The organism is Escherichia sp. MOD1-EC5433 (assembly GCF_002966005.1).
Taxonomy (GTDB): domain Bacteria; phylum Pseudomonadota; class Gammaproteobacteria; order Enterobacterales; family Enterobacteriaceae; genus Escherichia; species Escherichia ruysiae.
Genome location: NZ_PTRL01000004.1, coordinates 172,058 through 229,406, shown reverse-complemented (window position 1 = coordinate 229,406; position 57,349 = coordinate 172,058). Strand labels below are relative to the sequence as shown.

Below are 57,349 nucleotides of genomic sequence, written 5' to 3'. Positions count from 1 at the left end.
AGACGCCATCTCGATGATTGTTAACGGTTTCTGCAAAGACGTGTTCTCGGAACTGCCGCTGGAATTTGCCGTTGAAGCACAAAAACTCCTCGCCATCAGTCTTGAACACAGCGTCGGATAAGGAATAAACATGTTAAGTATTAAAGATTTACACGTCAGCGTGGAAGATAAAGCTATCCTGCGCGGATTAAGTCTCGACGTTCGTCCTGGCGAAGTTCACGCCATTATGGGACCAAACGGTTCGGGCAAAAGTACCTTATCGGCAACCCTTGCCGGGCGTGAAGATTATGAAGTGACGGGCGGCACGGTGGTGTTTAAGGGCAAAGATTTGCTAGAGCTGTCGCCGGAAGATCGTGCAGGCGAAGGCATCTTTATGGCTTTTCAGTATCCAGTGGAAATCCCTGGCGTCAGTAACCAGTTTTTCCTGCAAACGGCGCTCAATGCGGTGCGTAGTTATCGCGGTCAGGAAACGCTCGACCGCTTCGATTTTCAGGATTTGATGGAAGAGAAAATCGCCCTGTTGAAGATGCCAGAAGATTTATTAACCCGTTCGGTTAACGTTGGTTTTTCCGGTGGCGAGAAAAAGCGCAACGATATTTTGCAAATGGCAGTGCTGGAGCCGGAGTTATGCATTCTTGATGAGTCGGACTCCGGGCTGGATATCGATGCATTAAAAGTGGTTGCCGATGGCGTGAACTCGCTGCGTGACGGCAAGCGTTCATTCATCATTGTTACGCACTACCAACGCATTCTTGACTACATCAAGCCTGATTACGTCCACGTGCTGTATCAGGGGCGAATTGTGAAATCCGGCGATTTTACGTTGGTCAAACAACTGGAGGAGCAGGGTTATGGCTGGCTTAGTGAACAGCAGTAACGTGCTGCAACAGTGGCATCACTTGTTTGAGGCTGAAGGGGCAAAACGCTCCCCGCAAGCTCAGCAGCATTTACAACAATTGCTGCGTACCGGTCTGCCGACGCGTAAACATGAGCACTGGAAATATACGCCGCTGGAAGGGCTGACCAATAGCCAGTTTGTCAGCATTGCGGGGGATATATCTCAAGAGCAGCGTGATGCCTTAGCCTTAACGTTAGACGCCGTGCGGCTGGTGTTTGTCGATGGACGTTACATGCCAGCACTTAGCGATGCAACTGAAGGCAGCGGATATGACGTGAGCATAAACGACGAACGCCAGGGGCTGCCCGATGCCATTCAGCCAGAAGTGTTTCTGCATCTGACGGAAAGCCTGGCGCAAAGCGTTACGCATATTGCTGTGAAGCGCGGTCAACGGCCTGCAAAGCCATTGCTGTTAATGCATATTACCCAGGGCGTGGCAGGTGAAGAGGTGAACACAGCCCATTACCTCCATCATCTGGATCTGGCGGAAGGCGCGGAAGCGACAGTGATTGAACATTTTGTCAGCCTTAATGATGCCCGCCATTTTACCGGCGCGCGCTTTACTATCAACGTCGCAGCGAACGCCCACTTGCAGCATATCAAGCTGGCGTTTGAAAACCCGGTCAGCCACCACTTTGCCCATAACGATTTGCTGCTGGCAGACGATGCCACCGCATCTAGCCACAGTTTTCTGCTTGGTGGCGCTGTGTTACGGCACAACACCAGTACGCAACTTAATGGCGAAAACAGTACGCTGCGGATTAATAGCCTGGCGATGCCGGTGAAAAATGAAGTGTGCGATACCCGCACCTGGCTGGAACACAATAAAGGTTTTTGTAACAGCCGCCAGTTGCACAAAACTATCGTCAGCGACAAAGGGCGCGCGGTATTTAATGGTTTGATTAACGTCGCGCAGTATGCCATCAAGACTGACGGCCAGATGACCAATAATAATCTGCTGATGGGCAAGCTGGCGGAAGTGGATACCAAACCGCAACTGGAAATTTATGCCGATGATGTGAAATGCAGCCACGGCGCAACGGTCGGGCGTATTGATGATGAGCAAATGTTCTATCTGCGTTCTCGCGGGATCAATCAGCAGGATGCCCAGCAGATGATCATCTATGCCTTTGCCGCCGAACTGACGGAAGCCTTGCGCGATGATGGTCTTAAACAGCAGGTGCTGGCTCGAATCGGCCAACGGCTGCCGGGAGGTGCAAGATGACTTTTTCCGTTGAGAAGGTGCGGGCCGATTTTCCGGTGCTCTCGCGTGAGGTAAACGGTTTGCCGCTGGCTTATCTCGACAGCGCCGCCAGTGCGCAGAAACCGAGCCAGGTGATTGACGCCGAGGCTGAGTTTTATCGTCACGGCTACGCGGCGGTGCATCGCGGTATTCATACGTTAAGCGCCCAGGCGACCGAGAAAATGGAGAACGTGCGTAAGCGTGCATCGCTGTTTATCAATGCCCGTTCGGCGGAAGAGCTGGTGTTCGTCCGTGGCACTACGGAAGGGATCAATCTGGTCGCCAATAGCTGGGGCAACAGCAACGTGCGGGCGGGCGATAACATCATCATCAGTCAGATGGAACACCACGCTAACATTGTTCCCTGGCAGATGCTTTGCGCGCGCGTTGGCGCAGAGCTGCGGGTGATCCCGCTTAACCCGGACGGCACGCTGCAACTGGAGACGCTGCCTAATCTGTTTGATGAGAAAACCCGCCTGCTGGCGCTTACTCACGTGTCTAATGTGCTGGGGACGGAAAATCCGCTGCCGGAAATGATCACACTTGCGCACCAGCATGGCGCAAAAGTGCTGGTGGATGGCGCTCAGGCAGTGATGCATCATCCGGTGGATGTGCAGGCGCTGGACTGCGACTTCTACGTTTTTTCCGGGCATAAACTGTATGGCCCCACCGGCATTGGAATTCTTTATGTTAAAGAAGCCTTGTTGCAGGAGATGCCGCCGTGGGAAGGGGGCGGCTCTATGATTGCCACCGTCAGCCTTAGCGAAGGTACTACCTGGACCAAAGCGCCGTGGCGGTTTGAGGCCGGCACGCCCAATACGGGGGGGATTATTGGTCTTGGTGCGGCGCTGGAGTATGTGTCAGCTCTGGGGCTTAACAACATTGCTGAGTACGAACAGAATCTGATGCATTACGCGCTGTCACAACTGACAGCGGTGCCGGATCTTACTCTGTATGGGCCACCGGACAGACTTGGCGTTATCGCCTTTAATCTCGGTAAACATCATGCCTATGATGTTGGCAGTTTTCTTGATAACTACGGTATCGCTGTGCGTACCGGCCATCACTGCGCGATGCCGTTGATGGCGTTTTATAACGTTCCGGCTATGTGTCGGGCGTCGTTGGCTATGTATAACACCCATGAAGAAGTGGATCGTCTGGTGACAGGATTGCAACGCATTCATCGTCTGCTGGGATAACAGGGAGGCTCTATGGCTGTATTGCCGGATAAAGAAAAATTGCTGCGTAATTTTTTACGCTGCGCCAACTGGGAAGAGAAATATCTCTACATTATTGAACTGGGTCAGCGTCTGCCGGAATTACGCGATGAAGACAGAAACCCGCAAAATAGTATTCAGGGCTGTCAGAGTCAGGTATGGATTGTAATGCGCCAGAATGCGCAGGGAATTATTGAATTGCAGGGCGACAGCGATGCCGCCATTGTGAAAGGGCTTATTGCGGTTGTTTTTATTCTCTACGACCAGATGACGCCGCAGGATATTGTTAATTTTGACGTGCGCCCGTGGTTTGAAAAAATGGCGCTCGCTCAGCATCTCACCCCATCTCGTTCACAAGGTCTGGAAGCGATGATTCGTGCAATCCGCGCCAAAGCCGCTGCACTTAGCTAAACTAAAGGAACAGCTTTCATCCGGATGACTCACATTGCCGGATGGTCGATGTTTACTCTGACCAGCACAGGAGTGTTTCGGCTTCAGGTAAGCAAAAGCGCCATCCGACGTCTTAGCGTGAGTCTCCGGCAAATACAGGAGGTTTACAATGAAACGCGCGTCTCTGCTTACACTGACTCTTATCGGCGCTTTTAGCGCCATACACGCTGCCTGGGCGGTAGATTACCCGCTCCCACCAACCGGAAGCCGACTGGTTGGGCAAAATCAAACGTATACGGTGCAAGAGGGGGATAAAAACCTCCAGGCCATCGCCCGACGTTTTGATACTGCGGCAATGTTGATTCTGGAAGCCAATAACACTATCGCTCCGGTGCCAAAACCAGGTACGACAATAACCATTCCTTCGCAACTGTTATTACCTGATGCGCCGCGTCAGGGGATTATTGTTAACCTTGCCGAGCTGCGTCTTTATTATTATCCGCCAGGAGAAAATATCGTGCAGGTCTACCCGATAGGCATTGGCTTGCAGGGACTGGAAACGCCAGTGATGGATACGCGGGTTGGGCAGAAAATCCCTAACCCTACCTGGACACCGACCGCTGGTATTCGGCAGCGTTCGCTGGAGCGTGGCATAAAATTACCGCCAGTCGTTCCAGCAGGGCCTAATAACCCACTAGGACGCTACGCAATGCGCCTGGCGCACGGCAATGGCGAATATCTCATTCATGGCACCAGTGCGCCGGACAGCGTCGGTTTGCGCGTCAGTTCCGGCTGTATTCGTATGAACGCACCGGATATTAAAGCCTTGTTCTCCAGTGTGCGGACGGGGACGCCGGTGAAAGTGATCAATGAGCCGGTGAAATACTCTGTAGAACCGAACGGAATGCGTTATGTGGAAGTGCATCGACCACTATCGGCAGAGGAACAGCAGAACGTTCAGACGATGCCGTATAAACTGCCCATTGGTTTTACGCAATTCAAAGATAATCAGGCTGTTGATCAGAAGCTGGTGGATAAAGCCTTATATCGTCGGGCGGGATATCCGGTCGCGGTAGGCAATGGAACGACACATGCCAGCAACGCGCCCGCAGTTGAGTCAGCTCAAAATGGCGAACCTGAGCAGGGCAATATGTTACGCGCTACGCAATAACAGTAATTAGCAGGCAAAAAAAATGGCGCACAATGTGCGCCATTTTTCACTTCACAGGTACTATTACTTGCGGTATTTAGTAGCCATGTTGTCCAGACGCTGGTTAGCACGAGCTGCGTCATCTTTAGCAGCCTGAACGTCGGAACGCATTGCGTTCACGTCGTTGCTCAGCTGGTCAACTTTAGCGTTCAGAGTCTGAACGTCAGAAGACAGCTGATCGATTTTAGCGTTGCTGGAGCAACCTGCCAGCAGAGTAGAACCCAGGATTACCGCGCCCAGTACCAGTTTAGTAGCTTTCATTATTAATACCCTCTAGATTGAGTTAATCTCCATGTAGCGTTACAAGTATTACACAAAGTTTTTTATGTTGAGAATATTTTTTTGATGGGAAGGCACTTATTTTTGATCGTTCGCTCAAAGAAACATCGAACGCTGGGTTTTAGATAAAAAAATTGAGAGAAAACAGGATGCTTCCATCGGATTCATCTTAGATAAAGTGAGATTATATAGTGAAATCCGATTTGATTTTTTATTGCTTCTGGTTATCGATTAAATAAAAAAAGCGCCCATCAGGGCGCTTGGATATACAAATTAATTCACAAAAGCAATATTACAGGACGTGAACAGATGCGGTGTTGGTAGTGCCGCTCGGTACAAGTGCACCGGAAACCATTACTACTACGTCACCTTTGTGCGCCAGACCGCTCTGCAGAGCCAGTTCTTTACCCAGACGGTAGAAATCATCAGTAGAAGTGATCTCTTTGACCAGCTGCGGCACAACGCCTTTGCTCAGTACCAGCTGATGTGCAGTTTTTTCGTTCGTGGTCAGCGCCAGGATGGTTGCATCCGGGAAGTATTTACGCACTGCACGAGCAGATTTACCGCCCTGGGTTGCTACAACGATCAGCGGAGCATCCAGTTTTTCAGCAGTTTCAACCGCACCACGGCAAACTGCTTCGGTAATGCGCAGTTTACGGTTGTCGTTGTTGAACTCGAGACGGCTGTTCATCACGCGGTCGGTACGTTCGCAAATGGTTGCCATGATAGAAACAGCTTCCAGTGGGTATTTACCTTTTGCGGATTCACCAGACAGCATTACTGCGTCAGTACCGTCGAGGATGGCGTTCGCGACGTCACCAGCTTCTGCGCGGGTCGGACGTGGGTTTTTGATCATGGAATCCAGCATCTGGGTCGCAGTGATAACGACTTTACGTGCGCGGATACATTTTTCGATCATCATCTTCTGGGCGAAAATAACTTCTTCAACCGGGATTTCTACACCCAGGTCGCCACGAGCAACCATGATGCCGTCAGAGGCTTCGAGGATTTCGTCGAAGTTGTTGAGGCCTTCCTGGTTTTCGATTTTGGAGATGATTTGGATGTTTTCGCCGCCGTGCGCTTTCAGGTGTTCACGGATTTCGATAACGTCAGAACGCTTACGGATAAAGGAAGCAGCAACAAAGTCTACGCCTTGTTCGCAACCAAAGATGAGATCCTGTTTGTCTTTTTCAGCCAGTGCCGGCAGGGCAATAGAAACGCCAGGCAGGTTCACACCTTTGTTTTCGCCCAGGTCACCGTTGTTCAGTACCTTACAGATAACTTTGTTACCTTCAATGGCGGTAACTTCCATACCGATCAGACCATCGTCAACCAGTACGGTGTTGCCGACGGACAGGTCAGAAGTGAAACCTTCATAAGTTACCGCAACCATTTCGCTGTTGCCGATAACAGATTTGTCAGTGGTGAAAGTAAAGGTCTGGCCTGCTTTCAGAGAAACGTCATTACCGCCTTCCAGTTTCATGGTGCGGATTTCCGGACCTTTGGTATCGAGCAGGATAGCGGCAGTTTTGCCGGTTTTGCTCATCACGTTGCGCAGATTCTGAATGCGCTGACCGTGTTCTGCATAGTCACCATGAGAGAAGTTCAGACGCATGACGTTCATGCCCGCGTCCAGCATTTTAGCTAACATCTCTTCAGATTCGGTTTTTGGTCCGATGGTGCAAACAATTTTGGTCTTTTTCATGACAGTCTTAGTCTTTAAGTTGAGAAGGATAGGAGAAACTTGCTTTCTGGGCGCACTGCCGGAAAGCGAATCCGGTATTACGAAAGTGATGGTGCCTCGCTCTAAGGATAGGTGACATCGAAAAAGCGTGCAGAGGAATGTGTGCTTGTGTCTCAGCCCAACGTGAGTGCCTGTTTTTGAGTCGTTGAGTTCTACAGTCCAAAGTGCTGAAACCATTCAAGAGTCAATTGGCGCGCATTATACGCTGAAATTAATCCAAAAGGAAAACAAAAACAGCGTTTCAAAAAATATACAAGTCTCCAGACAATAAATTGTTATCAAAGATTTAATGTTACAGGGAAAAGATTACGCAAAAACTTCGGTGTTTGCGCAACGTCACGAGGTAAGGTCGCCAGCCTGGGGAGTAGTGAATGTTCATCAGGTGTATAAATACACCATCGTTCAATCGCTACAGTCAAAATAGTTTATAGCGTTATTTATATGATTTTGTTTGATTTTTGTTTAATTGATTAGATTGATATATGCTGATAGTTGGCATGATAAATAGGTACAAAGAATGGGAAATCGGACAAAAGAAGACGAACTGTACCGCGAGATGTGCAGGGTAGTCGGTAAAGTTGTGCTGGAAATGCGCGATTTGGGGCAGGAACCAAAACATATTGTCATCGCTGGCGTATTACGCACGGCTTTAGCCAATAAGCGTATTCAACGCAGCGAACTGGAAAAACAGGCAATGGAAACCGTCATTAACGCGCTGGTAAAATGACCATTCAGGATGAAGTACAACACTTCATCCTGATATGTTTATTTCAATCGCAGCCACAGCTAATTTTCATAAATAGCAACTGATGAAATTATATGAGTTTCGATATGTATTAAAGTGCATAACGGGAATGTTATTTTTATTTTCTGGAATGAATATCACAAATAATTGTCACTTAAATGAAATTAATTTCAGATGATAATAAATATCAGTTCACTTTTAATTTCTCACTTTGTGAATTTAATTGATAATGATCAATGTTAAGCCCTCAGAATAATCACATTATTTTTTCTCCTAACCATAAAGGATTAGTTTATTGGCGTTAATTCTTTTCTCATGCACTATCAGGTTAGGGAAAATATCTGGTGTTGGGGACAGAGTCAGCAGCGTATTAGTTGAATGCTTAATATCAGGCTGTTGAATTGTCAGCACTGTGTTTGCGAAGAGGATGCGAAATAAATGAACCCGGTTGGCCGTCCACTATTAGATATTGGCTTAACGCGATTAGAATTCTTGCGTATATCAGGAAAGGGTCTTGCTGGTTTAACGATAGCCCCTGCGTTACTGTCACTTTTGGGTTGCAAGCAGGAAGATATTGATAGCGGTACGGTAGGGTTGATAAATACGCCCAAAGGCGTGCTGGTTACCCAGCGAGCGCGATGCACAGGCTGCCATCGCTGTGAAATCTCTTGTACTAACTTCAATGATGGCTCAGTGGGCACTTTTTTCTCCCGCATCAAAATCCATCGCAATTATTTCTTTGGCGACAATGGGATAGGATCAGGCGGTGGTCTGTATGGCGATCTGAACTATACCGCTGACACCTGTCGTCAATGCAAAGATCCGCAATGCATGAACGTTTGCCCGATTGGCGCGATTACCTGGCAGCAGGAAGAAGGCTGTATTGTCGTCGATCATAAACGTTGTATTGGTTGTAGCGCCTGTACCACTGCATGTCCGTGGATGATGGCTACCGTAAATACCGAAAGTAAAAAATCCTCGAAATGTGTGTTATGTGGTGAATGTGCAAACGCCTGCCCAACAGGGGCGTTAAAAATTATCGAGTGGAAAGATATTACTGTGTGAATCTTGCAAAGGAAAAAATCATGGCTAACGGTTGGACAGGTAATATATTAAGAGTTAATCTCACGACAGGAAATATTACCCTCGAAGATTCCAGTAAGTTTAAAAGTTTTGTTGGTGGCATGGGATTCGGCTACAAAATTATGTATGACGAAGTACCGCCAGGCACTAAACCTTTCGATGAAGCAAATAAATTAGTCTTTGCTACCGGGCCATTAACTGGCTCTGGTGCTCCCTGTAGTTCTCGCGTAAATATCACTTCGCTTTCCACCTTTACCAAAGGGAATTTAGTTGTTGATGCCCATATGGGAGGCTTTTTTGCCGCGCAAATGAAATTCGCTGGATACGACGTTATTATTATCGAAGGGAAAGCGAAATCACCGGTTTGGCTGAATATTAAAGATGACAAAGTTACCCTCGAAAAAGCAGATTTCCTATGGGGTAAAGGGACGCGAGCCACGACGGAAGAGATTTGTCGCTTGACCAGCCCGGAAACCTGTGTGGCAGCTATTGGTCAGGCAGGTGAAAACCTTGTGCCGCTCTCTGGCATGTTGAATAGCCGTAATCACAGCGGCGGCGCGGGAACTGGCGCAATAATGGGTTCGAAAAACCTCAAAGCGATTGCAGTTGAAGGGACTAAAGGGGTCAACATTGCCGATCGTCAGGAGATGAAACGTCTCAATGACTACATGATGACCGAACTTATCGGTGCGAATAACAACCATGTGGTGCCAAGTACGCCGCAATCGTGGGCGGAGTACTCCGATCCCAAGTCTCGCTGGACGGCGCGTAAAGGTCTGTTCTGGGGAGCGGCGGAAGGTGGCCCGATTGAAACGGGCGAGATCCCGCCAGGCAATCAAAATACCGTGGGTTTTCGCACCTATAAATCCGTTTTTGACTTAGGTCCGGCAGCAGAGAAATACACGGTAAAAATGAGCGGCTGCCACTCTTGCCCGATTCGTTGTATGACCCAGATGAACATTCCTCGGGTCAAAGAGTTCGGCGTGCCCAGCACCGGCGGTAATACTTGTGTAGCAAACTTTGTCCATACCACCATCTTCCCGAACGGGCCGAAAGATTTTGAAGATAAAGACGATGGTCGCGTCATTGGCAATCTGGTTGGTCTGAATCTGTTCGATGACTACGGTCTGTGGTGTAACTACGGACAGCTACATCGAGATTTTACGTATTGCTACAGCAAAGGCGTGTTCAAACGCGTTCTGCCTGCTGATGAGTATGCGGAAATTCGCTGGGATCAGCTGGAAGCGGGCGACGTTAACTTCATTAAAGATTTTTACTACCGTCTGGCGCATCGCGTGGGTGAGCTGAGTCACCTGGCTGATGGCTCATATGCCATTGCGGAACGCTGGAATTTGGGCGAAGAGTATTGGGGCTACGCGAAAAATAAACTCTGGTCGCCGTTTGGCTATCCGGTTCATCACGCTAATGAAGCCTCGGCGCAAGTTGGTTCCATTGTTAACTGCATGTTCAACCGCGATTGCATGACGCACACCCACATTAACTTTATTGGCTCCGGTCTGCCGTTGAAATTGCAGCGTGAAGTGGCGAAAGAGCTTTTTGGCTCTGAAGATGCTTACGACGAAACCAAAAACTACACGCCGATCAATGACGCAAAAATTAAATATGCCAAATGGTCGCTGTTGCGGGTCTGTTTGCATAACGCCGTCACCCTGTGCAACTGGGTCTGGCCAATGACCGTTTCGCCGCTGAAGGGCCGTAATTACCGTGGTGACCTTGCTTTAGAAGCCAAATTCTTCAAAGCGATCACCGGTGAAGAGATGACCCAGGAAAAATTAGATTTAGCCGCTGAACGTATATTTACACTGCATCGCGCTTACACGGTAAAACTGATGCAAACCAAAGATATGCGTAACGAGCACGATCTTATTTGCTCCTGGGTATTCGACAAAGATCCGCAGATCCCGGTCTTTACTGAAGGAACTGACAAAATGGATCGCGACGATATGTACGCGTCTCTCACGATGTTCTACAAGGAAATGGGCTGGGATCCACAGCTCGGTTGCCCGACACGTGAAACGTTGCAACGTCTGGGGCTGGAAGATATTGCCACCGATCTGGCTGCACACAATCTGCTTCCAGCATAAGGAATGGGTGAGATGAACCATCAGGATGAGTTGCCGCTATCCGGAGTCAGCGACGTTGACGAGGCGAAGCGTCAATGGTTGCAGGGTATGCGTCACACCGGAGATACGGTCAGTGAAGACGTCGCAGAACCAGAACCGACGGAAGTTCTGGCAGAGTTTATCCGCCAGCATTCGGCTGCGGGTCAACTGGTGGCGCGTGCCGTGTTTCTCTCGCCGCCATATTCGGTTGCTGAAGAGGATCTGTCTTTTTTGCTGGAAGGCATAAAACAGAACGGAGACTACGCGGATATCGCCTGTATCACGGGAACTCACGATGATTACTATTACTCAACGCAGGCCATGAGCGAAAACTACGCGACGATGTCTTTGCAAGTTGTGGAGCAGGACATTTGTCGCGCCATTGCTCACGTCGTTCGCTTTGAGTGCCAGACGTACCCGCGACCCTACAAAGTCGCCATGCTGAGGCAAGCGCCATATTACTTCCAGGAAGCGCAGATTGAAGCCGCGATCGCCGCGATGGATGTTGCCCCTGAATATGCCGATATACGCCAGGTGGAGTCATCGACGGCGGTGCTGTACCTGTTTAGCGAGCGGTATATGAGCTATGGCAAGGCTTATGGTTTATGCGAATGGTTTGAGGTTGAGCAGTTTCAGAATCCCTGAAATTTCAGGGAAATGTCATGGACAGGGTGGACAGTTGCAGCCACTGCATTAGGGGATAATCAGATGTCCTTCACTCGACGCAAATTTGTTCTGGGGATGGGAACAGTAATCTTTTTTACTGGCTCTGCGTCTTCTCTGTTAGCGAACACCAGGCAAGAAAAGGAAGTTCGGTATGCCATGATTCACGATGAGTCACGGTGCAATGGTTGTAATATTTGCGCCCGAGCATGTCGCAAGACCAATCACGTTCCGGCCCAGGGAAGCCGTTTATCGATAGCACACATTCCAGTTACCGATAACGACAACGAAACGCAATATCACTTTTTTCGCCAGTCATGCCAGCACTGTGAAGATGCTCCTTGCATCGACGTTTGCCCAACAGGGGCGTCGTGGCGTGATGAGCAGGGGATCGTACGGGTAGAAAAATCGCAGTGTATCGGCTGCAGTTATTGCATTGGCGCTTGCCCGTATCAGGTTCGTTACCTTAACCCTGTGACTAAAGTAGCGGATAAATGTGATTTCTGCGCCGAGTCCCGGCTGGCAAAAGGTTTTCCGCCCATTTGCGTCAGCGCCTGCCCGGAACACGCATTGATCTTTGGTCGCGAAGATAGCCCAGAAATTCAGGCGTGGTTACAGGGAAATAAATACTATCAATATCAGCTACCTGGTGCCGGGAAACCGCATTTGTATCGCCGGTTCGGTCAACATTTGATTAAGAAGGAAAATGTATGAACCCGTCGCAAAATGCTGAACAGTTTCAGATCCAGTTGGCGAACTATGTACCACAGTTCACCCCTGAATTTTGGCCGGTGTGGCTGGTCATTGCCGGGCTATTGCTGGTTGGAATGTGGTTAGTCCTGGGGCTGCACGCTTTGCTTCGTGCTCGTGGTGTGAAGAAATCAGCCACCGATCATGGCGAGAAGGTTTATCTTTACAGCAAGGCGGTCAGATTATGGCACTGGTCGAACGCATTACTCTTCGTATTGTTGCTGGCAAGTGGGCTAATTAATCACTTTGCGCTGGTGGGCGCAGCTGCGGTCAAAAGTCTGGTTGCTGTGCATGAAGTTTGTGGATTCTTGTTACTGGTATGCTGGCTTGGCTTTGTTCTGATTAATGCCGTTGGGGGTAATGGTCACCACTATCGCATTCGTCGTCAAGGGTGGCTGGGGCGAGCGGCGAAACAAACGCGATTTTATCTGTCTGGCATTATGCAGGGGGAAGCGCATCCTTTTCCGGCGACAATGCAGTCTAAATTTAATCCCTTACAGCAGGTAGCCTATGTCGGGGTGATGTATGGATTACTGCCGTTGTTACTGGTGACGGGGCTGCTGTGTCTCTATCCGCAAGTCGTGGGAACTGTGTTTCCTGGCGTAAGATACTGGTTATTGCAGACACATTTTGCTCTGGCATTTATAAGCCTCTTTTTTATCTTCGGTCATCTCTATCTTTGCACTACGGGGCGTACTCCGCACGAAACCTTTAAATGTATGATCGATGGCTATCACCGACATTAACGTATGATCATTACGCGAGAGAACCTGCGAGAGTGGCGTGTAGGAGCGGTAATGTACCGCTGGTTTTTGCGCCATTTTCCGCAGGACGGCAGCTATGTCGATGTTCACCATGCGCTGATCGACGAAGGGTATACGGACTGGGCAGATAGTCTGGTTGAGTATGCATGGAACAAATGGCTGACAGACGAAAACTTTGCCCGCCAGGAAGTTTCCTCTATGCAAAAGCTGGTCACAGAACCGGTGGAACCAACATTTTGCCGCCAGCTCTCCAGTGCCGAGGATAACGCACGCGTCGGATGTTGCGACGATAACGCCAGAATAGTTACAGCAGGTTATGCGGCGCAAATTGCCAGCACGGGCTACAGCGTACGGATGGCTAGTGTGGGTTTTAACAGCCATATTGGCAGCTCAGGCGAGCGTGCCCGCGTGGCAGTGGCGGGTAACTCGACTCGAATCAGCAGTGCCGGAGAGGGTAGCCGTATTGCGAATGCCGGGATGCGAGTACGCGTCTGTACTCCAGGTGAAAGGTGTCATGTTGCCAGTAATGGCGATCTGGTACAAATTGCCAGCTTTGGCGCGCACGCGAAAATTGCTAACAGTGGTGATAATATTCACATCATTGCCAGCGGTGCTAACTCAACAGTAGTCAGTACGGGCGTGGTTGACTCGATTGTCCTCGGGCCTGGTGGCAGCGCCGCACTGGCATATCATGACGGCGAAAGAGTGCGCTTCGCCGTCGCCATTGAAGGTGAAAACAATATCCGTGCCGGAGTCCGCTATCGTCTCAATGAACAGCATCAGTTTGTTGAGTGCTGATAGCTTTATCTTTAATCAACCGAAAGACGCCGACGTGCACGGGATGCAGGTTTTACTATGGCCTGCGCCATAGCCTCGCCAATTTCTGCACAAGCCGTAAGTCCCTGGACGAAAGGCCGGTTGTGCATCAGCCAGGGTAAAGCACCGAACGCCACGCGACCACGAACTTCTTCAGGTTGCTGTAGCGTATAATCTTCACCAACATCAGGGATTTCCTCGCCTGTTTTCTGCAATTGTTCGCGTAGCCCAGGGAAAGGAATATCTTTCACTTTGAGTGGACGTTGACCTCGGGCATCAATAAAAACATCAAACGAGTAGCTGTTATCCGCTGTTTTCAGAATTGTGCGTGTTTCGTTGTTTTCCATCTCGTAGTCCTCACCGAGGGCGAGAATATGAATGATCCCCGCTTCGCGTAAGGCCAGTAATCGTCTTATAGATTCTGAAGGGATTGCCGCATAATTATCGATAAAGACTCTGGCAAGACCTTTACTGAATCGCTTATGGTCGTGTTCATTCAGATGCGGCACAATTTCCTGTACAGCTTCATGTAAACGCAGAATGACATAACGCCAGGGGACGGTATGTTTTTGCCGTTTATTTTGCTCGACTTCGGCTAAGTTTTCTTCCGCCCAGCCAAAAGGGTCATGCTGTTTACGCTCGGCAAACCAGGTTTGCGCAAAGGTATCGACATTGAGGCGCTCTAACGCTATGCGTTGGCTCCAGTCTGGATCGGCAGAATTAATTTCTTGCTGTATCAATTTGAATACCCGATCCAACAGGCCTTCTGCACCTTTTTCTATTTCTGTATTTAAGGCCTGTTCTGTGACGATGCGTAACGGTTCGTAGGGAATGGGACAATAGAAATCGGCTTCCGGTAAAATGCCCGTGCGCGACATCAACGTAATGTGCAGATTTTCACTGTTGCTATCACGTTGAAAGCTAACTCGTTGTTTATCTTCTTCAATAAACGAACCATGCTGAATGGCCACTGCCATTGCCGCATCCAGTCCGCTCAAGGATGTTCCCATAATACCCACGTTACAGGCATCGACCTTTGCTTCCATCAGGCCCGACCACGGGCTGGGAAAATACGTTCGGGTTGCTTCTTCTTCATCAGGCCAGACGTGACCGGTGGCTATTACCGCTAAATCAAACGTCTCTGTGGGTAAATCCTGATTTGTAGCGAGCATGACGCCAGCGTCTGTAATTTGCAGATCGGTAACCTGGCATGATTCATAAATAGCCACTTCAAATTTTTGCTGTCGCGCCTGATCTACTAATCGTAAAAATCGATCGCGGAAATATTCTCCCAACAGAATTCGCGGTAAAAACTGACGGTCGTGCAAGGTTTCCTTTTTAACGCCGTAACGTTGTAGATGGCTGGCATCTTGTTTTTGTAACCATTCCAGATAAGTACAATAAATCGTTGGTATTTCAATGCTGGCAATATTTGCCAGCATTAATTTAGAGTTTTCTTCGTCGTTGTACGGCATCCCGACACCGGCCTCGTCAGCCTGTTCGAAGATGGAAATAGAAAGTGGCGTTGGTTGCTGTAATAGCGAGAAGAGAGTGTAGATCCCTGTTGGCCCCGCACCCACAATGGCGATTTTTTTCATCATTACTTACCTGTATGTATTCTTTTGAATTTAGTGTTATCAGATAAGTTTGGTTGAAATCTTTAGAAAATGAGAAATTTCAGACAGGGATGAAAAGGGCGCCAACCGCCCTTCATGGAGACTTGTCAGGCGAGTTTTGCCTGATTGATTTTACTTAATGGTTCATTGACATCGAAAACTTTGGCGATAACTTCTGCAACGCCGAGGTTCTTCAGACGGGCAGTATGTTTATCCAGATAGGCAAGGGCACTTTTTTCATCAGTAAAAAGATAGATGCCACCAGCTTCGCGGTTCTTTTCACTTTCTGTCCACACTTTCCACAGAAAACCAGGTTCCTGATTAATCGACTCGGCAAGCGGTTTAAGCTGTTCGGCCATTTCATCGCCAAAGGGGCCATTAAATGCAAAGTGAATCTGTAACAAAGTCGCCATAGCGATTCTCCTTCTGATAACACATACAAAACAGTATAAATTTTTTAATGTGTTGGATACAGAGAAGAAACAAGGGAATACAAGGAGAGAGGAGACCAGACTAAAAAATCTGGTGCGTCCGAGTGGACTCGAACCACCGACCCCCACCATGTCAAGGTGGTGCTCTAACCAACTGAGCTACGGACGCAGGATGGTGCGTTCAATTGGACTCGAACCAACGACCCCCACCATGTCAAGGTGGTGCTCTAACCAACTGAGCTATGAACGCAACGTTGTAGGTGACAACGGGGACGAATATTAGCGGCAGAGTGGGAAGGTGGCAAGAGGCAAAGCGTAATTTTCTGCGGTATTTCGACCGTTTGCAGAGCTTTTAAGCAAATTGGCTATATTTTGTTGATTTGCAAGGGTGATTTTTGGTCAGAGTCATTTTCACATCTGACACAACCCACTATCTCACGCATCAGGATATAAACCGAGTCGTTTGCCAGCAAATCAATTCTATCGTGGATAAATCCTCCGTAGCCTTTACACTTAGGTAGCGATAAGGGCACACAGATGCAGCAAAGGAATAAATCATGGGATCTGATGCAAAAAACTTGATGAGCGGCGGGAAAGTGCAAATTGTTAAGACCGGCGAGGTCATTAGCGCGACTCAACTCACTGACGGTGAGTTGCTCGTTGAGACAGGCGGAAGAGCTGAAAACACCGTAGTGACAGATGCGGGCTGGCTGAAAGTGGAAACTGGTGGGATCGTCAGAGGCACACAATATGGCAACAATGGCACGTTATCAGTCGGTGACGGTGCAATTGCCACAGACATCGTTCAGTCCGACGGTGGAGCAATTAGCCTCTCAACGCTCGCTACTGTTAATGGCCGCCATCCCGAAGGAGAATTTAGCGTTGATCAGGGCTACGCCTGCGGTTTGTTACTGGAGAATGGCGGTAACCTGCGCGTACTGGAAGGCCATCGGGCAGAAAAAATTATTCTCGATCAGGCTGGTGGTTTATTGGTCAACGGGACGACTTCATCTGCAATAGTGGATGATGGCGGTGAATTGCTGGTTTACCCTGGTGGAGAAGCTTTCAACAGCGCAATTAACCAGGGCGGAGTCTTTATGCTGGCGGGGAAAGCCTGCGATACGACGCTTGCGGGCGGGGCCATGAATAACATAGGCGGAGAAGATATTCATACCCTCGTTGAGAACGAAGCCGTTTATCGCCTTGGGACAGACGGTCTGCAGCTCTATAGCTCCGGTAAGACAAAGGATTTGGCGGTTAATGCCGGAGGCCGTGCTGAAATTCATGCTGGTATGCTGGAAAATGCACTGCTGAAAGGTGGCACGATGATTGTCATGTCTCCCACCAGCGCGGACGATAAATTTGTCGTGGAAGAGGATTGTGCGCCAGTTGAACTGATGGGGAGCGTTGCCGTACAAGAAGGTAGCTCTTTGATTATTGGTTACGGTGCTGATTTACAACAGTCAACGGTTACGGTACAGCCGGGGGGCGTGATGATCCTCGATGGCAGTACGGTAAAAGGTGACAATGTCACTTTTCGCGTTGGTGAATTAAACCTTGATGGCGGAAAAGTTTGGCTGATCACGGCAGCAGCCACACATGTGCAACTGAAAGTGAAACGCCTGCACGGAGAGGGAACGATTTGCCTGCAAACCAGCGCGAAAGAAATTTCACCTGACTTCATCAATGTGAAAGGGGAAGTTAGTGGCAATATCCTCGTTGAGATAACGGATGCCAGTCGGCAACCAATTTGCGGTGCGCTTAAACTGCAACCTGACGAAGACAGGATTGGCGCAACGCTCCAGCCCGAGTAAAAAGTAAGGCGCAATTTTCACAGATTGCGCCTTGTTTTTTAGCGAGCTGCGCGTTGCAGAATGATGGCTGATGGCAGACGTTGCAGGAAACGCATACGCAGCATCATCATAATAGCGGCAGAAGTCAGGCCAATAATAAAGCCGATCCAGAAACCTGCTGGCCCCATTGGCTCAACCACCAGATCGGTCAGCGCCAGAATGTAGCCGCTCGGCAAGCCTAATACCCAGTACGCCGTAAAGGTAATATAAAAAATCGACCGCGTATCTTTATAACCACGCAAAATCCCACTGCCGATAACCTGTATGGAGTCAGAAATCTGATACACCGCCGCCAGCAACATCAAATGTGCCGCCAGCGTTACGACCTCAGGATTATCGTTATACAGCAGGGCAATCTGCTCCCGTAGTGAAACCGTGAAAATTGCGGTCAGAGTCGCCATACAAACGCCAACCATAAGCCCTGTTCGCGCGGCTGTTTGTGCATCCAGCGTTGAGCCCTGACCCAGACGATAACCAACACGGATGGTTACCGCTGCGGCCAGCGACATTGGAAGAACGAACATCAACGAACTGAAGTTCAGTGCAATCTGGTGGCCTGCCACATCGATAATACCGAGTGGAGATACCAACAGCGCCACTACAGCAAACAGTGTCACTTCAAAGAACAACGCCAGCGCGATAGGTAGACCAAGCTGCACCAGCCGTTTCAATGCGGCAGGATCGGGTTTAGCGGTACCTTTTTCGTTGCGGATATCGCGCATGGAACGGGCATGTTTAATATAAGAAACCATGGCGAGGAACATCACCCAATACACAGCCGCCGTCGCTACACCACAACCGACGCCACCGAGTTCAGGCATTCCGAAATGACCATAAATAAAGATATAGTTAACCGGAATGTTCACCAACAGGCCAATAAAACCCATCACCATCCCAGGTTTGGTTTTTGCCAGACCTTCACACTGGTTACGCGCGACCTGGAAGAACAGATAGCCCGGAGCACCCCACAGCAGTGCACGCAGGTAACCTACCGCTTTATCGGCGAGTGCCGGATCGATATTTTGCATGGAGCGGATGATATAACCCGCATTCCACAGAACCACCATAATGAGCACTGAGACAAAGCCGGCTAGCCAGAAACCTTGTCGTACCTGATGCGCTATGCGTTCACGGCGACCAGAACCATTCAATTGCGCGATCACTGGCGTCAACGCAAGCAGCAGTCCGTGACCGAAAAGAATAGCCGGGAGCCAGATAGATGTACCAATGGCGACCGCCGCCATGTCGGTGGCGCTATAGCCGCCCGCCATGACAGTATCGACAAAACCCATCGCTGTTTGGGCGATTTGCGCGAGAATCACCGGGATTGCTAATGCTAATAACAGACGCGCTTCACTGATATACTTCTGCACGTGAACACCTTTTATATTGTTGTTATATGAGAGACTAAAAAGCCGCCTGAATGGGCAGCAAAAAGAAGAAGCAGGGGAAATTCAGTCTATTGTAGCGAGGATTTATTAATTCTCCAGTGAAAAAATAACCATTCAGTCCCCTTTACTGGTAAGGGTGTTTCCCACCTGCTATTGTGCTGAACAGAATGCCTTAACTGATTTCAGGAGTTGTAAGTATGTTTACGGGGATAGTGCAGGGCACTGCAAAACTGGTGTCGATTGACGAGAAACCAAATTTTCGTACTCATGTGGTTGAGTTACCTGACTATATGCTGGATGGTCTGGAGACCGGTGCGTCTGTGGCACACAACGGTTGTTGCCTGACCGTGACGGAAATCAACGGTAACCATATCAGTTTTGATCTGATGAAAGAGACGTTACGCATTACTAATCTTGGTGATTTACAGGTTGGGGATTGGGTAAACGTAGAGCGTGCGGCTAAATTCAGTGATGAAATTGGCGGACATTTAATGTCGGGTCATATTATGACCACCGCTGAAGTAGCGAAAATATTAACCTCTGAAAATAATCGCCAGATCTGGTTTAAAGTGCAGGATAGTCAGTTGATGAAATATATCCTGTACAAAGGATTTATCGGAATCGACGGTATTAGCCTGACCGTGGGCGAAGTAACGTCAACACGTTTCTGCGTGCATTTAATTCCAGAAACGCTGGAACGTACCACTCTCGGTAAGAAAAAACTCGGAGCGCGCGTCAATATTGAAATCGATCCACAAACTCAGGCAGTGGTAGATACGGTAGAACGTGTGCTGGCGATGCGGGAAAAGGCGCAGAATCAATAACGGACTGAAATATGATATCGCCCCCAAACGGGGGCGATATCATAACATTTAGCGTGCAACCCGAAGGCCGTTTTCGACTCCTCGAGAGAACACCACTTGCCAGAGCTGAATATCACGGGCGCGGAAAGCACCAGCGCAAGCATTCAGATAATAGGTAAACATCCGTTTAAAGCGTTCACTGTAATTATCCGCAATTTCCGGCCATGCGGCGAGGAATCGCTCATACCAGGCCATCAGCGTGGTATCGTAATCGGCGCCAAAGTTATGCCAGTCTTCCATCACAAAGTGTGGTTCGCTGGATTGAGCGATCTGGCGCACGGAGGGCAGGCAACCGTTCGGGAAAATATATTTATTAATCCACGGATCAACATTCAGATCGGTTTTTTTCGAGCCGATAGTATGTAACAGGAAAATACCTTCCGGTTTCAGATTGCGATCCACCACCTCAAAATAGGTGTTGTAATTTTTCGGCCCGACGTGTTCGAACATTCCCACTGAAACAATGCGGTCAAATTGATCGTTCAGGTCACGGTAATCTTGCAGCAAAATGGTGACATCCAGACCTTCACAGCGATCCTGAGCCATTTTCTGCTGTTCAGCAGAAATGGTGACACCTACCACGCTTACGTCATAGTTAGACGCCATGTAGTGCGCCAGTCCGCCCCAACCACAGCCAATATCCAGTACACGCATCCCTGGCTTCAACTGCAATTTTTCGCAGATCATTTTAAGCTTCGCTTGTTGGGCAGATTCCAGATTATCGGCATCTTTCCAGTAAGCGCAGGAATATTGCATGAAGGGATCAAGCATACGGCTGAACAGGTCATTACCCAGATCGTAATGCTCTTTGCCAACTATCCAGGCACGTTTTTTACTCTGCAGATTGAAGAGACGAGCGCCTGCGATGCGCAGAGTGTCTTTAAAATGATGGGGGAGTTGGTTTTCGAGACCTGCGCGTAAGACTTTGCTAAAAAACATATCCAGTCGTTCACATTCCCACCAGCCATCCATATAACTTTCGCCTAACCCCAACGAACCTTCCTGTAGAACGCGCTTAAAAAAATCGGGGTTTTTAACACGAATATCCGCCGGGGCAGAACCGTTGATGGCTATACCGGCGCGGCTAAGTAATTCGTTGGCGATTCTGTACCAGTTGTCATCCGGTACGCTGACTTCTTCTATACACGATGAACTCATAGTTTCTCCATCACTGGTCGGTGATCAGAACCTTAAAACAGCGTAGACGCTTTTTGGGCTTTGTGAGAAATCTCGCAGAAAATCCGCGAGTCTATAATCCGACGTAGAACAGAGGGAAAGGAGGAACCCTTGCCGAAATGACCATCCATAGCAATCCGGGAACGCTCCTGTCCCCGTAAAAACATAATATTTATCGTAATCTTAACAACTGGAAATTAGTATAGGCCGCTAATTTCAATCATACAACAAAATTTTGTTAGCAGCCTAAGTATAAAGATGTCGATATAGATCAATGTGATTCGCTATGAGCGACTTCGGCATTGCCATGATTCTGGCAACCAGGTTCTTCACAACGTTGCATCATGTAACCCAGAGAAGCCAGTACCACGGTCGATAACATCACGCAGGTGGTGGTGAGCAGTGGTGTGCTAACGCTGATGAGCCAGGAAACCACAAGGCTTGCGAGGAAGCACAGTCCCAGTTGCAGTGTGTTCTGCAATGCTGCGGCGCGGCCGGTCGCATGTGGGAAGGGGCGCAGCGCCTGCGCGACAACAATCGGGTAGATTGCGCCGTTGGCAATAGCCATCACACAGAATGGGATCAGAATTTCGACCAGCGAAACATGGCTAATGAAGCCAGCAGCCCAGGTCGCCACGACGCTGACAGCAAACAGCGCCAGCAGCCACGGTAATAATTGTTTGCCTTGCCATTTCTGCAATGCTGCGCGACAGCCATAACCACCAATCAGAAACGCGATGGTTTGTGGTACATAACTTAAACCAATGACTGCCGGGCTATAGCCCATCTCGCTAAGGATGAACGGTGAACCGGTCAGCCAGGCAAAGAAACTGGCTGAACAGGCTGCATAAATCAGCACGTTGCCGCGATAGGTTTTTGAACGCAGCAGATCGGTAAAGGTCAGTCCATCCTGACTATCGTTACGTGCTTTAGTCGTGGGTTTAAGCCAGAAAATGGGCAGAATAAGTACTACGGTAATGGCAAACAAGGTGGCGAAAATCGCCTGCCAGGAAAAATGAACCAGCAGCCAGCTACCTAAAAGAGGAGCAAGGGCAGGAGAGAGTCCCACCAATGGCATGATCGTGGCGAAAATACGATTCACTTTTTGTGAAGGATAGTAATCCGTCACCAACGCCTGCCAGATAACTGCGGCGGCACAGACACCAACAGCTTGCACAAACCGTAATACCAGCAGAGTGATGGCGTTATCCACCCATAACATCCCCAGACTACCTAACGCAAAAATTGTCAGGCCGATTAATAACACCGGTTTACGACCATAACGGTCGGAGAGCGGCCCCCACAGAAGTTGGGCTGCGGCAAAACCGGCAAGGAACAGACTAAGGCTGGCACTGACAGCAGACGCAGGCGTTTGCAAATCGGCCTGAATGGCGGCGAAAGCGGGCAGATACATATCGGTTGCCAGAAAACCGAGTACGCTCAAACCCGCCAGCCAGACTAAAAATCTTTTCCCAGGTTGCATGTATATTCTCTAAATTTCTCAATTAAACACCGTCGCAAAGTGTAGGGAGTGAAATTCCTGTTGTGAAACGGTAATATTTGATGACTGGTTTCAAAAATTTTGCAGGCAAACTATGTGGTCTGAGTATTCTCTCGAAGTGGTTGATGCGGTAGCGCGTAATGGCAGTTTTAGTGCTGCGGCTCAGGAGTTGCATCGCGTTCCTTCAGCGGTCAGCTATACCGTGCGTCAGCTGGAAGAGTGGCTGGCGGTGCCACTTTTTGAACGGCGTCATCGTGATGTGGAACTGACCGCTGCCGGGGCGTGGTTTCTCAAAGAAGGGCGCTCTGTTGTCAAAAAAATGCAGATCACGCGCCAGCAATGTCAGCAGATTGCGAACGGCTGGCGTGGTCAGTTAGCTATTGCGGTGGATAATATCGTCAGGCCAGAACGTACACGGCAGATGATCGTTGATTTCTATCGCCATTTTGATGACGTTGAACTTCTGGTATTTCAGGAAGTATTCAACGGTGTCTGGGATGCGCTTTCTGACGGGCGCGTGGAACTGGCGATTGGCGCGACACGAGCGATTCCGGTGGGCGGTCGTTACGCCTTCCGTGATATGGGGATGTTGAGCTGGAGTTGTGTTGTTGCCCGCCATCATCCGCTTGTGTCAATGAATGGACCATTCAGCGATGATACGTTGCGCAACTGGCCGTCACTGGTGCGCGAAGACACCTCGCGGACGCTACCCAAACGTATTACCTGGCTGCTGGATAACCAAAAGCGCCTGGTTGTACCGGACTGGGAATCATCGGCAACGTGTATTTCGGCCGGGTTATGCATCGGTATGGTGCCGACACATTTCGCCAAACCGTGGCTTAATGAGGGGAAGTGGGTAGCACTAGAACTGGAAAATCCATTCCCTGATTCAGCATGTTGTCTGACCTGGCAGCAGAATGATATGTCGCCTGCTTTAACCTGGTTGCTTGAGTATCTCGGCGATAGTGAGACGCTGAATAAGGAGTGGCTGCGGGAGCCTGAAGAGACTCCCGCAACGGATGATTAACGACGATAGTCGCGGAACGGGCCATCAGCCACGGAGCGACGTTCAATCAACCGTGGATGAACTTCAATTGACTGCGGTTCTTCGCGTTTGTTGACGATACGATCCAACAGCATATTGAACGCCGTTTCACCCAGCGAATCTTTTGGCTGATGGATAGTGGTCAGTGCCGGGGTAAAGTAGCGAGCATTGCGCACGTTATCATAACCGATCAGCGAAACATCCTGCGGGACGCGCAGACCCATTTCATCAGCGGCACAGAGCGCGCCCATTGCCATAATATCGCCGCCACAGAAGACTGCAGTAGGTCTGTGCGGTTGCGACAGGATTTGCTGCATGGCGCGATAACCTGATTCAGGCTCAAAGTCACCTTGCACAATCCAGTTTTCCGGCACCTTGATCATGGCTTCTTCCATTGCTTTCATAAAGCCCGCCAGACGGCCTGCACCGGTGTTACGCTCCAGAGGACCAGGAATAACGCCGATTTCGCGGTGACCGCGTTCAATCAGATAGCGCCCGGCCATATAACCGCCTTCAAAAGCGTTATCGATAACCGCATCGGTAAAGTCTGCTTTTGCTTCACCCCAGTCCATCACCACCATCGGGATATGGCGATACTCTTCCAGCATCGCCAGCAACGGTTCCGGATACTCAGAACACATCACCAGCAGGCCATCGACGCGTTTTTGCGCCATCATCGACAGATAAGCCCGCTGTTTCTCAAGATTGTTCCACGCATTGCCCAGAATCAGCGTGTAGCCTTTCTGGAAGCAATTTTTTTCTACCGCTTCAATGATCTCGGCGAAATAGGCCGCTTCGCTGCTGGTCGCCAGCAAACCGATAGACTTGGTGTGGTTGACCTTCAGGCTACGCGCCACCGCGCTAGGGGAGTAGTGTAATTCTTTGATCGCTGCCCACACGGCATTGCGCGTTTCTTCAGCGACAAAACGTGTTTTGTTGATTACGTGTGACACAGTTGTAGTGGAAACGTTTGCTCGCTTCGCTACATCTTTTATTGTTGCCATTCCATTTCACTCCAGACCCTAACTTCAGCTCCTGCAAAATCGCAAGGTAAACGTTTGCCTTTACACACCTTACGCACAACAAAAGTGTTGCGGTACGCCGGGAAAATGACACAGAGCGTCAGGAAGGGGTCAATGGCCAGTACGCAAATAATGTAAGCGTGGAATTTTGGCCGATCTTGATGAAAAGGGGAAGTAGTAAAAACACTTATCATTATAAATGGCGGGAGATTTTTTCATCACAGTATGTAAAAATGCGTAATATCACTTTTTGTGGGGTAATAAAAAGGAGAAAACTTGATGAGCACCGACCTTAAATTTTCACTGGTAACAACCATTATCGTTCTTGGTTTGATCGTGGCCGTGGGTTTGACTGCCGCGCTGCACTGATTTCCCCTCGAGGGAGCGCGTTCTCCCTCACATCTCCTTCCTCTTTGTTAGCAAATTGGCAAAAGTGTTTTCTCTTTTTGTTATTTTCATTCTTTTGTGATTGATGTCATGCTTTCGCCACTTTGATGAACATCGCGTGATGACGCGAAGAGGTGGAGATTAGGCATGAAAATTAACTATCCGTTGCTGGCGCTGGCAATTGGCGCGTTTGGTATCGGGACAACGGAATTCTCGCCAATGGGCTTGTTGCCCGTTATTGCGCGTGGTGTGGATGTCTCGATTCCAGTTGCCGGAATGTTAATCAGCGCCTATGCGGTTGGCGTGATGGTTGGCGCGCCATTGATGACGCTTCTGCTTTCTCATCGTGCCCGCCGCAGTGCGCTGATTTTCCTGATGGCGATTTTCACCCTCGGTAACGTACTTTCTGCCATCGCACCGGATTATATGACGCTGATGCTTTCACGCATTTTAACCAGTCTGAATCACGGGGCGTTTTTTGGCCTGGGGTCTGTCGTGGCAGCAAGCGTGGTGCCAAAACATAAACAGGCCAGCGCAGTTGCCACTATGTTTATGGGCTTAACCCTGGCGAATATCGGTGGCGTTCCGGCGGCAACCTGGCTTGGGGAAACTATTGGCTGGCGTATGTCATTTCTGGCAACGGCGGGGCTGGGTGTGATTTCAATGGTGAGCCTGTTCTTCTCGTTACCAAAAGGTGGCGCAGGAGCGCGGCCTGAAGTGAAAAAAGAGCTGGCGGTACTGATGCGTCCGCAGGTGCTGTCTGCATTGCTGACGACGGTGCTGGGCGCTGGTGCAATGTTCACCCTCTACACCTATATTTCTCCGGTACTGCAAAGTATCACTCACGCAACGCCGGTGTTCGTGACGGCAATGCTGGTGCTGATTGGCGTTGGGTTCTCTATCGGTAACTATCTCGGCGGTAAACTGGCAGATCGTTCGGTCAATGGTACGCTGAAAGGCTTTTTGCTGCTGTTGATGGTGATTATGCTGGCGATCCCGTTCCTGGCACGAAATGAGTTTGGCGCGGCAATCAGCATGGTGGTGTGGGGCGCGGCAACCTTTGCGGTCGTACCGCCGTTGCAGATGCGTGTGATGCGTGTCGCCAGCGAAGCTCCGGGTTTGTCTTCATCAGTAAATATTGGTGCCTTTAACCTTGGAAATGCGCTGGGTGCCGCAGCCGGTGGTGCAGTGATTTCCGGTGGTCTGGGATACAGTTTTGTGCCGGTGATGGGGGCGATTGTCGCGGGACTGGCATTGTTGCTGGTGTTTATGTCAGCCAGAAAACAACCTGAAGCAGTTTGCGTTGCCAACAGCTAATAAAACAAAAACGCAGAAGGCTAACCTTCTGCGTTACAGTTTGCAGGCAAAGTGCGATTTATCTTGCCGGATGTGGTGTTAACGCCTCATCCGCGTTTGCATGAAAAGACGCGTTAAGCGTCGCATCAGGCATCGCTTATCGGATGCGGCGCAAGCACCTTATCCGACCTGGATTGATGAACCACGTAGGCCTGATAAGCGTAGCGCATCAGGCAATGCTGCATTTGCCATCAGTGATTATGCGGCGAGATTTTTCGCTACGAATTCCCAGTTTACCAGCGCCCAGAAGTGCTCCAGATAACCCGGACGTGCATTGCGATAGTCGATGTAATAAGCGTGTTCCCAGACATCAACGGTCAGCAGTGGAGTTGCATCGGTGGTCAGCGGAGTACCCGCGTTAGAGGTGGAAACGATAGCCAGTTTGCCATCGCTGTTTTTCACCAGCCAGGTCCAGCCAGAACCAAAGTTTTTGATCGCAGCATCAGTAAACTGAGCTTTGAAATCAGCAAAGCTGCCAAAAGAAGCGGCGATAGCTTCAGCCAGTTCACCAGTAGGTTCGCCACCCGCGTTCGGCGCCAGGCAGTTCCAGTAGAAAGTGTGGTTCCAGACCTGAGCGGCGTTATTGAATACACCACCTTCAGAGCTGCGAATAATCTCTTCCAGTGATTTACCTTCAAACGCAGTACCTTTGATCAGGTTGTTCAGGTTAGTGACATAAGTCTGATGATGTTTGCCGTAGTGATACTCGATAGTTTCCGCAGAAATGTGCGGTGCCAGAGCATCTTTAGCATATGGTAGTGCAGGTAATTCAAATGACATTGCTACTCTCCTTTATTATTAATTGGCATACGTACAATAGCCTTATTGTGCGTATGGATAGGGTAGCAAATTAAAAGGTGATACAAAAGATGAACTTACCCTGTTGCCGTAACAACAGGGTAAAGTTTTAGCGAAGTGTTTTTGGGGTCATCACCCGACGAGCACCAACATAGTGGCGTTGCCAGTAATCTTCACTTAACGAAGTGATTTTAATTTCCTGACCACTGCGTGGTGACTGAATAAATTTGCCGTTGCCGACATACACGCCAACGTGATCGGCGGTTCCGCGCCCCTGAGTGCGGAAGAAAACCAGGTCGCCGTTTTTCAGTTCGCTGCGATCGATCGGCGCGGCATCACGCAAGTGATACATTTCGTTAGCCGTACGTGGAATACGGATCTTCACCAGATCTTTATACGCATAATAAACCAGCCCGCTGCAATCAAAACCGGTACGCGGTGAGCTGCCGCCCCAGCGATATGGTTTGCCAATTTGCTGCATCAGCTTATTCATAGCCACTTTTGTGGCTTTCTGTACTTTGGCTTTATGCGCGTCGGCGATGGTTCCCTGTGTGGCATTTTTGACTTTCACGCAACGCGACTTATAGCCTTTACGTTTGGTGCACTTTTCCGTAAAGCTGGCTGACGCCGTTTTATTGACGGCTTGTTTGCTGCGAGTTTTGGCGTTTTTAGAAGCAGTAATGGAGGATTTTTTAACGGAAGAAGCAGTTTTATTTTTAGTAGTACTTTTACTGGCGGCTTTTTTCGCTGTTTTCTGGCTGGCTTTATTGGCCTTTTTGGTGGTTTCCGTGCTTTTCTTTTTATCTGCTTTTTTGGTGATGTGAGTGGTAGCAGAACTCTCCCTGGCTTGCTTTGAAGCATGGGCCATAGGCGTAAAAGGCAGGGTAGTAAAAAGTAAAGCACAGAGCGTGATCGAAATACGGTTTATCCGCGCCACTGAGCGTCCCTCTGTTAAGGCAGGTCTATCATGCCTGCGTCTGATTTACAAAACTTGATGATTCTAATGCATAGAAGAAGAGAAAGTTAATAGCTTTTATTGTTAAAAAATACGTTTCGTTGGCGAGCGCAAAAAAATGCAGCAGGCAAAGCTAAAAATGGTTATAAAAACACCACGTTGTTGCGTGCCAGAGAAGAAAAGAATATTTGAAATGCAACATTTAGAGCAAAGGGATAAAATAGCAAAAGCGTGATGAAAATGTTATTTTCCGTTGCCGCACTGACCCGCTACAATGTCAGATTACTGCCGTAAAGAAGTTTGAGGAAGCAAGACAATGAGCACCACTATCGAAAAAATCCAACGCCAGATTGCTGAAAACCCGATCCTGCTGTACATGAAAGGTTCACCGAAACTGCCGAGCTGCGGTTTCTCTGCCCAGGCAGTCCAGGCGCTTGCCGCATGTGGCGAACGTTTTGCCTATGTTGATATCCTGCAGAATCCGGACATTCGTGCGGAACTGCCGAAATACGCTAACTGGCCGACTTTCCCGCAACTGTGGGTTGACGGCGAACTGGTAGGCGGCTGTGATATCGTGATCGAAATGTATCAGCGTGGCGAACTGCAGCAGCTGATCAAAGAAACTGCCGCTAAATACAAGTCTGAAGAGCCGGACGCGGAGTAATCCGTCCTGCAATACTGACGGATGCAAACAAGCATCCGTCAGTCCTTTTCTATCCCCAATCCAGCCCTTGTGGTGAACTTGAAAATCCCGCCTCACGCAGCAGCGTAAACATCGGCGTTTGCCGGACGGGTTGATCATTCACTTCTGTCAGCGTAAAGCGCAGCCGTGGTTCGCGACGCAGCGCGGTGGTCAGCGCCTGTAAAACCTCTGGCGCGAGTAATTCCTCTTTTTCCTGCCAGACCAGCATTTTTTTGCCGCCTTGCGCCAGATAGAGCAACAATTTGCCGCCAGAAACAACCACCAGCGCACCCGCCCGACGCGTTGGCACCAGCGTTGCCGGATGTGCAGGCCAGGGCAGGATATTTCCCCACACATTAGCCGGATCGTTGGCAGAGAGCGCCACTGGCGTGAATTGCTGCGGTTGGCTGGCGGCGGCGAGATCGCGCAATCGGTCAATAGTCAGGCTATCAGCAAATTGCGCACCGCCCAGACCTTCAACAAAACGACCACGCATAATTCGCCCCGAATCTTCCATGCTGCGACAAAGCGTTTGCATTGATGGAAACCCGCCAGGGATATTCTCGGCTATCACCGCCTGACGACTGACGATGCCGTAGCGGTCGAGCATATTCTCCGCCAGCGCCAGCATCCTTTCAGTATCGTTCAGTGGCTCCACCTGTAATAACGACCAGCGCCCAGCCAGCTTCGGCGTGTTGTAAGATACCAGCGGCGAGATGGGCAACGTATAGGCAGGACGTCCACGCCGAGCCCGGAGGCTGCGGCGAGCTGAGGCGCGCGCGCTGGTGCTGCTGCGGGCGAGGGCGCGTAACGGTGCCCAAATATCGCTGGTAATGACGCCTTGCCAGACCAGCTCCCATAACGCTTCTTGCAGGGGCGACGCATCTACCGGTTGACCGATTTTCTCGCCTACCCGTTGACCGATTTGTTGCGCAAACCAGGCACCACCATCAGCCAGAACCGCGATAATTGCTTGCTGAATCGCTGAACGTTTCGCGTGATCATTTTCTACTGGTGTTAACGATTCTGCGGCATATTCCTGCAAATGCAGAGCCACCAGACCGTCATCATCCCCCAGTCTTTTTTGCCCCGACCAGATAACTGCGCCGGTTGCCAGCAGTTCATCAAGCATTTCTGGCGAATAGTCGCGCACGCGGGCTGGCAGGATCTGGCTTTCCCAGAGTGAGGCGGGTAAACCAACACCGGCAAGTTGTTCGATAACCCGCATAACGCCATCCACACCCTCATAAACGCCTGTAGACGTTGTGGCAAAGAGCGCCGGGCTGCCATCGGTGGCGGGTAACACGCCCTGACGTTCCAGCAGCAATCGCGCATAGACTGTAGACGGAACTGGACGCGTCGCTTCTCTGGCAGCCTGCAGCGAGCGTAAGCGCAGACGACGGAAAACTTCGTCACTCACCCAGACGTCTTGTTGCAGATTCATCATCAACCCTTGCTCGCGCAGTTGCTGAAGTTGCTCTTCGACAACGGCAATACCGAGGCCAAAATCACGGGCAAGTTGTTCAGCCGTGACCAGGGCATGAGTCCGCAGATAGCGTAGAAAGAGATCGCGAAGCGGGGAATTTACGCGGTGCAGGTAGATTTCCGGTAGTGAGTGTGGCAGCTGTACACCGAGGGCGTCCCGTAGCCTGGCGGCGTCATCCATGCAGGCCAGGTGCTTCTGACCTGCAATCATTGCCAGGAAGATTCGTTTTTCTGCGAGAAGATTTTCCACATACGCCTCAATCTCTTCACCGCTGCCTGTATGCCGTTGTACCAGATCTTCAAACGTCATTGGCCCCAGTTCGCGTAGCAGATCAAACAAACCTTCTTCACCTTTCGCTTTTCTGCCAGCCGCTAGTCGCTGTAACTCTTCTTCCACCTGGCGAATGACCTGCGGGTCGAGTAATTCACCCGGATCGACCTGACCGAGTAGATTGCGCAACAGCTCGCTGTCCAGCGACAGTACGGACGCCCGGCGCTCTGCCAGCGGGGCGTCGCTCTGGTACATAAACTCCGCGACATAGCCGAACAATAAACTGGCGGCGAAAGGCGAGGGCGTAGCGGTCGTTACATCGGAGATTTGTATTTCGCCACCGTTCAGGCGACGCATCAAACGTTCCAGCGCGGGAAGATCATAAACATCTTGCAGGCATTCGCGCAGGGTTTCGAGAATGACTGGAAAATCAGGATAACCCTGGGCGATTTCCAGCAACTGGCTGGCTCGTAGTCGTTGTTGCCACAGTGGCGTGCGATGCCCCGGCGTGCGACCAGGCATCAGCAATGCCCGCGCGGCGCATTCACGAAAACGGGCAGCAAAAAGCGCCGAGCTGCCCACCGCTTCACGGACAATTTGCAGCAACTTTTCCGGCTCAAACAAGAAAATGGCAGCATCAGGCAATTTGCCATCGGTGTCAGGAATGCGCGCAACAATACCGTCATCACTGGCAACGACTGAGGCGTCTGCGCCCCATAGCGCATGTATTCGCCCGGCAATCGCCAGCGCCCAGGGTTCATGCACGCGTCTTCCATAGGGAGAGTGCAAAATAATACGCCAGTCGCCAATTTCATCACGGCAGCGTTCGAGAACCAGGTGACGGCTTCCGGGGACAACGCCCGTTGCGTTTCGCTGCTCGTCAATCAGCCCCTTAATATTGGCGAGAGTATTTTCTTCCGCCAGCCACGGAGGGATATTCGCGGAAAAGAACGCGCCATCCGCCAGCAAATGGAGAAAATCGCCGATCATCTCGCCTAATTCAGCGGGACGTCCGCTACCTTCACCGCGCCAGAAGGGAAGTCTGGCGGAGCGTCCGGGCGCAGGCGTCACAATCACCTGATCGCGGGTGATTTGCTGGATCCGCCAGGAGGTAGCCCCGAGGGTGATAATGTCATTCACCCGCGATTCATACACCATCTCTTCATCCAGTTCTCCTACCCGACGAGATCCTGCCTGTTCTTCACCTGCCGGCAATAACACGCTGTACATGCCACGATCCGGAATGGTGCCACCGCTGGTCACCGCCAAAAGTTGGGCGCCAGGACGCGCAGTTAATATTCCACTTTCCCGATTCCAGATAAGTTTTGGGCGAAAAGTGGAAAAATCACCAGAAGGATAGCGCCCGGAAAGCATATCCAGCGTGGCGTCAAAAACGCGCCTCGGCAGATCTTTCCACGGTGCGGCACGGCGCACGCGGGCGTACCACTCATCAACCTGTAAGGCGTCCATCGCCGCAGCGGCAACAGTTTGCTGCGCCAGAACGTCGAGTGGATTATGCGGTGGTGTCAGGCTTTCCAGCTTGCCAGCGAACATACACTCCACAATAACTGCGGAATCGACTAAGTCACGCCGGGTACGGGGGAAAAAAAGCCCTTTGGAGATGCCTCCAACCTGGTGTCCGGCGCGCCCAATGCGTTGCAACCCGCTGGCGACAGAGAGCGGCGTCGCCACCTGAATCACCAGATCCACCGCGCCCATATCAATCCCCAGCTCAAGACTGGAAGTGGCGACCACGCAGCGTAATTCGCCCGATTTCAGCGCCTGCTCGGTTATCGTCCGTTGTTCTTTAGAGACGGAACCGTGATGCGAACGGGCAATAAAAACGTCGCCACTTTGCACGCGGTTAGAGGTTGCGCCAGAGGTAGACTCAAAATTTGCCGCATCAACGGCGATAGTCGGGGCACGCTGTAATCGTGCGGCGTAAAGCTCATTTAATCGTGCCGTCAGTTTTTCCGCCAGTCCGCGAGAATTGGTGAAAACAATGGTTGAGCGATGGCGCAACACTTCATCAAGAATGCCGGTTTCAATATATGGCCAGATTGCTCCCTCTCTGCCTGCGTGGCCCTCTTCTCCGGTGCCGATGGCGACCGATGAGACATCATCCATATTGGCGACAGGAACGACAATACGGATCTGCGGATGGCGCATTGCGGGAGGGTTGACTATCGTAACCGGGCGATCGCCACCCAGAAATTCCGCCACATCGCTGACCGAGCGCACGGTGGCGGAAAGACCAATTCGTTGTGCAGAGGTGTTTAGCAACGCATCGAGTCGCTCCAGGCTCAGTGCCAGATGTGCGCCACGTTTGCTGCCTGCCACGGCATGGACCTCATCAATAATCACCGTTTCGACGCCGCGCAGCGTCTCTCGCGCGCGGGAGGTCAGCATCAGATAGAGTGATTCGGGCGTGGTGATCAGAATATCCGGTGGATTACGGGTGAGTTTGCTGCGTTCCTGTGCGGGCGTATCGCCAGTGCGGATACCCACACGAATGTTGACTTCCGTTTCGCCACGCCGCCGCTCATCCGCAATGCCCTGTAACGGGATCTGTAAATTGCGCTGAACGTCGGTGCCTAAGGCTTTAATCGGTGAAATATAGAGGATGCGCGAGGTTTTACGCTTATGCGCCTCGCTGGCGTTGTATCCGCCTTCGCGGAAGAGTTGATCGAGGGCGTAGAGAAATGCTGCCAGCGTTTTCCCGGAACCGGTCGGTGCAATCACCAGCGCATGTTCGCCTCGCGCCGCCACATGCCAGGTTTGCGACTGGACAGCGGTCGGCTGTTTAAAGGCGCGAAGAAACCAGTCGCGGGTCGCCGGTGAAAACACGTCCGGCAGGGGCGATGAAAGGTTTGGATTATCTGCCATTAACGCTATTCCCCGTGAATATCATGCATGATGCGTGGAATAGCCTTACTATAGATGCCTGAATCATTGCATGTCATCAGGCATCGACTCGATTACACCTCTTCGGCAGCAGGCAGCGGCCAGCCTCCCAGACGTTTCCAGCGGTTGACGATTTCACAAAACAGCACGGCGGTGCGCTCGGTATCGTACAGCGCGGAGTGCGCCTGAGTGCTATCAAACTCCATGCCAGCGGTCTGGCAGGCTTTTGATAATACGGTTTGTCCGAGCGCCAGCCCGGCCAGTGCAGCAGTGTCAAAAGTGGCGAAAGGGTGGAACGGGTTACGTTTCAGCGAGGCGCGTTCTGCGGCGGCCATCATAAAGCTATGATCAAAATTGGCGTTGTGCGCCACCATAATGGCGCGGTTACAGCCGCTCGCTTTAATGCCTTTACGTACAACTTTGAAAATCTCATGCAGCGCCTCGTATTCACTGACCGCGCCACGATCGGGATCGTTCGGGTCAATGCCGTTGAAGGCGAGGGCTTCTGGTTGCAAATTAGCGCCGACAAACGGCTCGACGTGGAAATGTAATGTGGTGTCCGGCATCAGCCAGCCTTGTTCATCCATTTTCAGGGTGATGGCGGCAATCTCAAGCAGCGCATCGGTTTTGGCGTTAAATCCGGCTGTTTCAACATCGATCACAACAGGATAAAAACCACGAAAACGGTCGCACAGACCGGTAAGTTGAGCGTTATCGGACATCTGATTCTCTTAATACGGAAAAATTGCAGCGCGCATTATGACAAATATTACCCGCTGATGCAGTAAAGATGCGGGCGTGATGAGTGCACGCCCGGCAGGAGATTAGTTGCCCAGACCGCGACCGGCGTCTTTCTCTTCGATCAATTCAATTTTATAACCGTCCGGATCTTCCACAAATGCGATAACCGTAGTGCCGCCTTTTACCGGGCCGGCTTCACGGGTCACGTTACCGCCGTTCTGACGGATTTTTTCGCACGCTTCAGCGGCGTTATCAACGCTAAGGGCGATATGACCATAAGCGGTGCCGAGTTCGTATTTATCCACGCCCCAGTTGTAGGTCAGTTCAATCACCGCTTCTTCGGTTTCCGGGCCGTAGCCAACAAACGCCAGTGAGTATTTGTATTCCGGGTTTTCGCTGGTACGCAGCAGTTTCATGCCCAGCACGTTGGTATAAAAATCGATGGAGCGTTGCAGATCGCCAACGCGCAGCATGGTGTGAAGAAGACGCATTTTTATATCCTCAAAATGGCTAACAGATTCAAAATGTTGTTTTAGTATAGCGGCGGGTTTGCGCCGCTCGCAATGTTGGATTACAGCGTAGGGTAATCGGTATAGCCTTCCGCGCCGCCACCGTAGAAACTTTCGGCACGCTGTGGGTTAAGCTCAGCTTTGCGCTGCAAGCGGGCGACCAGATCCGGGTTTGCAATCCAGTCACGACCAAATGCCACCGCATCAATTAACCCTTTGCCGATCAGCGTTTCTGCTTTTTCTACCGTATATGCACCAGCCCCGATAATTGGACCGTGGAAACGGGCGCGTACTTTTTCGCGGAAAGCCTCGGTATATGGTTTGCCGCCTGCCCAGTCTGGTTCTGACATATGCAGATAAGCAATGCCGCGTTTGCCCAGTTGTTCAATCAGATACAGCGCATCGGCTTCTTCATTCGGGCCGTTATCGGTATTCTGGAAAGTACCGATTGGCGAAACGCGAATGCCAATGCGATCGGCACCCCATTCTTTTATTCCGGCATCAACGACTTCCAGTACCAGGCGTGCGCGATTTTCCACGCTACCGCCGTACTGATCGGTACGATGGTTTGAAGAAGGCGACAGGAACTGATGCAGTAAATACCCGTGAGCGGAGTGAAGCTCCACCAGATCAAAACCGGCTTCACGGGCGTTAGCGATGGCCTGGCGAAAATCATTGACGATACCCGGAATCTCTTCCAGTCCCAGTGCACGCGGCATAGATGTCTCGACACGGATCGCCTGACCATTTTCATCGCGCAGAGAAGTACGGGTTCCCGCACTAAGTGCCGAAGGTGCTACCGGAGCCTGGCCGCCAGGTTGCAGGCTGGCGTGAGAAATGCGCCCCGTATGCCAAAGCTGTACGGCGATATGACCATTTTCAGCATGAACACCAGCGGTGATTTTTTTCCATGCTGCGATTTGCTCTGGGCTATGAATGCCAGGTGCGCCCGCATACCCTTTTGCCTGAGCGGAAACTTGAGTGGCTTCGCTAATAATCAAACCGGCACTGGCACGTTGGCGATAGTATTCCGCCATCAACGGAGTAGGGATATCACCCGGTTCAATGCTGCGCAGACGCGTCAGAGGGGCCATAAAAATACGGTTTGCCACCGTGATCGCGCCCACTTTTAGTGGAGAATACAGTTTTTCAGATGACATAAAGGCTCCCGGTCGTCTGGTGATGAAAAAAATGCCTGCTAAACGGCAGGCGTCGCAATAATGGTTTTTACATGTGTTAGCGCGTTTTCCAGTGGCCCGGAACTGCGTGAAATTTTGGCCTGCAGATTTGCGCCCAGCCACAGCGCGTAAAGTACTTGCGCCTGTTGCAGCGGTTCGCCACAAAAGGTTAAACAGTGGCTGGCACGGCCATTTTCCAGTGCCTGGGCGAGCAGGGCGATTACCTGGCGTGCACCTTTATCCATTGCGCTGCGCATATCTTCTGACAGGTCACACACTTCGGCAGAGAGCTTTACTGTCAGGCATCCGCTGATAGTTCCATGCTGGCAAAACTGATTAAGCGTCTGCTGGTAATAAGCCAGAATGCGGTCGCGGTAGTTACCTTCACCGGAATGCAGTAACTCCGTCAGTCGCAGGTGATATGCCGCGTAATGACGCTCAAGCATGGCAACGCCAAACGCTTCTTTAGAGCGAAAGTAGTGATAGAACGACCCTTTCGGCACTTCAGCGGTTTTTAGTAATTCGCTTAGCCCCATCCCGGTGAATCCACGTTGCAGGCAAAGTTGCTCACCCGTAGCCAGGAGGTGTTCGCGAGTATCATGTTCGGTGTGTTTGTTCATGCGTTCGAGTGTAGTAGACCAGTCGGTCTAGTGCAAGCAAAGTTGCTACTTTGGGCATTAACAGCTTCAATAGTGGTAATAATCTCATCTCAGGAGGGCGAAATGGCGGAGCAATTAGAGTTCTTTCCCGTCCAGAGCCCGTGCCGGGGAATTTGCCAGTCTGATGAACGCGGATTTTGTCGCGGCTGTTTTCGTAGCCGGGATGAGCGTTTTAACTGGAATAAAATGAGTGATGGCGAAAAACAAGAGGTGCTGCGCCTTTGTCGGCAACGACTTACGCGTAAATTACGTGCAAATAAGCCAGCGTCATCAGACGAACCGGAGCAACCATCACTCTTTTGAGCATAATCTTGCGTATACTCCTCTCATATCTGATAAGAGGAAGCGATTATGGTTCAGCGTATTACTATTGCGCCGCAAGGCCCGGAGTTTTCACGTTTCGTGATGGGCTACTGGCGACTGATGGACTGGAATATGTCCGCTCGCCAGTTAGTCAGTTTTATTGAAGAGCATCTGGATCTCGGCGTGACTACCGTGGACCACGCTGATATTTATGGCGGTTATCAGTGCGAAGCGGCGTTTGGCGAGGCGTTGAAACTGGCGCCTCATTTGCGTGAACGAATGGAAATTGTCAGCAAATGCGGTATCGCGACGACCGCGCGTGAAGAAAACGTCATTGGTCATTACATCACTGATCGCGATCACATCATTAAGAGCGCCGAACAGTCGCTGATTAATCTTGCGACCGATCATCTGGATCTGCTCCTGATCCATCGCCCCGACCCGCTCATGGATGCCGATGAAGTGGCAGATGCGTTTAAACATCTGCATCAGAGCGGAAAAGTACGCCATTTTGGCGTATCCAACTTCACGCCTGCGCAATTTGCGCTGTTGCAATCGCGTCTGCCGTTTACCCTTGCCACTAATCAGGTGGAAATATCCCCGGTGCATCAGCCGTTACTGCTGGATGGCACGCTTGATCAACTGCAACAACTGCGTATTCGCCCGATGGCCTGGTCTTGTCTTGGCGGTGGTCGTCTGTTTAATGATGATTATTTCAGGCCGCTACGTGATGAACTTGCTGTGGTGGCGGAAGAATTAAACGCGGGCTCTATCGAGCAGGTGGTTTATGCCTGGATATTGCGTCTGCCATCGCAGCCGCTGCCGATTATCGGCTCCGGTAAAATTGAGCGTGTGCGGGCTGCTGTCGAAGCGGAAGCATTGAAAATGACCCGCCAACAATGGTTCCGTATCCGTAAAGCGGCACTGGGTTACGACGTACCGTAAACACTTTTAGGAATAGCCGCCGTTCAAATATGTGTCACTGGTTTACACTTAACGGGTATGCACATTGAACGGAGGTCCTATGAAACGTTTTAGTCTGGCCATTCTGGCGCTGGTTGTTGCAACCGGCGCACAAGCTGCCAGTGAAAAAGTCGAGATGAACCTCGTCACGTCGCAAGGGGTTGGGCAGTCAATCGGTAGTGTAACGATTACTGAAACCGATAAAGGTCTGGAGTTTTCACCCGATCTGAAAGCATTACCACCCGGTGAGCATGGCTTCCATATTCATGCCAAAGGAAGCTGCCAGCCAGCAACGAAAGATGGCAAAGCCAGCGCCGCAGAATCCGCAGGCGGGCATCTTGATCCACAAAATACCGGTAAGCATGAAGGGCCAGAAGGTGCAGGACACTTAGGCGATCTGCCTGCACTGGTAGTTAACAATGACGGTAAAGCAACCGATGCCGTCATTGCGCCTCGTCTGAAATCACTTGATGAAATCAAAGATAAGGCGCTGATGATCCACGTTGGCGGCGATAATATGTCCGATCAACCAAAACCGCTGGGCGGTGGCGGTGAACGCTATGCCTGTGGTGTTATTAAGTAATTAAGAGGTCAGCGTACCTTGCGGCGGCGCTTGCTCAAGTTGCGAAAGCGAGCAGTACAGACGCCAGACAATCGCCGCCAGCTCACGGGCAGCGGGTTGATGATGGTGGGCAAGGCTATCGCATATCCGCTGTAATTCTTCAAGTGTGGCCGCTAGTGATTTTTGCTGAACGCCACGCTCACTCATTACTCCCCGCAACAGCAAAATACAGTTATCCCGCACTCGCGATAACGGATCGGAACGCGACTCCCAGTCCCGCAATTGCCAGACAACATGTGAACAGTTCAGCAGCACCACGCCCCAGCGTAATAACCAACGGCGAGCCAGTGCATCCTGGCTGTTGCTCAACTGACTAACGTGGTGATAAGTAAGCGATTCAAATTCGCTTTCACTCAGGGTTGGATGGCGGCTTAGTTGGTCGACAAAATCCCGGCGCAGCGCGCGAATATGTCGGCGGCTTTTACGAGCATCCGATCCTGGACGCAGAATGGCGAACGCTAACCACGCCAACGCCACGCCAACAATTTTCGCCAGATTATCGTTAAGAAAGTCAGCAAAATCATACACCGGTGGATTAGTGACAGCGATGAACGAACCCATAAATACAATCAGTTGTCCCCACAGCGCGGCAAATTTGGGCATCTGTAATTTGAGAAGTTGCATCGTTGCCAGTAGCGGGAAGAGAAACAGCAAAAATTGCCACAGATCGCTAATCTGAACCATCAGACCAAACTTAACCACAAAGCTAAATAGCGAAAGTAATACCAGCGTGCGCATAAGTAGCGACAGTGACTTAAACGGTGCCGCGACGGCGGAGTAGAGTACGCAGCTAATTGCTGCCAGTGTTAATGCATTGGCACCGGCATCCCATTGCGAGGCAATACTCCATGCGCCAATTATCATCAACGTACAAAATGTGCGCAGTCCACTCCACATTGCTTCGGCGTTATCGGTATGACGTGCCAGGCCGGCTGTTCGTGGGAGTCTGGCTCGATCATCTGTACCGCTTTCCAGACGATGTAGTTCCTGACTACTTTGCAGATAAAGGCGGCAAAAATAGCGTAGTCGCTGCCAGAAGGCGACGTGCCGATAGTCGGCGGCGTTGGTTGGGCGCAGTGGGGCAATGATACGTGCGACGGTGTAAAAATCAGTTTGCGAACTGGCAAGCGCCGTCAGCAACTGTTCGAGAATTTCACGAGTGGCGGCGGGCGTTGATGACCAGTTGAGCAACATACGTCGCAGGCTGGAGATGACGCTGGTCATGCGTAATTGCTGGTGGAGTAGCGCATTCAGGCGTGCATTTTGCTGGCGGAAACGATAGTGACTCCAGAACGCCTGAATGCGCAGCAAATTCATGGTTAATATTTGACCAATAATTCCTTCGTGTGCTGTGCGAATGGCATCGGTTGTTTCAGGCTGCCAGAGCAAGCTGGCATGTTCCAGTAAACGGGCATGCATGTTTTTTAACGCGGTTAAAAGCGCGGTGGCGTCGGAACTACTCGGCAGGATCATCATCATCATGCCGCCGCAAAGAATACCGACGATGACTTCGCAAACGCGCGCCTGAGCGATATCCCATAACTGGCTTGCTTCCGTGATATTGACCATCGGAAAGGCGATAATGGCCGCAGTGTAGCCCGCCAGTTGGAAGGCATACGCCACGTTATTCGTGAAGTGCGCGCAAGCCCAGGTACAAAAACCAAGCCACGCCGACATGCTCAATAGAAAAAACCACGGCTCGTTAAGCGTATGCCCGGCAAGAATCAGTGCCGCAATGGCTCCCAGCAAACTGCCAGCGATGCGTCCGAGGCTTTTGCTGATGACACCACCAACGGTGGGGAAGCTTACCACCGCAGCCGAGGTCATCGCCCAGTAGGGTTCATCGAGATTTAAATAATAGGCAACCGTCAGCGCCAGGCACATGGCAATGGTATTGCGTAACGCATAACGCCATTGCGCCAGCGTGGCCCTGAACCAGGGCAAATTGCGCAAGAACCATGGCGATGCGCTCATTATTGACCTACGGCGATGCTACAGGTGGTGCCCGACACCAGCGTGACATCGCTGGGGACTTTATCCAGAGCAAAGCGGACGGGAACGCGTTGGGCGAGACGTACCCAGGGGACGTTAGGTTTCACATCAGGAATCAGGCTGGAATCACTTTCAACGCTCTGATCATAAATCGCCCGACCGATACTGGAAACGTGACCCTGTAACGTTTTGTTGTCGCTATAGAGCGTAATTTGTGCTGGTGCACCGTCGTGGATATGGCGCAATTTGGTTTCTTCAAAATAACCAATGACGTAAAACGAATGGCTATCCACCAGGGCAAACAGGGGTTTTCCGGTGTCGGCGTAGTCGCCGATGCGGGTAGTGAGATTAGTTACCCATCCACTCACCGGAGCGCGAATTTCCGTTTGCGCCAGTTGCCATTGTGCCTGTTTAAGCGTCGCCTGTGCGGCATCAACACTGGCCTGCATCGCTTTAACATTGAGGTTAGCGGTATCCAGCTCTTCGGCAGAGATAAAATTATGTGAGAGATGACGGCGACGGTTAGCTTCGTTATTGGCTTTGGCGAGGTCAGATTGCGCTTTCGTTAACTGTGCCTGGGCGTTCAGTTCGGCTATCTGAAAGGGCGTTTTATCGATGGTGAGCAAAATATCACCAGTATTAACCAACTGGTTGTCTTTTATATTCATCGCAACAATACGTCCAGACACCTGTGGCGTGATAGAAACCTGTTCTGCACGTATTTTTCCATCGCGTGTCCACGGTGACTGCATGTAATAGTTCCATAGCCACCATCCGGCAAGAATCGCAACAACCGCTACAATAATTGTTGAGAAATACTTAATTGTTTTAATTGACATAGTTACCACGCAATCAGTATTGCCAGAGCAAGGCAAACGCAAATCGCAAACAGCGATAAATCCATTAACAAGGGATGCCAGATGTCACCGGCGTAGATCCAGCCGCGAAGCAGGCGGTGTATGACAAGCCAGAGGACAAATCCAAGCGCGAACGCTTTGAAAAACGGAGGAAAATAGACGGACGCACCGAACACCAGATCTTGTAAGGGCAATCCCGTTGCATTAAGCATAAACTTCACAAAATAGATTCCTTTACGACCGAATATATTGCGTTAGATTAATAAATATTCTTTAAGTGCGAAAAAGTTACGCGCAATTTCTGAAAAGCATGTCTGACGGTAAGCAAATGCAGCAATACATTTGTTTTAGCAATACAATTGCTGCACACTATTCTAAAAGCTGTATAATATCTTAGCAAGCTAATTATAAGGAGATGAAATTGGAATCGCCACTAGGTTCTGATCTGGCACGGTTGGTGCGCATATGGCGTGCTCTGATAGACCATCGCCTGAAACCGCTGGAGTTAACGCAAACCCATTGGGTAACGTTGCACAATATTCATCAGTTACCTCCAGACCAGTCGCAAATTCAACTGGCAAAAGCGATCGGCATTGAGCAGCCTTCACTGGTTCGTACGCTGGACCAACTGGAAGAAAAAGGGTTAATTTCGCGTCAAACTTGCGCCAGCGATCGTCGGGCTAAACGTATTAAACTGACGGAAAAAGCGGAGCCGCTGATTAGCGAAATGGAAGCGGTTATTAACAAAACCCGGGCGGAAATATTGCATGGAATTTCCGCAGAGGAAGTAGAACAGTTGATTAAACTCATTGCAAAACTTGAGCATAATATCACTGAGTTACAGGCCAAAGGGTGAAATGAAAGGGGCGTGTGGTCAGTGACCTGACCACACGTCAACTTGTTTAGCGCGGGGAAACCGTCACCTGGCTACCGTTGCTGGCCAGAATAACACGTTGTCCCGGAGAGAAGTGGGTATTGCCCTGTTTCTGTACCACCATAATGGTGTTGCCATCATCTTTACGAATTTCCAACTCCACACCCTGAGTTTTGTTCATTGCGCTCTGCACGCCCTGACCAGCTACGCCACCTGCGATAGCGCCTGCCGCAGTTGCCAGAGAACGCCCTGTTCCGCCACCAACGGTATTCCCAAGGAAGCCACCGAGAACCGCACCGCCAATTGCGCCGATAACGTTGGAATCATCACCGCCCTGAATTTGTACCTGTCGTACATTAACGATTGTGCCATAGCTGACATTCTGCACTTGCTTCGCTTCAGAGGCGGTATAGACATCGCCAGAAAGGGTATCGTTATTAACACAACCGACAAGAGACAGACCTACCATTGATACAACCAGTACGCGCTTAATCATTGAAAAATCTCCTGATTACCATGAAACGCCTCACAAGCATCCCTCATGGCCAAAGTAAATGGCATTGGTATAACTATGATTACATGTTCCACTAAAACATGATGGAATCATAATTAGAATACGGTTAACCAAGTATAAACAAAACATTCATAGTAATTATTGATATGAATATAATGTTTTCCTGGTAATGGTAAAAATCGGCGCTCATGCATGGAATTCGTGAGAGGTTTGTGTTTGAGTGGAGCGCAAACGACAGGTTGAAAAAGGATGAACTATGAAATCAGGCCGCTTTATTGGCGTAATGTCAGGCACTAGTCTGGATGGTGTCGATGTTGTACTGGCGACTATCGATGAACACAGGGTGGCGCAGTTGGCAAGTTTGAGCTGGCCGATTCCCCCATCACTTAAACAAGCAGTACTGGATATTTGTCAGGGGCAGCAGCTTACGCTTTCTCAGTTCGGTCAACTGGATACTCAACTTGGTCGCTTGTTTGCCGATGCCGTTAACGCACTGCTCAAGCAAGAAAATTTGCAGCCAAAAGATATCGTCGCCATCGGGTGTCACGGACAGACTGTCTGGCACGAACCTACTGGCGTTGCACCGCATACTCTACAGATTGGTGATAACAATCAAATTGTGGCGCGCACTGGAATTACTGTCGTTGGTGATTTTCGCCGTCGCGATATTGCCTTAGGTGGGCAGGGGGCGCCGCTGGTGCCAGCGTTTCATCACGCATTACTGGCTCATCCGACGGAGCGGCGAATGGTTCTCAACATTGGTGGTATCGCCAATTTGTCGTTGTTGATTCCAGGGCAGCCGGTGGGGGGGTACGATACCGGGCCGGGTAACATGTTGATGGATGCGTGGATCTGGCGTCAGGCCGGTAAACCTTACGATAAAGATGCTGAGTGGGCGCGGGCGGGTAAAGTCATTTTGCCGCTGTTGCAGAATATGCTTAGTGATGCGTATTTTTCCCAATCCGCGCCAAAAAGCACCGGGCGCGAATACTTTAACTATGGCTGGCTGGAGCGCCATCTGCGTCAATTCCCGGGTGTTGATGCGCGCGATGTCCAGGCAACGCTGGCGGAACTTACCGCCGTGACCATTTCTGAACAGGTATTATTGAGTGGCGGCTGCGATCGTTTGATGGTCTGTGGTGGCGGAAGCCGTAATCCATTGGTGATGACGCGACTTGCTGCTTTGCTGCCAGGAACCGAAGTGACCACCACTGACGCCGTTGGCATTAGTGGTGATGACATGGAAGCATTGGCCTTCGCGTGGCTTGCCTGGCGGACGCTGGCGGGGCTGCCAGGCAACCTGCCTTCGGTCACCGGCGCAAGCGAGGCGACGGTGCTGGGCGCAATTTTCCCTGCAAACCCGCGATATCAGAGTTAACTGAATTTTTCCTACTGCGTCTGCCGTTACACTTGGAAGTTGAGGAGAGCGTTTTGCTCTCCGGACCAGGAAAGTCTTCGGGATGTGTTTATGAAAAAACTGTTACTGATCTGTTTGCCGGTGCTTCTCACTGGCTGTGGCGCGTTTAATCAACTGGTTGAACGTATGCAAACTGATACGCTGGAATACCAGTGTGATGAAAAACCGTTGACGGTAAAACTGAATAATCCGCGTCAGGAAGTCAGTTTTGTCTACGACAATCAATTAATTCACCTTAAACAGGGCATTTCAGCCTCTGGCGCACGTTATACCGATGGCATTTATGTTTTCTGGTCAAAAGGTGATGAGGCAACGGTCTATAAGCGTGACCGCATCGTCTTGAATAACTGTCAGTTACAAAATCCGCAGCGTTGAGATTTTTCCAGGGGCGGCGCACAATAGCGTCACCCACTGACAATCCGTAAAGAAAACCATGTCTGATAACGACGAATTGCAGCAAATCGCGCATCTGCGCCGTGAATACACCAAAGGCGGTTTACGCCGCCGCGATCTTCCCGCCGATCCTTTAACCCTTTTTGAACGCTGGCTCTCCCAGGCCTGTGAAGCCAAACTGGTTGACCCCACTGCGATGGTCGTCGCAACCGTTGATGAACATGGTCAGCCTTATCAGCGCATCGTGTTACTCAAACATTACGACGAAAAAGGGATGGTGTTTTACACCAATCTCGGCAGTCGCAAAGCGCATCAAATCGAAAATAACCCGCGCGTTAGCCTGCTTTTCCCGTGGCATACTCTTGAACGCCAGGTGATGGTGACCGGTAAAGCGGAGCGTCTTTCGACTCTCGAAGTGATGAAATATTTTCATAGTCGTCCGCGCGATAGCCAGATTGGCGCGTGGGTATCTAAGCAGTCCAGCCGTATTTCCGCGCGAGGGATCCTTGAGAGCAAATTCCTTGAGCTGAAGCAGAAGTTTCAGCAGGGCGACGTCCCGTTACCGAGTTTCTGGGGCGGTTTCCGCGTAAGTCTTGAGCAGGTTGAGTTCTGGCAGGGCGGTGAGCATCGTCTGCATGACCGCTTTTTGTACCAGCGTGAAAATGAGGCGTGGAAAATCGATCGTCTCGCACCCTGAAAAGATGCAAAAATCTTGCTTTAATCGCTGGCACTCCTGATTCCGGCACTTTATTCTATGTCTCTTTCGCATCTGGCGAAAAGTCGTGTACCGGCAAAGGTGCAGTCGTTATATACATGGAGATTTTGATGGCAAGCAGTAACTTGATTAAACAATTGCAAGAGCGGGGGCTGGTGGCCCAGGTGACGGACGAAGAAGCGTTAGCAGAGCGACTGGCGCAAGGCCCGATCGCGCTCTATTGCGGCTTCGATCCTACCGCTGACAGCTTGCATTTGGGGCATCTTGTTCCATTGTTATGCCTGAAACGCTTCCAGCAGGCGGGCCACAAGCCGGTTGCGCTGGTAGGCGGCGCGACAGGTCTGATTGGCGACCCGAGCTTCAAAGCTGCCGAGCGTAAGCTGAACACCGAAGAAACTGTTCAGGAGTGGGTGGACAAAATCCGCAAGCAGGTTGCCCCGTTCCTCGATTTCGACTGTGGAGAAAATTCTGCTATCGCCGCGAACAACTATGACTGGTTCGGCAATATGAATGTGCTGACCTTCCTGCGCGATATCGGTAAGCACTTCTCCGTTAACCAGATGATCAACAAAGAAGCGGTTAAGCAGCGTCTCAACCGTGAAGATCAGGGTATTTCGTTCACCGAGTTTTCTTACAACCTGTTGCAGGGCTATGACTTTGCCTGTCTGAATAAACAGTATGGTGTTACGTTGCAGATTGGCGGTTCTGACCAGTGGGGTAACATCACCTCTGGTATCGATCTGACCCGTCGCCTGCATCAGAATCAGGTGTTTGGCCTGACCGTTCCGCTGATCACCAAGGCTGACGGCACCAAATTTGGTAAAACTGAAGGCGGCGCAGTATGGCTGGATCCGAAGAAGACCAGTCCGTACAAGTTCTACCAGTTCTGGATCAACACCGCTGATGCCGACGTTTACCGCTTCCTGAAGTTCTTCACCTTCATGAGCATTGAAGAGATCAATGCCCTCGAAGAAGAAGATAAAAACAGCGGTAAAGCACCGCGCGCCCAGTATGTGCTGGCGGAGCAGGTGACGCGTCTGGTTCACGGTGAAGAAGGTTTGCAAGCCGCGAAACGTATTACCGAATGTCTGTTCAGCGGTTCCTTGAGTGCGCTTAGCGAAGCGGACTTTGAACAGCTGGCGCAGGACGGCGTACCGATGGTTGAGATGGAAAAAGGCGCTGATCTGATGCAGGCGCTGGTCGATTCTGAACTGCAACCATCCCGTGGTCAGGCGCGTAAAACTATCGCATCCAATGCCATCACCATTAACGGTGAAAAACAGTCCGATCCTGAATACTTCTTTAAAGAAGAAGATCGCCTGTTTGGTCGTTATACCTTACTGCGTCGCGGCAAAAAGAATTACTGTCTGATTTGCTGGAAATAATGCACTAAGTGGAAAGGGGGAGTGAGAAATCACTCCCCTGATTTTTATACAGGGAACACAATGAAAAATATTCTCGCTATCCAGTCTCACGTTGTTTATGGTCATGCGGGTAACAGTGCGGCAGAGTTTCCGATGCGCCGCCTGGGCGCGAATGTCTGGCCGCTGAATACCGTTCAATTTTCTAATCACACTCAATACGGCAAATGGACTGGCTGTGTGATGCCGCCCAGCCATTTAACCGAAATTGTTCAGGGCATTGCCGCCATTGATAAATTACACACCTGTGATGCCGTACTCAGTGGTTATCTGGGATCGGCGGAGCAGGGCGAACATATCCTCGGTATTGTCCGTCAGGTAAAAGCGGCGAATCCACAAGCGAAATATTTTTGCGATCCAGTAATGGGGCATCCGGAAAAAGGCTGTATCGTTGCGCCGGGCGTGGCGGAGTTTCATGTCCGTCACGGTATGCCAGCCAGCGATATCATCGCGCCGAATCTGGTCGAGCTGGAAATTCTTTGTGAACATCCAGTACATAACGTCGAAGAGGCCGTTAAAGCTGCGCGTGAGCTTATTGCGCAAGGGCCACAAATCGTGTTGGTTAAACACCTGGCGCGTGCGGGCTACAGCACAGATCGTTTTGAAATGCTGCTGGTTACTGCCGATGAAGCCTGGCATATCAGCCGTCCGCTGGTCGATTTCGGTACGCGCCAGCCGGTAGGCGTTGGTGATGTGACGAGCGGTTTACTGCTGGTGAAATTGTTGCAGGGGGCAACGCTGCAAGAGGCGCTGGAACACGTGACGGCCGCAGTATACGAAATTATGGTGACCACCAAAGCAATGCAGGAATATGAGCTGCAGGTGGTTGCCGCGCAAGATCGTATAGCCAAACCGGAACACTATTTCAGCGCAACGAAGCTCTGAAATACCTCGGCCCACAGCTTCCTGTGGGCCGATGACGATTACTGCAATCCTTCCGCCGTTAACGCAGCTTTCACCGCAGGTCTTTCAGCCATACGCTGCATAAAGGCTGCAATGTGCTCTAAACCCTCCAGATTCAGTTTCACCGCATATGCCCAGCGCAGAACCGTAAACAGATAGGCATCAGCGATGGTGAAACGTTGCCCGCAGATCCAGTGTTCATCTTTCAGCGCGTCGTTAACATACTGTAGCTTTTTCTCCAGTTGTGCACGGGCAGCCTGTTTATACTCTTCCGGGGTATCCGGGCGGAACAGTGGTGTGAACCCTTTATGCAATTCGGTGGCGATATAGTTCAGCCATTCGATGGTTTTATAGCGAGAAATACTGTTTACCGATGCCAGCAACTGGCGGTCGGGAACACTGTCGGCAAGATACTGCATAATTGCTACGCCTTCCGTCAGCAAAGTACCATCGTCCAGCAGCAACGCAGGAACCTGTCCCTTAGGGTTAATGGCAAAGTAATCATCACCGTTCTCGAGACGTTTTTTCATCAAATCCACACTGACGAGCGTAAAGTCCTTTCCGCTCTCACGCAGGGTGATATGGGAAGCAAGAGAGCAGGCACCCGGTTTGTAGAACAGTTTCATCGGTAACTCCTTTTGGCTGTGGTTTAAAGTATGGTAGTGCGTTGCTGAACAAAAAAAAAGCCGCTAACGAAAAGTTAGCGGCTTGTAAAAGAGTTTCCCTGAAATTTACGCTACGGCAGCTTTTGCCGCTTTGTCTGCAGCATCGTCCTGGGTCATGCGATGCAGTTTCGGCGCGGTCAGCAGCATCAGCACAGCAATAACGGCAGTGGCGACCCCAATCTGCAAGAACACGCGACCATACACTTCCAGCGACATCAGCGGATCGGTTACGTTATCCGGAACAGCCATCATACCCGCAACATAACCACCAATCAGGTTTGCACCGGCAGTGGTCAGGAACCAGCTACCCATAATGAACCCCATCAGACGCTGCGGAACGAGCTGTGCAACCATCGCCAGACCCAGACCAGAGATCATCAGTTCACCGATACTCTGCAGGCCGTAGCTAGCTACCAGCCAGCTTACAGAAACGATACCTGCGTCAGACGCGAATTTCGCACCCAGCGGCAGGATCAGGAACGCACCAGAGCACATCACCATACCGATTGCAAACTTGGTCGGCATCGGCAGGGTATCGCCCATCTTGTTATAGATAGCGGCCAGAATCGGGCTACCAATGATGATCCAGAACGGGTTCAGCGCCTGATACTGCTCTGGCTCAACGGCCAGACCCAGAATAGTGTGTTCAACGTTACGAATCGCAAAGAAGTTCAGAGACGTCGGCATCTGGCTGTACAGCACGAAGAAGATGATTGCTTCAAGCATCAGGATGAAGGCAACGATCATTTTACGACGCGCAGCACCTTTCATGGCAAACGCTTCTTTACCGAAGATAACCACGATACCCAGAGCAACAACGCCCAGCGCCATACGTGCAACTTCCTGGTTGTGCAGCAGCCAGGTTGCAACTGCGATCAGGGCCACAACACCAATAATGGTCAGCAGCAGGTTACGGTAGTTGACTGGTTCAAAGTCAGGTTTTGAGCCGTACTGCTTAACCCAGCGTTGGCAGAAGGCGAAGTTAACGATAGTGATTAACAGACCTACTACGCTAAGGGCGAACGCGACGCTCCAGCCATATTTGGCAGCCAGCCATGGGGTTGCAATCATAGAGAAGAAAGAACCGATGTTGACGGACATGTAGTACATGGTAAATGCACCGTCCAGACGCGGGTCGTTTTTCTCATAGCAAGTAGAGAGCAGCGAAGACGGGTTGGCTTTAAACAGGCCGTTACCTACGGCAATGGCCGCCATACCCATATAGACGATACCGGCGTCGTGACCAGACCATGCAACCAGCGCATAACCAATGGCCAGTACAATAGCACCAAGCATAATAACGCGTTTAGTACCCAGTACCTTGTCACCTAACCAGCCGCCGATAGCGACCAGACCATAAACCAGGGCGCTAAAGGAAGAGAAAAGGGTGATTGAATCCGCTTCAGACATACCCAGTTGTTTAACCAGGTAGACAGCCATAATTCCTTGTAGGCCGTAATAACCAAAACGTTCCCATAACTCAATCGAGAAGATGAGATAGAACGCCTTCGGTTGTTTGAAAGCGTTCAAACTAACGCTTTCTGTTGGTTTTTGGTTTGCAGTGGACACTTTTACCTCTTTTTTTACATCCCATATTAACGGGGGTGCTTTCTCGCGTGATGTCTAAAAAACATACGCGCAATTGTTATAGTGGGAGGGGAAACGGCAGGTAATGTTCACTATCTTGCACTTTCAGACAAGTCTTTTGTAATAATCTGTTACATATAACTGGCGTGGGGAATTCATCGGCTCCGCGAAATGTTATCCAGCGTTAAATTTTTCAAAAAACGTAACGGCAGATTTTTTCACTACTGAGATAGGGTAATAATTCCAGTTTGGCGATATGTTCTGCTATAAGGTGTTTTATGTAGTGGGATAGTCCATTATCTGAAAAATAGCCAGTGTAATGTTTTGTAGGTTTCAGGACGGATTGAATCAATGCTTTGTCAAATTTAACTTTTAAAATGCATTGTTTTTACATTTCAGCATCAGTGTGATCTTGATCACGAATGGATAGAAAATTTCGCTATTAAAAAAACAATTAACCTGCATTTTTGGTTATTCACAAACGGATTGCCTGATGATGCCGCAGCGAGGCGGCATCATTAACGTTAGAAGGATGTTTTTGAAGAAGATAAGGAAAGGTAATGGATGGGTAGACGACGCTACCCATTTGTGTCAGATGTCAACTTTCTCTTTGTATTCACAAAGATCTTCAATAATGCAGGAGCCACAGCGGGGCTTGCGGGCGATGCAGGTATAACGTCCGTGAAGAATTAACCAGTGGTGGCAATCGACTTTAAATTCTGCTGGCACCACTTTCAGCAATTTTTCCTCGACCTGCTCGACATTTTTTCCTGGTGCAAATTGGGTGCGGTTGCAGACACGGAAAATGTGGGTATCTACAGCGATGGTCGGCCAGCCGAAAGCGGTATTCAACACCACATTAGCTGTTTTACGTCCTACGCCTGGCAAAGCTTCAAGCGCCGCGCGATCTTCCGGAACTTCGCCATTATGCTGTTCCAGTAAGATACGGCAGGTCTTTATGATATTTTCCGCTTTGCTGTTATAAAGCCCAATAGTTTTGATATAGGTTTTCACCCCTTCGACGCCCAGTTCGAGCATTGCTGCAGGTGTATTAGCCACCGGGTAGAGCTTCGCCGTCGCCTTATTAACGCTGACATCGGTGGCCTGGGCGGAAAGCAGTACGGCGATCAGCAATTCAAAAGGCGAACTGAAATTAAGCTCGGTTGTGGGGTGAGGATTGTTCTCACGCAGGCGTGTGAGGATCTCCAGGCGTTTTGCTTTGTTCATCAGACATTCCCTGTTTCACCGTTCGGCAAGTCGCGTTCGGCGACGGCTTCAGCGCGGCGCTTTTTCATTTTTTCATCAATCAGATATTTCACTGCCAGCATCAGTCCCAGACCAATAAATGCGCCTGGTGGTAACATTGCCAGCAGGAAAGGGGAATCAGTGTGGAAGATCTCCACCCGCAATATTTTTGCCCAGTTACCCAACAGCGCATCGGCACCGTCAAACAACGTTCCGTTGCCGATGATTTCGCGCAGTGAACCCAGCACGAACATTGCGCAGGTTGCGCCCATGCCTATCGAAAAACCATCAAGAGCCGAAAGCGCCGGACCTTTTTTGGCGGCGAAGGCTTCAGCGCGACCCACAACGATACAGTTAGTGACAATCAGCGGAATAAAAATCCCTAACGACTGATACAGGCCGAAGGCGTAGGCGTTGATCAGCATCTGTACGGCGCTGACAACCGAGGCGATGATCATCACGTAGATCGGGATACGGATCTCAGCTGGCGTCCAGTGACGCAGTGTCGAGATAGTCAGGTTGGTAAGCGTCAGCACCAGCGTCGTCGCAAGCCCTAAACCCAGTGCGTTGGTGGCAGTGGACGTGACCGCCAGCAGCGGGCAGAGGCCAAGCAACTGAACCAGTGCGGAGTTGTTCTTCCATAACCCCTGAACAATAACGTCTTTAATTTCGCTCACGGTTTATTCTCCACAGGCAGGAAGTTGAGAAAGTTGTGCCGGTAACGTCTGAGCGTACAATCCGGCGCGTTTTACCGCATTCACCACCGCGCGAGGCGTAATCGTCGCGCCAGTAAACTGGTCGAAATCACCACCATCTTTCTTCACCGCCCAGTGTGCGTCGTCAGCACCGCTGATTTTTTTACCTGCAAAATGGGTGATCCAGTCTGAAAGGCGCAGTTCGATTTTATCGCCAAGCCCTGGCGTTTCGTGATGTTCTGTCACGCGCGTGCCAAGTACCGTGCCGTTAAAATCGGCTCCCACCAGTAGCTGAATCGCACCGGAATAGCCATCCGGCGCGGTCGCCTCCAGAACGGCGGCTACCGGCTTGTCATCCTGTTTAGCGATGTAAACCCGATGCTCACCTTTACCTAACTCTGGTGCCGTCACCAGGTAGCAACTCTGCGCCAGCGCATTGTTATAGCGTTCGGCTGGCAGCACCTGATCAAATAACGCCTTTTGTTGCAGGCTGGCCTGTTCGGCAATCGTCGTTTTGGTCATCTGGTTGATGGCCGCCGTTAAACCTGTTGAACCCGCAGCAAACAGCGCCAGTGTAATACCGTGTTTTCGGATAGTTTTCAGCATGGTTTATCCTTTGCGATGGCCGTAGACGCGCGGACGCGTGTAGTAATCGATCAGAGGAACCGTGATGTTCGCCAGCAAGACAGCAAAAGCCACGCCGTCAGGATAGCCGCCGAAACTGCGGATCAACCAGACTAATAAGCCCGCCAGCGCACCGAAAATCAGACGACCACGATTGGTCGTAGAAGCGGTCACCGGATCGGTCAGAATAAAGAATGCGCCGAGCATGGTCGCGCCAGAAAGCAGATGAATTTGCGGTGATGCCAGTGTTTCTGGTGAAAACAACCAGCCCAACGTTGCGCATAACGCCAGCGTTACTAAGAAGCTGACCGGAATATGCCAGCGAATAGCTTTCTGCCATAGCAACCACACGCCGCCAACCAGCCAGGCGAGGTTTACCCATTGCCAGCCAGCACCCGCCAGAATACCGCTGTAGATCGGATACTGCATAATCTGCTCAACCGAATGACCGGCGCGGACAGAAGTTTTGAACGTATCCAGTGGCGTTGCCTGGCTAATGCCATCAATACCTAAGCGTAGCGTGTTCATATCACCGCCGCTGGCAGTATGACCGCTGAAGATAACCTGTATGGCGTCGATGAAGCCAGGAATGTTGACCGCAATTTCATGCGGTGGCAGCCAGCTGGTCATCTGCACCGGGAAGGAGATCAGTAAGACCACATAGCCAATCATCGCCGGGTTAAACGGGTTTTGCCCCAGACCGCCGTATAACTGTTTAGCGATGATCACCGCAAACACCGTACCCAGCACGACCATCCACCACGGTGCGAGGGGGGGAATACTTACGGCGAGTAACAACCCTGTTAAAAGCGCCGAATTATCTTTCAAGGTTGTGGAAACAGGCTGTTTGCGCAGTTTCAGCACAAGAGCTTCGGCTAACAGTGCACTGACCGACGCCAGGAGGATCTGAACGAGAGTACCCCAGCCAAAAAACCAAAGTTGCGCAGCGATTCCGGGCACGGCTGCGATCAGTACCAGCAACATAATGCGCGATGTCTGGCGCTGGTTATGGGTATAAGGGGAGCTAGCTATTCTGAATACCATTTAGTCCTCGTTTACAACCTTTTGCTGGGCGGCTTTTTTGGCCTGAACGCGGGCTATAGCCGCAGCAACTGCCGCTTTGCGCGGATCGACCTGTTCTTCTGGTTCTGCATTAGCCTGTTGCTGTTCCAGTTTGCGTGCTTTGGCGCGGGCAATAGCGGCTTCAACGGCGGCCTTGCGCGGATCAACCTGTTCTTCTGGTTCTGCGTTTGCCGGCTGCTGTTCCAGCTTACGTGCTTTGGCGCGGGCGATAGCAGCTTCAACGGCGGCTTTGCGCGGGTCGACCTGTTCTTCTGGTTCTGCGTTTGCCAGCTGCTGTTCCAGTTTGCGTGCTTTGGCGCGGGCGATAGCAGCTTCAACGGCGGCCTTGCGCGGGTCGACCTGTTCTTCTGGTTCTGCGTTAGCCTGCTGTTGCTCCAGCTTACGTGCTTTGGCGCGGGCAATAGCGGCTTCGACGGCGGCTTTGCGCGGGTCAACCTGTTCTTCTGGTTCTGCGTTAGCCTGCTGCTGCTCCAGCTTGCGTGCTTTGGCGCGGGCGATAGCGGCTTCGACGGCGGCCTTGCGCGGGTCAACCTGTTCCTGCGGCGATTCGTTAGCAGGTTGTTGTTCCAGCTTGCGTGCTTTCGCTCGAGCAATTGCGGCCTCTACTGCCGCTTTACGTGGATCAGCAACGCTTGCGGCGTCGTTAGTTTGCTGCAATTCTGCCTGTTTTGCTCTGGCTTGTGCTTTACGGGCTTCCCGTGCCGCAATAATCGCGCTGTTATCCGGGCGTTCGCCCGCTTTAATCACAATCGGTTGCGTGGCCTGAGCTTGTTTTTCTTTCACACGTGCCAGTGCGGCAGCAATCGCATCTTTGTCTTTGGCTGCCGGTTGAACTGCTGCGCTCTTATGTCGTTCAAGACGCGCAGCTTTTTCGCGTTCCAGACGTGCCTGACGAGCTTCAAAACGCGCTTTAGCTTCTGCGGCGCGTTTCTCTTCCTGACGAATGGCGACAATCTCGGCTTTTTCCTGACGGAAATATTGCACCAGGGGAATATTACTCGGGCAAACCCACGCGCAGGCACCGCATTCAATGCAGTCGGCAATGTTATGCGTGGTGGCTTTGTCGTGCTGTTGACCTTTGCTGAACCAGTACAACTGCTGCGGCAAAAGATCCGCAGGGCAGGCATCGGCACAGGCGCTACAGCGGATGCAGCTTTGTTCTTCCTGTGGTTCGCCCAGTTCACTGGCGGACGGAGCTAACAGGCAGTTGGTGATTTTGACTACCGGTACATCCAGCCACGGTAAGGTAAAGCCCATCAGCGGGCCGCCCATAATCACCATTTGATCGGCAGAAGGGCAGAATCCGGCATCGTTCAATAAATGACGCACCGGCGTACCCAGACGCGCCCAGACGTTGCCCGGACGAGCAATCGCTTCGCCGGTCAGCGTCACCACGCGCTCGGTAATCGGTTCACCATCGATTACTGCGCGTTTTACTGCGTAAGCCGTACCAACGTTTTGCATTAACACGCCGATATCCGATGAGCGACCGCCGTGCGGTACTTGTTTCCCGGTCAGGATGTACGTTAGCTGTTTGGCGCCGCCGGAAGGATATTTGGTTGGAATCACCCGCAGAGAAATATCGTGAGAATCCGCCAGCACCGCGCGAAGCATGGAGATCGCCTGAGGTTTGTTATCTTCAATACCGATAAGGATTTCGCGCGGCTGTAGGATATGCGCAAGAATGCGAATGCCTTCTACGACCTGAGCAGCGCAATCCTGCATCAGACGGTCATCAGCGGTAATATACGGTTCGCACTCGGCTGCGTTAATAATCAAGGTTTCGATTTTATCGCCGCCGCCCTGCAATTTAACGCCTGTCGGGAAGCCTGCACCACCCAGCCCGGCGACGCCAAACTGATGAATGCGTTCAATTAATTCTTCCCGGCTGCGTGAGCGGTAATCAGCCCAGCCGTCACGTGGGAACCAGCAATCTTCACCATCGGCATCAATAATCACACTTAATTCAGCTAAGGCTGAAGGATGAGCCGTCGAGTGGGGTGCAATAGCCGTAACCGTGCCAGACGTTGGCGCGTGAACCGGCAGCATTTTGCCGCGACCACGGGTAAGCGGCTGACCGCGCAATACTTTATCGCCGACGTTAACACACAGCTCACCTTCAGCACCAATATGCTGTTTCAATGGCATGACAAAACGCTGCGCCAATGGAACCTGGCGCAGGGGAGTACCGTTGGACTGAGTTTTCATCTCCGGTGGATGGATGCCGCCGTTGAAATCCCAGATTTTATTTTTTTTGAATGCAGAGAATAACTTAAGCATGGTGTTCCACGGGAATAATGCGCACGGGAATGGTGTTCAGATCCCATTTCCAGGAGTCAGGCGTTTCTGCGACCGGTTGCAACGAGATGCAGTGCGTCGGGCACGGGTCAACGCATAAATTGCAGCCCGTACAGAGATCACTCATTACCGTATGCATGGCACGGGTAGCGCCAACGATGGCGTCTACCGGACACGCCTGAATGCACTTGGTGCAGCCAATACAGTTATTTTCATCAATAACCGCCACCATCCGCGCAGGCGTCAACTCTTGCGCATCGCCATCCAGCGGCTGCGGCTCGACATTAAGCAGTTCGGCAATTTTTAGCATTACAGCTTCGCCGCCAGGGGCGCAGCGGTTGATTTTTTCACCATTACAGCTGATGGCTTCCGCATACGGGCGACAGCCAGGATAACCGCACTGCCCACACTGGCTCTGCGGTAAGATTTCGTCAATTTTCTCAACGACCGGATCGTCTTCCACCGCAAAACGGCGGGAGGCATAACCCAGAATGGCGCCAAACGCCAGACCCAGCAGGCTCACGGCGGCAACGGCAATCCAGATAGCATTCATTACAACTTCACCAAACCACTAAAGCCCATAAAGGCCAGAGACATAAGACCTGCGGTAATGAGAGCAATGGCATTACCGCGAAAAGGTGCCGGGACATCAGCCACAGCAAGGCGTTCGCGAATGGCGGCGAAAAGCACCATCACCAGCGAGAAGCCGACAGCAGCAGAAAAACCGTACAGTGCCGACTGCAAGAAATTGTGTCCGAGATTGATATTCAGCAATGCCACGCCGAGCACCGCACAGTTGGTGGTGATAAGCGGGAGAAAAATCCCCAGCAGTCGGTAAAGCACCGGGCTGGTTTTACGTACCACCATCTCGGTGAACTGCACGACCACGGCAATCACCAGAATAAAGGCCAGGGTGCGCAGGTAAATCAGATCGAGTGGGATCAAAATCCACGTGTCGATAAGCCAGGCGCAAATAGACGCCAGCGTCATCACAAATGTTGTTGCCAGCCCCATGCCCATTGCGGTTTCCAGCTTTTTGGAAACGCCCATAAACGGGCAAAGCCCCAGAAACTTGACCAGTACAAAGTTATTGACCAGTACAGTTCCGACAAACAGTAACAGGTAGTCAGTCATTTTTCGGCCTGAAATAAAAAAGCCGCCTATTATCCGTTAATCCAGAGCAGGCGACAACAGGTTAACTGTAAGGTTATTACGGATTCACAAACGTCGCTTTCACCCGCGACGAGCGTTTGAAATAGGGGACGATCAATGCGGTTGCCAGCAAAGTAAACAGCAACTGGCGAACGGCGACACCATCTTCAACTGGCGAAAACGCGAAGGCTTTAACCGCCAGTAATACGGAAATCAGTAACCAGATAATATAGTGTTTAGGAACACAACGCCGGCGTTTAAAGAATGCGATAGTTAAC

General features: G+C 50.8%; 58 protein-coding genes and 2 tRNA genes (2 of these 60 cut by a window edge). 28 read left to right on the top strand and 32 right to left on the bottom strand.

Going from position 1 to position 57,349, the window contains the following annotated elements; genetic code table 11:
- The 6 genes from sufB to ldtE form a co-directional block, all read left to right on the top strand.
- On the top strand, positions 1-121 hold the final stretch of the coding sequence (sufB, locus tag C3D30_RS10320; RefSeq protein ID WP_069916654.1) for a Fe-S cluster assembly protein SufB. Its footprint begins 1,367 nt before the window's first position; only the last 121 of its 1,488 coding nucleotides appear in the window; the start codon falls outside the window, past its left edge; it ends in the stop codon at positions 119-121.
- A gap of 9 nt (positions 122-130) precedes the next feature.
- On the top strand, positions 131-877 hold the full coding sequence (gene sufC, locus C3D30_RS10315; protein ID WP_000948880.1) for a Fe-S cluster assembly ATPase SufC: 747 nt from the start codon (positions 131-133) through the stop codon (positions 875-877).
- Positions 852-2,123: a Fe-S cluster assembly protein SufD gene (gene sufD, locus C3D30_RS10310; RefSeq protein WP_105286849.1), complete on the top strand. Its 1,272-nt coding sequence runs from the start codon at positions 852-854 to the stop codon at positions 2,121-2,123. Before sufC ends, sufD begins: the two co-directional genes overlap by 26 nt.
- A complete protein-coding gene (gene sufS / locus C3D30_RS10305) occupies positions 2,120-3,340 on the top strand; it encodes a cysteine desulfurase SufS (protein WP_105286848.1) in 1,221 nt (406 codons plus the stop codon). The genes sufD and sufS overlap by 4 nt, the downstream gene beginning before the upstream one ends.
- A 12-nt stretch (positions 3,341-3,352) precedes the next feature.
- Positions 3,353-3,769, top strand: coding sequence for a cysteine desulfuration protein SufE (gene sufE / locus C3D30_RS10300; RefSeq protein WP_000279732.1), 417 nt, complete (start codon positions 3,353-3,355; stop codon positions 3,767-3,769).
- 148 nt (positions 3,770-3,917) lie between these two features.
- Entirely contained in the window at positions 3,918-4,919 is a 1,002-nt protein-coding gene (gene ldtE / locus C3D30_RS10295) for a L,D-transpeptidase LdtE (protein WP_000817074.1), read from the top strand.
- A gap of 63 nt (positions 4,920-4,982) precedes the next feature.
- Here the strand turns inward: ldtE and lpp are convergent, their stop codons facing one another.
- The 3 genes from lpp to ynhH form a co-directional block, all read right to left on the bottom strand.
- Positions 4,983-5,219 carry a murein lipoprotein Lpp gene (gene lpp / locus C3D30_RS10290; protein WP_000648420.1) on the bottom strand — a complete coding sequence of 79 codons (237 nt, stop codon included), beginning with the start codon at positions 5,217-5,219 and terminating at the stop codon, positions 4,983-4,985.
- Positions 5,220-5,529: 310 nt separating this feature from the next.
- Positions 5,530-6,942 (bottom strand): pyruvate kinase PykF, encoded by a 1,413-nt coding sequence (pykF, locus tag C3D30_RS10285; RefSeq protein ID WP_010346010.1) that lies wholly within the window; start codon positions 6,940-6,942, stop codon positions 5,530-5,532.
- A 7-nt stretch (positions 6,943-6,949) separates the two neighbouring features.
- Entirely contained in the window at positions 6,950-7,144 is a 195-nt protein-coding gene (gene ynhH, locus C3D30_RS20730; RefSeq protein ID WP_242664678.1) for a protein YnhH, read from the bottom strand.
- A 354-nt stretch (positions 7,145-7,498) separates the two neighbouring features.
- On the opposite strand from ynhH, the gene fumD reads away from it, so the two are divergent.
- The 7 genes from fumD to ydhT all read left to right on the top strand — a co-directional run bounded on the left by fumD (position 7,499) and on the right by ydhT (position 13,907).
- Positions 7,499-7,708 (top strand): fumarate hydratase FumD, encoded by a 210-nt coding sequence (gene fumD, locus C3D30_RS10280; RefSeq protein WP_000528342.1) that lies wholly within the window; start codon positions 7,499-7,501, stop codon positions 7,706-7,708.
- A gap of 456 nt (positions 7,709-8,164) precedes the next feature.
- Complete coding sequence (locus C3D30_RS10275; RefSeq protein ID WP_001070270.1) at positions 8,165-8,791, top strand: ferredoxin-like protein; 627 nt, start codon at positions 8,165-8,167, stop codon at positions 8,789-8,791.
- A 20-nt stretch (positions 8,792-8,811) separates the two neighbouring features.
- A complete protein-coding gene (locus C3D30_RS10270; protein WP_105286847.1) occupies positions 8,812-10,914 on the top strand; it encodes an aldehyde ferredoxin oxidoreductase in 2,103 nt (700 codons plus the stop codon).
- A gap of 12 nt (positions 10,915-10,926) precedes the next feature.
- A complete protein-coding gene (locus C3D30_RS10265) occupies positions 10,927-11,577 on the top strand; it encodes a YdhW family putative oxidoreductase system protein (protein WP_176242590.1) in 651 nt (216 codons plus the stop codon).
- Between the two features lie 63 nt (positions 11,578-11,640).
- The gene (locus C3D30_RS10260) at positions 11,641-12,309 is read left to right on the top strand and encodes a 4Fe-4S dicluster domain-containing protein (RefSeq protein WP_016158190.1); all 669 of its coding nucleotides are present in this window, start codon (positions 11,641-11,643) and stop codon (positions 12,307-12,309) included.
- Entirely contained in the window at positions 12,306-13,091 is a 786-nt protein-coding gene (phsC, locus tag C3D30_RS10255) for a thiosulfate reductase cytochrome B subunit (protein ID WP_105286845.1), read from the top strand. Before C3D30_RS10260 ends, phsC begins: the two co-directional genes overlap by 4 nt.
- Positions 13,092-13,094: 3 nt before the next feature.
- Positions 13,095-13,907 (top strand): protein YdhT, encoded by an 813-nt coding sequence (ydhT, locus tag C3D30_RS10250; RefSeq protein ID WP_105286844.1) that lies wholly within the window; start codon positions 13,095-13,097, stop codon positions 13,905-13,907.
- Between the two features lie 11 nt (positions 13,908-13,918).
- Here ydhT and C3D30_RS10245 read toward each other — a convergent pair whose 3' ends face one another.
- The 4 genes from C3D30_RS10245 to C3D30_RS10230 form a co-directional block, all read right to left on the bottom strand.
- Complete coding sequence (locus C3D30_RS10245) at positions 13,919-15,523, bottom strand: FAD-NAD(P)-binding protein (protein WP_105286843.1); 1,605 nt, start codon at positions 15,521-15,523, stop codon at positions 13,919-13,921.
- A 125-nt stretch (positions 15,524-15,648) separates the two neighbouring features.
- Positions 15,649-15,954: a monooxygenase gene (locus tag C3D30_RS10240; protein ID WP_000212641.1), complete on the bottom strand. Its 306-nt coding sequence runs from the start codon at positions 15,952-15,954 to the stop codon at positions 15,649-15,651.
- A 110-nt stretch (positions 15,955-16,064) separates the two neighbouring features.
- Positions 16,065-16,141 (bottom strand) — tRNA-Val (locus tag C3D30_RS10235).
- 4 nt (positions 16,142-16,145) lie between these two features.
- A tRNA-Val gene (locus tag C3D30_RS10230) sits at positions 16,146-16,222 on the bottom strand.
- A gap of 307 nt (positions 16,223-16,529) precedes the next feature.
- Between C3D30_RS10230 and C3D30_RS10225 the strand changes: the two genes are divergently transcribed.
- A complete protein-coding gene (locus tag C3D30_RS10225) occupies positions 16,530-17,786 on the top strand; it encodes an AIDA repeat-containing protein (RefSeq protein ID WP_105286842.1) in 1,257 nt (418 codons plus the stop codon).
- Positions 17,787-17,824: 38 nt separating this feature from the next.
- Here the strand turns inward: C3D30_RS10225 and mdtK are convergent, their stop codons facing one another.
- On the bottom strand, positions 17,825-19,198 hold the full coding sequence (mdtK, locus tag C3D30_RS10220) for a multidrug efflux MATE transporter MdtK (protein WP_001174971.1): 1,374 nt from the start codon (positions 19,196-19,198) through the stop codon (positions 17,825-17,827).
- A 215-nt stretch (positions 19,199-19,413) separates the two neighbouring features.
- Here mdtK and C3D30_RS10215 point away from each other — a divergent pair, with 215 nt between their 5' ends.
- On the top strand, positions 19,414-20,040 hold the full coding sequence (locus C3D30_RS10215) for a riboflavin synthase (RefSeq protein WP_000493960.1): 627 nt from the start codon (positions 19,414-19,416) through the stop codon (positions 20,038-20,040).
- A gap of 48 nt (positions 20,041-20,088) precedes the next feature.
- Here C3D30_RS10215 and cfa read toward each other — a convergent pair whose 3' ends face one another.
- Positions 20,089-21,237: a cyclopropane fatty acyl phospholipid synthase gene (gene cfa / locus C3D30_RS10210; protein ID WP_000098915.1), complete on the bottom strand. Its 1,149-nt coding sequence runs from the start codon at positions 21,235-21,237 to the stop codon at positions 20,089-20,091.
- Between the two features lie 289 nt (positions 21,238-21,526).
- Positions 21,527-22,738 carry a purine nucleoside transporter PunC gene (punC, locus tag C3D30_RS10205; protein ID WP_001182342.1) on the bottom strand — a complete coding sequence of 404 codons (1,212 nt, stop codon included), beginning with the start codon at positions 22,736-22,738 and terminating at the stop codon, positions 21,527-21,529.
- 112 nt (positions 22,739-22,850) lie between these two features.
- On the opposite strand from punC, the gene punR reads away from it, so the two are divergent.
- A complete protein-coding gene (gene punR / locus C3D30_RS10200) occupies positions 22,851-23,783 on the top strand; it encodes a DNA-binding transcriptional activator PunR (protein WP_000269488.1) in 933 nt (310 codons plus the stop codon).
- Here the strand turns inward: punR and purR are convergent.
- Entirely contained in the window at positions 23,780-24,805 is a 1,026-nt protein-coding gene (gene purR, locus C3D30_RS10195; RefSeq protein WP_000190978.1) for an HTH-type transcriptional repressor PurR, read from the bottom strand. The genes punR and purR overlap by 4 nt on opposite strands.
- A 297-nt stretch (positions 24,806-25,102) precedes the next feature.
- On the opposite strand from purR, the gene cydH reads away from it, so the two are divergent.
- Both cydH and C3D30_RS10180 read left to right on the top strand, forming a co-directional pair.
- Complete coding sequence (gene cydH / locus C3D30_RS10185) at positions 25,103-25,192, top strand: cytochrome bd-I accessory subunit CydH (RefSeq protein WP_000102278.1); 90 nt, start codon at positions 25,103-25,105, stop codon at positions 25,190-25,192.
- A gap of 165 nt (positions 25,193-25,357) precedes the next feature.
- Entirely contained in the window at positions 25,358-26,527 is a 1,170-nt protein-coding gene (locus C3D30_RS10180) for an MFS transporter (RefSeq protein ID WP_000701067.1), read from the top strand.
- A gap of 237 nt (positions 26,528-26,764) precedes the next feature.
- Here the strand turns inward: C3D30_RS10180 and sodB are convergent, their stop codons facing one another.
- A complete protein-coding gene (gene sodB, locus C3D30_RS10175) occupies positions 26,765-27,346 on the bottom strand; it encodes a superoxide dismutase [Fe] (protein ID WP_000007278.1) in 582 nt (193 codons plus the stop codon).
- A gap of 127 nt (positions 27,347-27,473) precedes the next feature.
- Positions 27,474-28,301 carry a peptidoglycan DD-endopeptidase MepH gene (mepH, locus tag C3D30_RS10170; protein ID WP_105286841.1) on the bottom strand — a complete coding sequence of 276 codons (828 nt, stop codon included), beginning with the start codon at positions 28,299-28,301 and terminating at the stop codon, positions 27,474-27,476.
- A 334-nt stretch (positions 28,302-28,635) separates the two neighbouring features.
- Between mepH and grxD the strand changes: the two genes are divergently transcribed.
- Positions 28,636-28,983 (top strand): monothiol glutaredoxin 4, encoded by a 348-nt coding sequence (grxD, locus tag C3D30_RS10165; RefSeq protein ID WP_000108172.1) that lies wholly within the window; start codon positions 28,636-28,638, stop codon positions 28,981-28,983.
- 49 nt (positions 28,984-29,032) lie between these two features.
- Here the strand turns inward: grxD and C3D30_RS10160 are convergent, their stop codons facing one another.
- From C3D30_RS10160 to nemR, 5 genes are all read right to left on the bottom strand, one after another.
- On the bottom strand, positions 29,033-33,643 hold the full coding sequence (locus tag C3D30_RS10160; protein WP_105286840.1) for an ATP-dependent helicase: 4,611 nt from the start codon (positions 33,641-33,643) through the stop codon (positions 29,033-29,035).
- 92 nt (positions 33,644-33,735) lie between these two features.
- On the bottom strand, positions 33,736-34,383 hold the full coding sequence (rnt, locus tag C3D30_RS10155; RefSeq protein ID WP_001282285.1) for a ribonuclease T: 648 nt from the start codon (positions 34,381-34,383) through the stop codon (positions 33,736-33,738).
- A 102-nt stretch (positions 34,384-34,485) separates the two neighbouring features.
- The gene (gene gloA / locus C3D30_RS10150) at positions 34,486-34,893 is read right to left on the bottom strand and encodes a lactoylglutathione lyase (RefSeq protein ID WP_001237802.1); all 408 of its coding nucleotides are present in this window, start codon (positions 34,891-34,893) and stop codon (positions 34,486-34,488) included.
- Between the two features lie 80 nt (positions 34,894-34,973).
- Complete coding sequence (gene nemA / locus C3D30_RS10145) at positions 34,974-36,071, bottom strand: N-ethylmaleimide reductase (RefSeq protein WP_105286839.1); 1,098 nt, start codon at positions 36,069-36,071, stop codon at positions 34,974-34,976.
- Between the two features lie 38 nt (positions 36,072-36,109).
- Positions 36,110-36,709 (bottom strand): DNA-binding transcriptional regulator NemR, encoded by a 600-nt coding sequence (gene nemR, locus C3D30_RS10140; protein WP_105286838.1) that lies wholly within the window; start codon positions 36,707-36,709, stop codon positions 36,110-36,112.
- Between the two features lie 102 nt (positions 36,710-36,811).
- Between nemR and C3D30_RS10135 the strand changes: the two genes are divergently transcribed.
- The 3 genes from C3D30_RS10135 to sodC all read left to right on the top strand — a co-directional run bounded on the left by C3D30_RS10135 (position 36,812) and on the right by sodC (position 38,597).
- Complete coding sequence (locus C3D30_RS10135) at positions 36,812-37,051, top strand: DUF1289 domain-containing protein (RefSeq protein ID WP_046082595.1); 240 nt, start codon at positions 36,812-36,814, stop codon at positions 37,049-37,051.
- Positions 37,052-37,099: 48 nt separating this feature from the next.
- On the top strand, positions 37,100-37,996 hold the full coding sequence (locus tag C3D30_RS10130) for an aldo/keto reductase (RefSeq protein WP_000250648.1): 897 nt from the start codon (positions 37,100-37,102) through the stop codon (positions 37,994-37,996).
- Between the two features lie 79 nt (positions 37,997-38,075).
- The gene (gene sodC, locus C3D30_RS10125) at positions 38,076-38,597 is read left to right on the top strand and encodes a superoxide dismutase [Cu-Zn] SodC (protein ID WP_000819797.1); all 522 of its coding nucleotides are present in this window, start codon (positions 38,076-38,078) and stop codon (positions 38,595-38,597) included.
- On the opposite strand, the gene C3D30_RS10120 is transcribed toward sodC, so the two are convergent.
- From C3D30_RS10120 to C3D30_RS10110, 3 genes are read right to left on the bottom strand one after another with little or no spacing between them, the layout of a single operon-like run.
- Positions 38,598-40,610 carry an FUSC family protein gene (locus C3D30_RS10120; protein ID WP_105286837.1) on the bottom strand — a complete coding sequence of 671 codons (2,013 nt, stop codon included), beginning with the start codon at positions 40,608-40,610 and terminating at the stop codon, positions 38,598-38,600.
- Positions 40,610-41,467: an efflux RND transporter periplasmic adaptor subunit gene (locus C3D30_RS10115; protein WP_105286836.1), complete on the bottom strand. Its 858-nt coding sequence runs from the start codon at positions 41,465-41,467 to the stop codon at positions 40,610-40,612. Before C3D30_RS10115 ends, C3D30_RS10120 begins: the two co-directional genes overlap by 1 nt.
- A gap of 2 nt (positions 41,468-41,469) precedes the next feature.
- The gene (locus C3D30_RS10110) at positions 41,470-41,706 is read right to left on the bottom strand and encodes a DUF1656 domain-containing protein (RefSeq protein ID WP_000671001.1); all 237 of its coding nucleotides are present in this window, start codon (positions 41,704-41,706) and stop codon (positions 41,470-41,472) included.
- Positions 41,707-41,906: 200 nt separating this feature from the next.
- Here C3D30_RS10110 and slyA point away from each other — a divergent pair, with 200 nt between their 5' ends.
- Positions 41,907-42,341, top strand: a complete 435-nt coding sequence (slyA, locus tag C3D30_RS10105) for a transcriptional regulator SlyA (RefSeq protein WP_016158207.1) — start codon at positions 41,907-41,909, stop codon at positions 42,339-42,341.
- A gap of 46 nt (positions 42,342-42,387) precedes the next feature.
- On the opposite strand, the gene slyB is transcribed toward slyA, so the two are convergent.
- Positions 42,388-42,855, bottom strand: a complete 468-nt coding sequence (gene slyB / locus C3D30_RS10100; RefSeq protein WP_000597203.1) for an outer membrane lipoprotein SlyB — start codon at positions 42,853-42,855, stop codon at positions 42,388-42,390.
- 274 nt (positions 42,856-43,129) lie between these two features.
- Between slyB and anmK the strand changes: the two genes are divergently transcribed.
- From anmK to pdxY, 5 genes are all read left to right on the top strand, one after another.
- Positions 43,130-44,251, top strand: a complete 1,122-nt coding sequence (gene anmK, locus C3D30_RS10095) for an anhydro-N-acetylmuramic acid kinase (RefSeq protein ID WP_000835035.1) — start codon at positions 43,130-43,132, stop codon at positions 44,249-44,251.
- Positions 44,252-44,341: 90 nt separating this feature from the next.
- Entirely contained in the window at positions 44,342-44,665 is a 324-nt protein-coding gene (gene mliC / locus C3D30_RS10090; RefSeq protein WP_000734947.1) for a C-type lysozyme inhibitor, read from the top strand.
- 58 nt (positions 44,666-44,723) lie between these two features.
- On the top strand, positions 44,724-45,380 hold the full coding sequence (gene pdxH / locus C3D30_RS10085) for a pyridoxamine 5'-phosphate oxidase (protein ID WP_001282324.1): 657 nt from the start codon (positions 44,724-44,726) through the stop codon (positions 45,378-45,380).
- Between the two features lie 128 nt (positions 45,381-45,508).
- Positions 45,509-46,783, top strand: coding sequence for a tyrosine--tRNA ligase (gene tyrS / locus C3D30_RS10080; RefSeq protein WP_001516333.1), 1,275 nt, complete (start codon positions 45,509-45,511; stop codon positions 46,781-46,783).
- 60 nt (positions 46,784-46,843) lie between these two features.
- Positions 46,844-47,704, top strand: a complete 861-nt coding sequence (gene pdxY / locus C3D30_RS10075; protein WP_000789757.1) for a pyridoxal kinase PdxY — start codon at positions 46,844-46,846, stop codon at positions 47,702-47,704.
- Positions 47,705-47,742: 38 nt separating this feature from the next.
- Here the strand turns inward: pdxY and gstA are convergent, their stop codons facing one another.
- The 10 genes from gstA to C3D30_RS10020 form a co-directional block, all read right to left on the bottom strand.
- On the bottom strand, positions 47,743-48,348 hold the full coding sequence (gene gstA / locus C3D30_RS10070; protein ID WP_000765735.1) for a glutathione transferase GstA: 606 nt from the start codon (positions 48,346-48,348) through the stop codon (positions 47,743-47,745).
- A gap of 105 nt (positions 48,349-48,453) precedes the next feature.
- The gene (gene dtpA / locus C3D30_RS10065; RefSeq protein WP_000100947.1) at positions 48,454-49,956 is read right to left on the bottom strand and encodes a dipeptide/tripeptide permease DtpA; all 1,503 of its coding nucleotides are present in this window, start codon (positions 49,954-49,956) and stop codon (positions 48,454-48,456) included.
- Between the two features lie 609 nt (positions 49,957-50,565).
- Entirely contained in the window at positions 50,566-51,201 is a 636-nt protein-coding gene (gene nth / locus C3D30_RS10055) for an endonuclease III (RefSeq protein WP_001030339.1), read from the bottom strand.
- Positions 51,201-51,896: an electron transport complex subunit RsxE gene (gene rsxE, locus C3D30_RS10050; RefSeq protein ID WP_105286835.1), complete on the bottom strand. Its 696-nt coding sequence runs from the start codon at positions 51,894-51,896 to the stop codon at positions 51,201-51,203. Before rsxE ends, nth begins: the two co-directional genes overlap by 1 nt.
- 3 nt (positions 51,897-51,899) lie before the next feature.
- Entirely contained in the window at positions 51,900-52,520 is a 621-nt protein-coding gene (gene rsxG, locus C3D30_RS10045; protein WP_000920784.1) for an electron transport complex subunit RsxG, read from the bottom strand.
- Between the two features lie 3 nt (positions 52,521-52,523).
- Complete coding sequence (gene rsxD / locus C3D30_RS10040; protein ID WP_000231898.1) at positions 52,524-53,582, bottom strand: electron transport complex subunit RsxD; 1,059 nt, start codon at positions 53,580-53,582, stop codon at positions 52,524-52,526.
- The gene (gene rsxC, locus C3D30_RS10035) at positions 53,583-55,901 is read right to left on the bottom strand and encodes an electron transport complex subunit RsxC (RefSeq protein ID WP_105284835.1); all 2,319 of its coding nucleotides are present in this window, start codon (positions 55,899-55,901) and stop codon (positions 53,583-53,585) included.
- The gene (gene rsxB / locus C3D30_RS10030) at positions 55,894-56,472 is read right to left on the bottom strand and encodes an electron transport complex subunit RsxB (RefSeq protein WP_000991799.1); all 579 of its coding nucleotides are present in this window, start codon (positions 56,470-56,472) and stop codon (positions 55,894-55,896) included. Before rsxB ends, rsxC begins: the two co-directional genes overlap by 8 nt.
- The gene (gene rsxA, locus C3D30_RS10025; protein ID WP_000133181.1) at positions 56,472-57,053 is read right to left on the bottom strand and encodes an electron transport complex subunit RsxA; all 582 of its coding nucleotides are present in this window, start codon (positions 57,051-57,053) and stop codon (positions 56,472-56,474) included. Before rsxA ends, rsxB begins: the two co-directional genes overlap by 1 nt.
- A gap of 76 nt (positions 57,054-57,129) precedes the next feature.
- Positions 57,130-57,349: the 3' portion of a DUF2569 domain-containing protein gene (locus C3D30_RS10020; RefSeq protein WP_010352892.1), read on the bottom strand. The gene runs 221 nt beyond the window's last position; 220 of the gene's 441 nt are visible here — the last part of the coding sequence; its start codon lies off the right edge, out of view; the stop codon is at positions 57,130-57,132.

Excerpts from the sequence above, each read along its gene's own strand:
- nemR (WP_105286838.1), bottom strand. The coding sequence starts at position 36,709 with ATGAACAAACACACCGAACATGATACTCGCGAACACCTCCTGGCTACG.
- rsxG (WP_000920784.1), bottom strand. The coding sequence starts at position 52,520 with ATGCTGAAAACTATCCGAAAACACGGTATTACACTGGCGCTGTTTGCT.
- punC (WP_001182342.1), bottom strand. The coding sequence starts at position 22,738 with ATGCAACCTGGGAAAAGATTTTTAGTCTGGCTGGCGGGTTTGAGCGTA.
- C3D30_RS10275 (WP_001070270.1), top strand. The coding sequence starts at position 8,165 with ATGAACCCGGTTGGCCGTCCACTATTAGATATTGGCTTAACGCGATTA.
- cfa (WP_000098915.1), bottom strand. The coding sequence starts at position 21,237 with ATGAGTTCATCGTGTATAGAAGAAGTCAGCGTACCGGATGACAACTGG.
- pdxY (WP_000789757.1), top strand. The coding sequence starts at position 46,844 with ATGAAAAATATTCTCGCTATCCAGTCTCACGTTGTTTATGGTCATGCG.
- anmK (WP_000835035.1), top strand. The coding sequence starts at position 43,130 with ATGAAATCAGGCCGCTTTATTGGCGTAATGTCAGGCACTAGTCTGGAT.
- ldtE (WP_000817074.1), top strand. The coding sequence starts at position 3,918 with ATGAAACGCGCGTCTCTGCTTACACTGACTCTTATCGGCGCTTTTAGC.
- C3D30_RS10115 (WP_105286836.1), bottom strand. The coding sequence starts at position 41,467 with ATGTCAATTAAAACAATTAAGTATTTCTCAACAATTATTGTAGCGGTT.
- C3D30_RS10120 (WP_105286837.1), bottom strand. The coding sequence starts at position 40,610 with ATGAGCGCATCGCCATGGTTCTTGCGCAATTTGCCCTGGTTCAGGGCC.
- lpp (WP_000648420.1), bottom strand. The coding sequence starts at position 5,219 with ATGAAAGCTACTAAACTGGTACTGGGCGCGGTAATCCTGGGTTCTACT.
- rsxC (WP_105284835.1), bottom strand. The coding sequence starts at position 55,901 with ATGCTTAAGTTATTCTCTGCATTCAAAAAAAATAAAATCTGGGATTTC.
- C3D30_RS10215 (WP_000493960.1), top strand. The coding sequence starts at position 19,414 with ATGTTTACGGGGATAGTGCAGGGCACTGCAAAACTGGTGTCGATTGAC.
- fumD (WP_000528342.1), top strand. The coding sequence starts at position 7,499 with ATGGGAAATCGGACAAAAGAAGACGAACTGTACCGCGAGATGTGCAGG.
- sufE (WP_000279732.1), top strand. The coding sequence starts at position 3,353 with ATGGCTGTATTGCCGGATAAAGAAAAATTGCTGCGTAATTTTTTACGC.
- mliC (WP_000734947.1), top strand. The coding sequence starts at position 44,342 with ATGAAAAAACTGTTACTGATCTGTTTGCCGGTGCTTCTCACTGGCTGT.
- C3D30_RS10270 (WP_105286847.1), top strand. The coding sequence starts at position 8,812 with ATGGCTAACGGTTGGACAGGTAATATATTAAGAGTTAATCTCACGACA.
- sufS (WP_105286848.1), top strand. The coding sequence starts at position 2,120 with ATGACTTTTTCCGTTGAGAAGGTGCGGGCCGATTTTCCGGTGCTCTCG.
- purR (WP_000190978.1), bottom strand. The coding sequence starts at position 24,805 with ATGGCAACAATAAAAGATGTAGCGAAGCGAGCAAACGTTTCCACTACA.
- nth (WP_001030339.1), bottom strand. The coding sequence starts at position 51,201 with ATGAACAAAGCAAAACGCCTGGAGATCCTCACACGCCTGCGTGAGAAC.
- tyrS (WP_001516333.1), top strand. The coding sequence starts at position 45,509 with ATGGCAAGCAGTAACTTGATTAAACAATTGCAAGAGCGGGGGCTGGTG.
- sodB (WP_000007278.1), bottom strand. The coding sequence starts at position 27,346 with ATGTCATTTGAATTACCTGCACTACCATATGCTAAAGATGCTCTGGCA.
- sufC (WP_000948880.1), top strand. The coding sequence starts at position 131 with ATGTTAAGTATTAAAGATTTACACGTCAGCGTGGAAGATAAAGCTATC.
- rnt (WP_001282285.1), bottom strand. The coding sequence starts at position 34,383 with ATGTCCGATAACGCTCAACTTACCGGTCTGTGCGACCGTTTTCGTGGT.
- slyB (WP_000597203.1), bottom strand. The coding sequence starts at position 42,855 with ATGATTAAGCGCGTACTGGTTGTATCAATGGTAGGTCTGTCTCTTGTC.
- C3D30_RS10160 (WP_105286840.1), bottom strand. The coding sequence starts at position 33,643 with ATGGCAGATAATCCAAACCTTTCATCGCCCCTGCCGGACGTGTTTTCA.
- C3D30_RS10180 (WP_000701067.1), top strand. The coding sequence starts at position 25,358 with ATGAAAATTAACTATCCGTTGCTGGCGCTGGCAATTGGCGCGTTTGGT.
- cydH (WP_000102278.1), top strand. The coding sequence starts at position 25,103 with ATGAGCACCGACCTTAAATTTTCACTGGTAACAACCATTATCGTTCTT.
- phsC (WP_105286845.1), top strand. The coding sequence starts at position 12,306 with ATGAACCCGTCGCAAAATGCTGAACAGTTTCAGATCCAGTTGGCGAAC.
- gloA (WP_001237802.1), bottom strand. The coding sequence starts at position 34,893 with ATGCGTCTTCTTCACACCATGCTGCGCGTTGGCGATCTGCAACGCTCC.
- rsxD (WP_000231898.1), bottom strand. The coding sequence starts at position 53,582 with ATGGTATTCAGAATAGCTAGCTCCCCTTATACCCATAACCAGCGCCAG.
- C3D30_RS10225 (WP_105286842.1), top strand. The coding sequence starts at position 16,530 with ATGGGATCTGATGCAAAAAACTTGATGAGCGGCGGGAAAGTGCAAATT.
- C3D30_RS10130 (WP_000250648.1), top strand. The coding sequence starts at position 37,100 with ATGGTTCAGCGTATTACTATTGCGCCGCAAGGCCCGGAGTTTTCACGT.
- C3D30_RS10135 (WP_046082595.1), top strand. The coding sequence starts at position 36,812 with ATGGCGGAGCAATTAGAGTTCTTTCCCGTCCAGAGCCCGTGCCGGGGA.
- C3D30_RS10245 (WP_105286843.1), bottom strand. The coding sequence starts at position 15,523 with ATGAAAAAAATCGCCATTGTGGGTGCGGGGCCAACAGGGATCTACACT.
- pykF (WP_010346010.1), bottom strand. The coding sequence starts at position 6,942 with ATGAAAAAGACCAAAATTGTTTGCACCATCGGACCAAAAACCGAATCT.
- ydhT (WP_105286844.1), top strand. The coding sequence starts at position 13,095 with ATGATCATTACGCGAGAGAACCTGCGAGAGTGGCGTGTAGGAGCGGTA.
- sodC (WP_000819797.1), top strand. The coding sequence starts at position 38,076 with ATGAAACGTTTTAGTCTGGCCATTCTGGCGCTGGTTGTTGCAACCGGC.
- C3D30_RS10240 (WP_000212641.1), bottom strand. The coding sequence starts at position 15,954 with ATGGCGACTTTGTTACAGATTCACTTTGCATTTAATGGCCCCTTTGGC.
- rsxB (WP_000991799.1), bottom strand. The coding sequence starts at position 56,472 with ATGAATGCTATCTGGATTGCCGTTGCCGCCGTGAGCCTGCTGGGTCTG.
- C3D30_RS10260 (WP_016158190.1), top strand. The coding sequence starts at position 11,641 with ATGTCCTTCACTCGACGCAAATTTGTTCTGGGGATGGGAACAGTAATC.
- punR (WP_000269488.1), top strand. The coding sequence starts at position 22,851 with ATGTGGTCTGAGTATTCTCTCGAAGTGGTTGATGCGGTAGCGCGTAAT.
- rsxA (WP_000133181.1), bottom strand. The coding sequence starts at position 57,053 with ATGACTGACTACCTGTTACTGTTTGTCGGAACTGTACTGGTCAATAAC.
- sufD (WP_105286849.1), top strand. The coding sequence starts at position 852 with ATGGCTGGCTTAGTGAACAGCAGTAACGTGCTGCAACAGTGGCATCAC.
- pdxH (WP_001282324.1), top strand. The coding sequence starts at position 44,724 with ATGTCTGATAACGACGAATTGCAGCAAATCGCGCATCTGCGCCGTGAA.
- nemA (WP_105286839.1), bottom strand. The coding sequence starts at position 36,071 with ATGTCATCTGAAAAACTGTATTCTCCACTAAAAGTGGGCGCGATCACG.
- C3D30_RS10265 (WP_176242590.1), top strand. The coding sequence starts at position 10,927 with ATGAACCATCAGGATGAGTTGCCGCTATCCGGAGTCAGCGACGTTGAC.
- grxD (WP_000108172.1), top strand. The coding sequence starts at position 28,636 with ATGAGCACCACTATCGAAAAAATCCAACGCCAGATTGCTGAAAACCCG.
- gstA (WP_000765735.1), bottom strand. The coding sequence starts at position 48,348 with ATGAAACTGTTCTACAAACCGGGTGCCTGCTCTCTTGCTTCCCATATC.